Origin of the sequence: Domibacillus sp. PGB-M46 (assembly GCF_022668875.1) — a bacterium.
Classification (GTDB): domain Bacteria; phylum Bacillota; class Bacilli; order Bacillales; family Domibacillaceae; genus Domibacillus.
Map to the genome: position 1 here is coordinate 171,264 of NZ_JAKGCR010000007.1, position 57,671 is coordinate 228,934.

54 protein-coding genes and 2 riboswitches (2 of these 56 cut by a window edge) are annotated in these 57,671 nt (G+C 46.1%); of the genes, 12 read left to right on the forward strand and 42 right to left on the reverse strand.

Translation table 11 applies throughout. From position 1 onward, the window contains the following. A protein-coding gene (gene argB / locus L2D08_RS11545; protein WP_242233924.1) for an acetylglutamate kinase crosses the window boundary here: on the forward strand, nt 1–616 show its 3' portion. 149 nt of this gene lie to the left of the window's left edge; only the last 616 of its 765 coding nucleotides appear in the window; its start codon lies beyond the left edge, outside the window; the stop codon is at nt 614–616. Beyond that, nucleotides 613–1,752, forward strand: a complete 1,140-nt coding sequence (locus L2D08_RS11550; RefSeq protein WP_242233925.1) for an acetylornithine transaminase — start codon at nt 613–615, stop codon at nt 1,750–1,752. The genes argB and L2D08_RS11550 overlap by 4 nt, the downstream gene beginning before the upstream one ends. A gap of 29 nt (nt 1,753–1,781) precedes the next feature. Here L2D08_RS11550 and L2D08_RS11555 read toward each other — a convergent pair whose 3' ends face one another. From L2D08_RS11555 to L2D08_RS11715, 33 genes are all read right to left on the reverse strand, one after another. Next, complete coding sequence (locus L2D08_RS11555; RefSeq protein WP_242233926.1) at nt 1,782–2,555, reverse strand: alpha/beta hydrolase; 774 nt, start codon at nt 2,553–2,555, stop codon at nt 1,782–1,784. A gap of 182 nt (nt 2,556–2,737) precedes the next feature. After that, nucleotides 2,738–4,165 carry an Asp-tRNA(Asn)/Glu-tRNA(Gln) amidotransferase subunit GatB gene (gatB, locus tag L2D08_RS11560; protein WP_242233927.1) on the reverse strand — a complete coding sequence of 476 codons (1,428 nt, stop codon included), beginning with the start codon at nt 4,163–4,165 and terminating at the stop codon, nt 2,738–2,740. A 15-nt stretch (nt 4,166–4,180) separates the two neighbouring features. Next, nucleotides 4,181–5,629, reverse strand: coding sequence for an Asp-tRNA(Asn)/Glu-tRNA(Gln) amidotransferase subunit GatA (gene gatA / locus L2D08_RS11565; protein WP_242233928.1), 1,449 nt, complete (start codon nt 5,627–5,629; stop codon nt 4,181–4,183). A gap of 12 nt (nt 5,630–5,641) precedes the next feature. After that, nucleotides 5,642–5,932 carry an Asp-tRNA(Asn)/Glu-tRNA(Gln) amidotransferase subunit GatC gene (gene gatC / locus L2D08_RS11570; RefSeq protein ID WP_242233929.1) on the reverse strand — a complete coding sequence of 97 codons (291 nt, stop codon included), beginning with the start codon at nt 5,930–5,932 and terminating at the stop codon, nt 5,642–5,644. A gap of 168 nt (nt 5,933–6,100) precedes the next feature. Continuing rightward, on the reverse strand, nt 6,101–7,381 hold the full coding sequence (gene aceA, locus L2D08_RS11575) for an isocitrate lyase (protein ID WP_242233997.1): 1,281 nt from the start codon (nt 7,379–7,381) through the stop codon (nt 6,101–6,103). 148 nt (nt 7,382–7,529) lie between these two features. Continuing rightward, a complete protein-coding gene (zupT, locus tag L2D08_RS11580; RefSeq protein ID WP_242233930.1) occupies nt 7,530–8,339 on the reverse strand; it encodes a zinc transporter ZupT in 810 nt (269 codons plus the stop codon). A 119-nt stretch (nt 8,340–8,458) separates the two neighbouring features. After that, complete coding sequence (locus L2D08_RS11585) at nt 8,459–9,628, reverse strand: CamS family sex pheromone protein (RefSeq protein ID WP_242233931.1); 1,170 nt, start codon at nt 9,626–9,628, stop codon at nt 8,459–8,461. Between the two features lie 12 nt (nt 9,629–9,640). Then, the gene (ligA, locus tag L2D08_RS11590; RefSeq protein WP_242233932.1) at nt 9,641–11,650 is read right to left on the reverse strand and encodes an NAD-dependent DNA ligase LigA; all 2,010 of its coding nucleotides are present in this window, start codon (nt 11,648–11,650) and stop codon (nt 9,641–9,643) included. A 95-nt stretch (nt 11,651–11,745) separates the two neighbouring features. Beyond that, nucleotides 11,746–13,938 carry a DNA helicase PcrA gene (gene pcrA / locus L2D08_RS11595; RefSeq protein ID WP_242233933.1) on the reverse strand — a complete coding sequence of 731 codons (2,193 nt, stop codon included), beginning with the start codon at nt 13,936–13,938 and terminating at the stop codon, nt 11,746–11,748. 40 nt (nt 13,939–13,978) lie between these two features. Then, on the reverse strand, nt 13,979–14,671 hold the full coding sequence (gene pcrB / locus L2D08_RS11600) for a heptaprenylglyceryl phosphate synthase (RefSeq protein WP_242233934.1): 693 nt from the start codon (nt 14,669–14,671) through the stop codon (nt 13,979–13,981). 169 nt (nt 14,672–14,840) lie between these two features. Next, nucleotides 14,841–15,137, reverse strand: coding sequence for a YerC/YecD family TrpR-related protein (locus L2D08_RS11605; RefSeq protein ID WP_242233935.1), 297 nt, complete (start codon nt 15,135–15,137; stop codon nt 14,841–14,843). Nucleotides 15,138–15,139: 2 nt separating this feature from the next. After that, nucleotides 15,140–16,114: a DUF3048 domain-containing protein gene (locus L2D08_RS11610; protein ID WP_242233936.1), complete on the reverse strand. Its 975-nt coding sequence runs from the start codon at nt 16,112–16,114 to the stop codon at nt 15,140–15,142. 34 nt (nt 16,115–16,148) lie between these two features. Next, on the reverse strand, nt 16,149–17,885 hold the full coding sequence (locus tag L2D08_RS11615; protein ID WP_242233998.1) for an adenine deaminase C-terminal domain-containing protein: 1,737 nt from the start codon (nt 17,883–17,885) through the stop codon (nt 16,149–16,151). A gap of 230 nt (nt 17,886–18,115) precedes the next feature. Continuing rightward, the gene (gene purD / locus L2D08_RS11620) at nt 18,116–19,381 is read right to left on the reverse strand and encodes a phosphoribosylamine--glycine ligase (RefSeq protein ID WP_242233937.1); all 1,266 of its coding nucleotides are present in this window, start codon (nt 19,379–19,381) and stop codon (nt 18,116–18,118) included. A gap of 15 nt (nt 19,382–19,396) precedes the next feature. Further along, nucleotides 19,397–20,932: a bifunctional phosphoribosylaminoimidazolecarboxamide formyltransferase/IMP cyclohydrolase gene (gene purH, locus L2D08_RS11625; protein ID WP_242233938.1), complete on the reverse strand. Its 1,536-nt coding sequence runs from the start codon at nt 20,930–20,932 to the stop codon at nt 19,397–19,399. Further along, complete coding sequence (gene purN, locus L2D08_RS11630) at nt 20,929–21,516, reverse strand: phosphoribosylglycinamide formyltransferase (RefSeq protein WP_242233939.1); 588 nt, start codon at nt 21,514–21,516, stop codon at nt 20,929–20,931. The genes purH and purN overlap by 4 nt, the downstream gene beginning before the upstream one ends. Further along, entirely contained in the window at nt 21,513–22,538 is a 1,026-nt protein-coding gene (gene purM / locus L2D08_RS11635) for a phosphoribosylformylglycinamidine cyclo-ligase (RefSeq protein ID WP_242233940.1), read from the reverse strand. Before purM ends, purN begins: the two co-directional genes overlap by 4 nt. A 14-nt stretch (nt 22,539–22,552) precedes the next feature. Continuing rightward, complete coding sequence (purF, locus tag L2D08_RS11640) at nt 22,553–23,986, reverse strand: amidophosphoribosyltransferase (RefSeq protein ID WP_242233941.1); 1,434 nt, start codon at nt 23,984–23,986, stop codon at nt 22,553–22,555. Further along, entirely contained in the window at nt 23,962–26,196 is a 2,235-nt protein-coding gene (gene purL, locus L2D08_RS11645; protein WP_242233942.1) for a phosphoribosylformylglycinamidine synthase subunit PurL, read from the reverse strand. Before purL ends, purF begins: the two co-directional genes overlap by 25 nt. Continuing rightward, the gene (gene purQ, locus L2D08_RS11650; protein ID WP_242233943.1) at nt 26,180–26,863 is read right to left on the reverse strand and encodes a phosphoribosylformylglycinamidine synthase subunit PurQ; all 684 of its coding nucleotides are present in this window, start codon (nt 26,861–26,863) and stop codon (nt 26,180–26,182) included. Before purQ ends, purL begins: the two co-directional genes overlap by 17 nt. Continuing rightward, nucleotides 26,860–27,114, reverse strand: a complete 255-nt coding sequence (gene purS / locus L2D08_RS11655) for a phosphoribosylformylglycinamidine synthase subunit PurS (RefSeq protein WP_242233944.1) — start codon at nt 27,112–27,114, stop codon at nt 26,860–26,862. Before purS ends, purQ begins: the two co-directional genes overlap by 4 nt. Further along, nucleotides 27,114–27,827 (reverse strand): phosphoribosylaminoimidazolesuccinocarboxamide synthase, encoded by a 714-nt coding sequence (gene purC, locus L2D08_RS11660; RefSeq protein ID WP_242233945.1) that lies wholly within the window; start codon nt 27,825–27,827, stop codon nt 27,114–27,116. Before purC ends, purS begins: the two co-directional genes overlap by 1 nt. Before the next feature lie 28 nt (nt 27,828–27,855). Then, nucleotides 27,856–29,148: an adenylosuccinate lyase gene (purB, locus tag L2D08_RS11665; protein ID WP_242233946.1), complete on the reverse strand. Its 1,293-nt coding sequence runs from the start codon at nt 29,146–29,148 to the stop codon at nt 27,856–27,858. Between the two features lie 28 nt (nt 29,149–29,176). Continuing rightward, entirely contained in the window at nt 29,177–30,304 is a 1,128-nt protein-coding gene (purK, locus tag L2D08_RS11670; protein ID WP_242233947.1) for a 5-(carboxyamino)imidazole ribonucleotide synthase, read from the reverse strand. Then, the gene (gene purE, locus L2D08_RS11675) at nt 30,297–30,785 is read right to left on the reverse strand and encodes a 5-(carboxyamino)imidazole ribonucleotide mutase (RefSeq protein ID WP_242233948.1); all 489 of its coding nucleotides are present in this window, start codon (nt 30,783–30,785) and stop codon (nt 30,297–30,299) included. Before purE ends, purK begins: the two co-directional genes overlap by 8 nt. Nucleotides 30,786–30,879: 94 nt before the next feature. Next, a riboswitch (purine riboswitch) is annotated at nt 30,880–30,980 on the reverse strand. A gap of 76 nt (nt 30,981–31,056) precedes the next feature. Beyond that, nucleotides 31,057–31,251, reverse strand: a complete 195-nt coding sequence (locus tag L2D08_RS11680; RefSeq protein ID WP_242233949.1) for an NETI motif-containing protein — start codon at nt 31,249–31,251, stop codon at nt 31,057–31,059. Next, nucleotides 31,248–31,790, reverse strand: coding sequence for a DUF2179 domain-containing protein (locus L2D08_RS11685; protein ID WP_242233950.1), 543 nt, complete (start codon nt 31,788–31,790; stop codon nt 31,248–31,250). Before L2D08_RS11685 ends, L2D08_RS11680 begins: the two co-directional genes overlap by 4 nt. Before the next feature lie 89 nt (nt 31,791–31,879). Next, nucleotides 31,880–33,946, reverse strand: a complete 2,067-nt coding sequence (gene ptsG, locus L2D08_RS11690) for a glucose-specific PTS transporter subunit IIBC (RefSeq protein WP_242233951.1) — start codon at nt 33,944–33,946, stop codon at nt 31,880–31,882. A 183-nt stretch (nt 33,947–34,129) separates the two neighbouring features. Further along, nucleotides 34,130–34,972, reverse strand: a complete 843-nt coding sequence (gene glcT / locus L2D08_RS11695; protein ID WP_242233952.1) for a glucose PTS transporter transcription antiterminator GlcT — start codon at nt 34,970–34,972, stop codon at nt 34,130–34,132. A gap of 89 nt (nt 34,973–35,061) precedes the next feature. Further along, nucleotides 35,062–36,396, reverse strand: a complete 1,335-nt coding sequence (locus L2D08_RS11700) for an NCS2 family permease (protein ID WP_242233953.1) — start codon at nt 36,394–36,396, stop codon at nt 35,062–35,064. Between the two features lie 93 nt (nt 36,397–36,489). Further along, nucleotides 36,490–36,590, reverse strand: a riboswitch (purine riboswitch). 83 nt (nt 36,591–36,673) lie between these two features. Next, nucleotides 36,674–38,227 carry a glutamine-hydrolyzing GMP synthase gene (gene guaA, locus L2D08_RS11705; RefSeq protein WP_242233954.1) on the reverse strand — a complete coding sequence of 518 codons (1,554 nt, stop codon included), beginning with the start codon at nt 38,225–38,227 and terminating at the stop codon, nt 36,674–36,676. A 227-nt stretch (nt 38,228–38,454) separates the two neighbouring features. Then, nucleotides 38,455–39,282 (reverse strand): ammonia-dependent NAD(+) synthetase, encoded by an 828-nt coding sequence (gene nadE / locus L2D08_RS11710; protein ID WP_242233955.1) that lies wholly within the window; start codon nt 39,280–39,282, stop codon nt 38,455–38,457. Between the two features lie 194 nt (nt 39,283–39,476). Next, nucleotides 39,477–39,632: a DUF1540 domain-containing protein gene (locus L2D08_RS11715; RefSeq protein WP_242233956.1), complete on the reverse strand. Its 156-nt coding sequence runs from the start codon at nt 39,630–39,632 to the stop codon at nt 39,477–39,479. Nucleotides 39,633–39,759: 127 nt separating this feature from the next. On the opposite strand from L2D08_RS11715, the gene L2D08_RS11720 reads away from it, so the two are divergent. Together L2D08_RS11720 and L2D08_RS11725 are read left to right on the forward strand one after the other, a co-directional pair. After that, a complete protein-coding gene (locus L2D08_RS11720; RefSeq protein WP_242233957.1) occupies nt 39,760–40,695 on the forward strand; it encodes an NAD(P)/FAD-dependent oxidoreductase in 936 nt (311 codons plus the stop codon). 95 nt (nt 40,696–40,790) lie between these two features. Further along, complete coding sequence (locus L2D08_RS11725; protein ID WP_242233958.1) at nt 40,791–41,237, forward strand: OsmC family protein; 447 nt, start codon at nt 40,791–40,793, stop codon at nt 41,235–41,237. 44 nt (nt 41,238–41,281) lie between these two features. Here the strand turns inward: L2D08_RS11725 and L2D08_RS11730 are convergent, their stop codons facing one another. From L2D08_RS11730 to L2D08_RS11745, 4 genes are all read right to left on the reverse strand, one after another. Continuing rightward, nucleotides 41,282–41,860 carry an SCO family protein gene (locus tag L2D08_RS11730; protein WP_242233959.1) on the reverse strand — a complete coding sequence of 193 codons (579 nt, stop codon included), beginning with the start codon at nt 41,858–41,860 and terminating at the stop codon, nt 41,282–41,284. A gap of 17 nt (nt 41,861–41,877) precedes the next feature. Further along, a complete protein-coding gene (locus L2D08_RS11735; RefSeq protein WP_242233960.1) occupies nt 41,878–42,321 on the reverse strand; it encodes a hypothetical protein in 444 nt (147 codons plus the stop codon). A 5-nt stretch (nt 42,322–42,326) separates the two neighbouring features. Further along, nucleotides 42,327–42,746: a hypothetical protein gene (locus tag L2D08_RS11740; RefSeq protein ID WP_242233961.1), complete on the reverse strand. Its 420-nt coding sequence runs from the start codon at nt 42,744–42,746 to the stop codon at nt 42,327–42,329. A gap of 161 nt (nt 42,747–42,907) precedes the next feature. Further along, on the reverse strand, nt 42,908–43,450 hold the full coding sequence (locus L2D08_RS11745) for a hypothetical protein (protein ID WP_242233962.1): 543 nt from the start codon (nt 43,448–43,450) through the stop codon (nt 42,908–42,910). A 328-nt stretch (nt 43,451–43,778) separates the two neighbouring features. Between L2D08_RS11745 and L2D08_RS11750 the strand changes: the two genes are divergently transcribed. From L2D08_RS11750 to L2D08_RS11765, 4 genes are all read left to right on the forward strand, one after another. Next, nucleotides 43,779–44,537, forward strand: a complete 759-nt coding sequence (locus tag L2D08_RS11750; RefSeq protein ID WP_242233963.1) for a hypothetical protein — start codon at nt 43,779–43,781, stop codon at nt 44,535–44,537. A gap of 79 nt (nt 44,538–44,616) precedes the next feature. Then, on the forward strand, nt 44,617–45,201 hold the full coding sequence (locus L2D08_RS11755) for a hypothetical protein (protein ID WP_242233964.1): 585 nt from the start codon (nt 44,617–44,619) through the stop codon (nt 45,199–45,201). 26 nt (nt 45,202–45,227) lie between these two features. Continuing rightward, nucleotides 45,228–45,524 carry a hypothetical protein gene (locus L2D08_RS11760; protein ID WP_242233965.1) on the forward strand — a complete coding sequence of 99 codons (297 nt, stop codon included), beginning with the start codon at nt 45,228–45,230 and terminating at the stop codon, nt 45,522–45,524. Nucleotides 45,525–45,538: 14 nt separating this feature from the next. Then, nucleotides 45,539–49,189: a multicopper oxidase domain-containing protein gene (locus tag L2D08_RS11765; protein ID WP_242233966.1), complete on the forward strand. Its 3,651-nt coding sequence runs from the start codon at nt 45,539–45,541 to the stop codon at nt 49,187–49,189. A gap of 84 nt (nt 49,190–49,273) precedes the next feature. Here L2D08_RS11765 and L2D08_RS11770 read toward each other — a convergent pair whose 3' ends face one another. Continuing rightward, the gene (locus tag L2D08_RS11770) at nt 49,274–49,729 is read right to left on the reverse strand and encodes a hypothetical protein (RefSeq protein WP_242233967.1); all 456 of its coding nucleotides are present in this window, start codon (nt 49,727–49,729) and stop codon (nt 49,274–49,276) included. 274 nt (nt 49,730–50,003) lie between these two features. Here L2D08_RS11770 and L2D08_RS11775 point away from each other — a divergent pair, with 274 nt between their 5' ends. Both L2D08_RS11775 and L2D08_RS11780 read left to right on the forward strand, forming a co-directional pair. Beyond that, a complete protein-coding gene (locus tag L2D08_RS11775) occupies nt 50,004–50,870 on the forward strand; it encodes an LSm family protein (RefSeq protein WP_242233968.1) in 867 nt (288 codons plus the stop codon). A 306-nt stretch (nt 50,871–51,176) separates the two neighbouring features. Further along, the gene (locus L2D08_RS11780; protein ID WP_242233969.1) at nt 51,177–52,517 is read left to right on the forward strand and encodes a YndM family protein; all 1,341 of its coding nucleotides are present in this window, start codon (nt 51,177–51,179) and stop codon (nt 52,515–52,517) included. Nucleotides 52,518–52,620: 103 nt separating this feature from the next. Here the strand turns inward: L2D08_RS11780 and uvsE are convergent, their stop codons facing one another. Beyond that, the gene (gene uvsE / locus L2D08_RS11785) at nt 52,621–53,592 is read right to left on the reverse strand and encodes a UV DNA damage repair endonuclease UvsE (RefSeq protein ID WP_242233970.1); all 972 of its coding nucleotides are present in this window, start codon (nt 53,590–53,592) and stop codon (nt 52,621–52,623) included. Nucleotides 53,593–53,713: 121 nt separating this feature from the next. On the opposite strand from uvsE, the gene L2D08_RS11790 reads away from it, so the two are divergent. Further along, entirely contained in the window at nt 53,714–54,901 is a 1,188-nt protein-coding gene (locus tag L2D08_RS11790) for a DHH family phosphoesterase (protein WP_242233971.1), read from the forward strand. 47 nt (nt 54,902–54,948) lie between these two features. On the opposite strand, the gene L2D08_RS11795 is transcribed toward L2D08_RS11790, so the two are convergent. The 3 genes from L2D08_RS11795 to L2D08_RS11805 all read right to left on the reverse strand — a co-directional run bounded on the left by L2D08_RS11795 (nt 54,949) and on the right by L2D08_RS11805 (nt 57,391). Beyond that, a complete protein-coding gene (locus L2D08_RS11795) occupies nt 54,949–55,575 on the reverse strand; it encodes a YdcF family protein (protein ID WP_242233972.1) in 627 nt (208 codons plus the stop codon). Between the two features lie 146 nt (nt 55,576–55,721). Continuing rightward, nucleotides 55,722–57,029 (reverse strand): ammonium transporter, encoded by a 1,308-nt coding sequence (locus L2D08_RS11800; RefSeq protein ID WP_242233973.1) that lies wholly within the window; start codon nt 57,027–57,029, stop codon nt 55,722–55,724. Beyond that, nucleotides 57,029–57,391, reverse strand: coding sequence for a P-II family nitrogen regulator (locus L2D08_RS11805; RefSeq protein ID WP_242233974.1), 363 nt, complete (start codon nt 57,389–57,391; stop codon nt 57,029–57,031). The genes L2D08_RS11800 and L2D08_RS11805 overlap by 1 nt, the downstream gene beginning before the upstream one ends. Nucleotides 57,392–57,627: 236 nt before the next feature. Between L2D08_RS11805 and L2D08_RS11810 the strand changes: the two genes are divergently transcribed. Then, nucleotides 57,628–57,671, forward strand: partial view of a DUF2188 domain-containing protein gene (locus tag L2D08_RS11810; RefSeq protein ID WP_242233975.1) — the beginning only. The gene runs 187 nt beyond the window's last position; the window shows 44 of its 231 coding nt (coding positions 1–44); its start codon is at nt 57,628–57,630; the stop codon falls past the right edge of the window.

Below are 57,671 nucleotides of genomic sequence, written 5' to 3' on the forward strand. Positions count from 1 at the left end.
AATGAACGTAAAAAGCGAGTTTAAAAACGGTCTGCGCGTTACATCAGAGGAAGTGCTTCAGGCAGCGGAGCTTGTTCTGTCCGGAAGCATGAACCGGAAACTGGTCCGTATGCTTGAATCACAAGGTATTCCGGCTATTGGTGTACAGTCAAGCGACCAGGGGATTCTTCAAGCCGACTTTATTAACCAGAAAGAACTTGGGTTTGTCGGTGACGTAACAGCTGTTAACAAAGAAGTGCTCCAGCTGTTCCTTGAAGCCGGCCTCCTTCCCGTTCTAACACCGATTGCGAAAGGTCCAGACGGAACGGTGTTGAATGTAAATGCAGATCATGCAGCAGGCGCGGCTGCTTACGCCCTTCAGGCAGACCACCTTCTTATGGTGACAGATGTGCCCGGTGTTTTAAAAGATGGCGAACTAATTCCATCTCTCACTGCTTCCGAAACAAACGAGCTCATTGATTCTGGTGTGATCAGCGGCGGGATGATTCCAAAAGTTCATACCGCCCTGAAAGCACTCGAAAGCTGCGGACATGTTCATATTGTCTCTGGCAAAAAACCGTTCTATGAAAATGAAACGTGGCATGGCACTTTATTTCAAAAGGAGGAAACAGTATGAGTCACTTATTTCCTACATATGCAAGATGGGATATTACACCCGTCAAAGCAAAAGGCTCTTATTTAACAGCAAAAGATGGCAAGGAATATTTAGACTTTACATCCGGCATCAGCGTATGCAACCTTGGCCACGCACCGGACAATGTCAAAACAGCAGTTGAAGAGCAGCTGAACCAGTTTTGGCATACATCAAATTTGTTTCAAATTGAGCTGCAGGAAGAAGTAGCGAAGCAGCTGGCAGATGCATCCGGGCTCGATCTTGTGTTTTTCGGAAACAGCGGCGCTGAAGCAAATGAAGCAGCTATTAAGCTTGCCCGCAAATCAACCGGCCGGACAAAAGTGATTACATTCGTTGATTCATTCCATGGCCGCACTTTTGCCACGATGGCGGCGACCGGCCAGGACAAAATTAAAATCGGCTTTGGCCCCATGCTCGAATCATTTGAGTATATCACCATGAATGATCTTGATTCCTTGACAGCTGCCCTTGATGACAATACCGCAGCCATTATGTTTGAAGTGATTCAAGGTGAAGGCGGTATTAATGAAGGAAATGCAGAATTTCTGAAGAAAGCCGAAGAACTGGCTCACCAAAATGGCTCTCTTGTTATTATTGATGAAATCCAGACAGGCATCGGCCGTACCGGAAAGCCATTTGCTTTTCAGCATATCGGCTTGAATCCGGATATTGTCTCGGTTGCAAAAGGAATTGCGAGCGGCTTTCCTCTCGGTGCGATTATCGGTAAAGCGTCCCTTGCTGAAGCGTTTTCTGCCGGTTCACACGGCTCGACATTCGGCGGCAACCCGGTTGCTCTTGCAGCGGCCAAAGAAACATTGAACACCATCTTTGACGAATCCTTTTTGGCCGACGTAACCCAAAAAGGCGAACAGCTTCACTCGCTGCTCGAAGAAGCACTAAAAGAGCAGCCTATCTTTAAAAAGCTCAAGGGAAGAGGCTTAATGGTAGGTATTGAGCTGAACGAAGAAGCGGGACCGTTTTTAGCTAAAGCGCGTGAACATAACCTGCTTATTTTAACAGCCGGTACCCATGTAATCCGCCTTCTTCCGCCTCTTACCGCAACAGAGGCGGAAATTCAAACAGCTGTGAACGTGATTACCAATATTTTAACCAATTAAAAAAGCGGTCTCCATTCGGAGACCGCTTTTTACAATACTTTTCGAAATGCCGACTGTTTTTGGATGGTTTCTTCAATAAATGCAGCAGCTTCTTCTACAATGCGGTTCGCATCATAATCCATGGTGGCTACATGGTAAGAATTTCGCAGTGTGACGATTTTCTTTTGTTTGGATGAAATCGCCTGGTAAATAAACGATGTGTTTTCCGGCGGCACGACGTGATCTACCGCTGATTTGATGCAAAGCGCCGGCACGCGGACACGGTGCAGTACGCTCGGCACCTCTTTCATGAGCTTTTGCAGCTCGCGCACAGCAGCAACAGGTGCTTCTTCGTACGCGATTTCATGGACGCCGTCTTTTTTAATATCCGGCGCTCCTTCCGGAATAAAACGAGGAGCCGGATCATACTGCAAGTAATCGAGTGACGGCAGTGTAAGAGCTGCATTAATCGTAATAATGCCTTCAATGTCCTGATGAGCGGCTGCAAATTTAAGCGTCAGTGTGCCGCCCATGGACTGCCCCATTAAGAAAATACGCTTGCCGCGCTTTTTCAAAAAGCGGCAGGCGTTTGAATAGCTGTTATACCAGTCATCATGTGTGCATGTTTCCATTTCTTCCTGGTGCGTGCCGTGGCCTTTCAATCTTGGAGCAAAAACCGAAAATCCTTTTTGGTTCAATGCTTCAGCTACCTCCCGGACACTTTGCGGCGTACCAATAAATCCATGGGAAAGAACAATACCAATTTCATTTCCTTCTAAATAAAATGACTCAGCACCTGGGATTACAGTATATTCTCTGCTCATTATCCGGCCCTCCGTTTTAATTCCGATTATTTTTATAAGATATATATACTTTAACGGATTTTATCCGACAAGTCAAGTTGGAATTAACAGAAAAAGAAAACCGTTCGATTGAAAAAGCGGTGCTATTACATACAAAAATGGCGCGATTGAAGTTCAATCGCGCCATCCTGCCTGATCATTTATTATCTTTTTTGAATTTCTTCTACAAGCAGCTTATTGATCGCCTGCGGATTCGCCTGGCCTTTGGAGGCTTTCATAATTTGCCCAACAAGGAAGCCGATCGCTTTTTTCTTGCCTTCTTTAAAGTCGGCAATAGACTGCGGGTTCGCATCTAAAGCGTCGTTTACGAATTTTAAAAGCGCTGATTCGTCAGAAATTTGCACAAGTCCTTTTTCTTTTACGATCGCTTCGGCATCGCCGCCGTTTTCAATAATTTCTTTAAATACGGTTTTAGCGATTTTAGACGAGATGGTTCCTTCTTCAAGCAATTTAATCATCCCAGCAAGGTTCTCTGGTGTCAGCTTTGTTTGAGCAAGCTCTTTGCTCTCTGCGTTCAAGTACGCCGGCACTTCACCCATCATCCAGTTAGAAGCAAGCTTTGCTGCAGCACCGGCTGCTACCGTTGCTTCAAAGAAATCGGCAATGTCTTTTGACATTGTCAAAATTTTCGCGTCATGCGCCGGCAGTCCAAGCTCTTCCATGTAACGCTTTTTGCGTGCATCCGGAAGCTCTGGGATCGACGCGCGTACGCGCTCTTTCCACTCATCGTCAATGATGACTGATAACAAATCCGGCTCTGGGAAGTAACGGTAGTCATCTGATCCTTCCTTCACGCGCATAAGCAGCGTTTTGCCGGTTGCTTCGTCAAAACGGCGTGTTTCCTGGTCAATCGTTCCGCCGGATGACAGAACATCCGCCTGGCGTTTTTCTTCGTATTCAAGCCCTTTACGGACGAAGTTGAAGGAATTCAAGTTTTTCAGCTCTGTTTTCGTACCAAACTCTTTTTGCCCGACTGGACGAAGAGAAATGTTCGCATCACAGCGGAGTGAACCTTCCTCCATTTTACAGTCAGACACTTCTGTGTACTGAATGATCGCTTTTAATTTTTCCAAAAACGCATACGCTTCTTCCGGCGTACGGATATCCGGCTCTGATACGATTTCTACAAGCGGTGTTCCCTGGCGGTTATAATCGCAAAGAGAATGCTTGCCAGCATGCGTCAGTTTACCCGCATCTTCTTCAAGGTGAAGGCGCGTAATGCCGATGCGTTTTGTTTCACCGTTTACTTCAATTTCAACCCAGCCGTTTTCGCCCACTGGCTTGTCATATTGTGAAATTTGGTATGCTTTTGGATTATCGGGATAGAAGTAGTTTTTCCGGTCCCATTTTGTTTCTTCTGCAATTTCACAGTTGATGGCCATTGCGGCTTTCATCGCAAATTCAACTGCTTTTTCATTCATTACCGGCAAAACGCCTGGATACCCAAGGTCAATCACCGTTGTATTCGTATTTGGCTCCGCGCCGAAATGGGCCGGGGCTGACGAAAAGATTTTTGAGTTAGTTTTTAATTCAACGTGGACTTCAAGTCCAATCACCGTTTCAAATTGCACAGGTGGTCCCCTCCTTTACAGCTTCGGCTTTTCTTTATGGAAATCAGTTGCCTGCTCGTACGCATGCGCAACACGGTATACGTTCTTTTCATCGAAATGGCGTCCAATAATCTGCAGGCCAAGCGGCAGGCCGTTTTCTGCGAATCCGCACGGAACCGAAATGCCCGGTACGCCGGCAAGGTTTACTGGAATCGTTAAAATGTCATTTGCGTACATTGTTAACGGATCATCGATAATTTCGCCGATTTTAAACGCCGGTGTTGGTGTTGTAGGGCCGATGATCACGTCATAGCTCGCGAACACATCTTCAAAGTCTTTTTTAATCAGTGTGCGCACTTGCTGCGCTTTTTTATAATACGCATCGTAGTAGCCTGAGCTTAGCGCGAACGTACCAAGCATAATCCGGCGTTTTACTTCGTCGCCAAAGCCTTCTGCGCGTGTTTTTTTGTATAAATCGATTAAGTTTTCGGCGCCTTCTGCACGGTAGCCGTAGCGGATACCGTCAAAACGGGCCAGGTTGGATGACGCTTCAGATGACGCGAGCAGGTAGTACGTGGCCACACCGTATTTTGAATGCGGAAGAGATACTTCTTCCCACGTAGCACCAAGCCCTTCCAATACTTTCAGCGCCGCAAGAACAGACTGTCTTACTTCTTCTGAAACACCTTCTCCAAGGTATTCTTTCGGTACAGCAATGCGCAACCCTTTAATGTCGCCTGTTAACCCGGCAGCAAAGCTTTCGGCCGGCACATTCGCCGAAGTTGAATCGTACGGATCAACGCCAGCAAGCGCTTCTAAAAGATGTGCATTGTCTTCTACATTGCGTGTAATAGGCCCAATCTGGTCAAGAGACGATGCAAAAGCAATCAAACCAAAGCGGGATACGCGTCCGTATGTAGGTTTCATGCCGACTACGCCGCAGAAAGAAGCCGGCTGGCGAATCGATCCGCCTGTATCTGAGCCAAGTGAAAACGGTACTTCGCCTGCTGCAACAGCCGCAGCAGAGCCGCCTGATGAACCGCCTGGCACGTGAGCTAAATTCCATGGGTTACGTGTTTTTTGGAAGCTTGAGTTTTCCGTTGATGAGCCCATCGCAAATTCGTCCATGTTTAGCTTGCCGACTGTAATGGTTCCGGCTTCACGAAGCTTATTTACCACGGTTGCATCATAAATCGGGTCAAAGTTGTGAAGGATTTGGCTGGCAGCAGTCGTGCGGAGTCCTTTTGTAACGATATTATCTTTTATGCCAATCGGAATCCCTGATAAAATACCGGTTTTTCCTGCACCTTGTGCTTCTTCCGCCTGCTTGCGGGCACGCTCTTCGTCTAATGCAAGAAACGCTTTTACATCTCCGTCTACAGCGGCGATGCGTTTGAATGATTCATCCACAAGATCCGGAATCGATACTTCTTTTTTGTCGATCATCGATTGAATCTCGGTTAATTTGTGATCAAATAATGACACGGTCTCTCCTCCTTACTCGATAATAGACGGAACCCGAATTTGGCCGTCCTGCTGATCCGGTGCATTTTTCAATACTTCTTCCCGGTCTAATCCTGGTGCCGATTCGTCTTTCCGCAATACATTCTTCATATTTAAAACGTGCGATGTCGGCTGCACGTTTGATGTATCCAGTTCATTCAGCTGCTCGGCAAATGTAATGATCGCATCGAGCTGTTCTGTAAATGTATGCACTTCTTCGTCCGTAATCGCAAGGCGCGCCAAATGGGCCACGTGCCGGACTTGTTCTTCTGAAATTCGCGTCAATGGAATCCACCTCCGTAAAAAATTTGTACGCTAATAATTGCACAAAGTCTATTTTACCATGATTTCAGCCCGCGTGAACAAAAAGAAGAACCGCCCTCCAAAATGAAGGCGGTTCTTAATCTATTTTGCATCCCCCAATGCAAGACAAATCCCTTTGTTCGCGGCTGATCAGTTTGTTTGAAATTGTTCTTCTTCTGTTGACCCTTTCAATGCCGTTGTAGAAGACTGTCCTCCTGTTACAGTCATCGACACGGCATCAAAATAACCAGTTCCTACTTCACGCTGGTGCCGGGTTGCTGTGTATCCATCTTTTTCCGCTGCAAATTCCGCCTGCTGAAGTTCCGAGTAAGCACCCATTCCCCGGTCTTTGTATCCGCTCGCAAGCTGGAACATGCTGTAATTCAGCGTATGGAAGCCAGCAAGTGTAACAAACTGGAATTTGTAGCCCATCTTTCCAAGTTCCACTTGGTATTTCCCAATGGTTTCATCGTCGAGTTTTGCCTTCCAGTTAAAGGAAGGCGAGCAGTTGTACGCAAGCAATTTGCCCGGGAATTTTTCATGAATGGCATCGGCAAAGCGCCGTGCATCCTCCAGATTCGGTTCGGATGTTTCGCACCAGATCATATCTGCATATGGCGCATAAGCAAGACCGCGTGCAATAGCTTGATCAAGGCCCGCTTTCGTCCGGAAAAAGCCTTCAGATGTACGTTCGCCTGTAATAAACGGAGCATCAGCCGGATCGATGTCACTGGTGATCAGGTCCGCTGCATCTGCATCTGTACGTGCAATTAAAACCGTTGGGGTCCCCATTACATCTGCTGCAAGGCGTGCCGCAATCAAGTTTCGTACAGCCGTTTGTGTCGGCAGGAGTACTTTCCCCCCCAGATGCCCGCATTTTTTCTCTGAAGAAAGCTGATCCTCAAAGTGGACACCTGCTGCACCCGCTTCAATCATCCCTTTCATCAATTCAAATACATTAAGCTGTCCCCCAAATCCAGCTTCAGCATCGGCTACAATCGGAGCGAAATAATCATTGGAATGATCACCTTCCATATGTGCGATCTGGTCAGCACGCTGAAGCGCCTGGTTGATTCGCTTTACAACATTCGGCACGCTGTTTACCGGATACAAGCTTTGATCGGGATACATATGGCCTGAAAGATTGGCATCGGCAGCGACTTGCCAGCCGCTTAAATAAATCGCTTTCAAACCTGCTTTTACCTGCTGTACAGCCTGGTTTCCCGTCAGGGCACCGAGTGCATTCACGAAGCTTTCTCCTGTTACCAGACTCCATAGTTTGTCAGCGCCGCGCTGAGCCAGGGTATGCTCGATATCGATGGAGCCGCGAAGCTTGATCACTTCTTCTGCCGAATAAGGCCGCTCAATCCCTTTCCATCTAGCATCGTTTTCCCATGATTGTTGAAGCTGGTTCACCCGTGCTTGATCCATATTCCCCATTTTAAAACATCCCCTTTGTTATAAAACAGATTGTTTATTACAAAATGTATTATATAACAGTATATTCTGCTTGCCAACCCATTTTTTAAAAAATTCAAAAAAATAAAGCCGGAAGAATAAATTCTTCCGGCTTTTCATTTTATAAAAGAAGCAATAAGCTGAGCGCCATAACAGCCATACCAGAGACAATCCCATAAATGGCTAGATGTGTCTGGTCGTACTTTTGGGCAGCCGGGAGCAGTTCATCAAGTGAAATAAACACCATAATGCCGGCAACACCCGCGAAAATCATGCCAAACATCGTATCCGTTAAATAAGGCATTAAAACGATCCAGGCTACAAGCGCTCCTACCGGCTCTGAAAGACCCGACAAAAAGGACCATTTAAACGCTTTTTTACGGCTTCCTGTCGCAAAGTAAAGAGGTACAGCCACTGCAATGCCTTCTGGAATATTATGAATGGCGACTGCCACTGCAATCGCAATACCGAGAGCTGGATCCTGAATGGCCGATGCAAAAGTTGCAATGCCCTCCGGAAAATTGTGAATGGCAATGGCGATCGCAGTAAAAATCCCCATTTTTTTAAGCTTGGCGTATTCATCCTGCTCCGGCTCTTTATGAAATTCTTCTACTGTTTTCGTCTCGTGCGGATTTCCGGTTGACGGAATAAACTTATCGATCAAAGCGATGACAGCAATGCCGGCAAAAAAGCCGATGACGGTCAGCCAATAGCCCGTTTTCTCCCCGTGCTCTAAAACAAGCGCATCTTTCGCTTTTACAAAAATTTCGATCATCGAGACATAAATCATCACACCCGCTGAAAACCCAAGCGCCCAGGCGAGAAACTTTGTGTTTGTACGCGATGTGAAAAATGCCAGCGCACTGCCAATACCTGTTGCAAGACCAGCGAATAATGTTAAACCGATGGCCAGCATTACATTCTCATCCATCTGCGTTCTCCTCCATCTTTTTTTATTAGTGTATGCCATATGTTGCTCACGCGCAACTTTTTTTGTTGAGGTAAATAAAAAACCTGATCTCACCCAGCTGGATGAAATCAGGTTCTTCCTTATTCGTAAATATGAACATATGGTTCTTTCGCATTCGCTTCCTTCACAATAAGCGCTTCCGGGCCGCCTGTTGACGTAATACTTACTTCAATCGGAATATATGCTGGAAAATGCTCCATCACAAGGCCGGTTACATACTGTGTAAAGCCAATCGCTTCCGCTTTTCCGTAAAACTGAATTGGAATCTCAATTTTCAAGCTTGTCAGCTCTTCCCCGCTATAAAGCCCGCGTCCAATTACACCGTTTGTGCCATCAAAATAAGATTCAATATCCTGCTTAAAGTTAGCGAAATACGTAGAGTCTTCCCGATGGTCTTCTTCTGCAGAGCTGGATGGGAACAATACGTATTTTTCATTGACCGCTTTCCAGTCGGATGTATCCGCATCACCTGCATCAAGGTGGGTATAAGCAATGAAATTTCCCGCTGTTACTGAGTTTTGCGGCGCCTGCTTAAATAAAGCAATCGTGATCGGAATGTTTTTTGTTTTGTCCATCGAACGAAGGCGCGAAGCTACTTCCGCAGCGATTTTCTTGCCTTCTCTTTCAACCGTTTCGTCATCCATTTTAAATTCGTACTGTGCGCCGTATTCTTCCTTTTGATAATAATGAACGGAATTAAGCGCAAGCCCGATCACCATGCCGTCGAGCTGCAAAGAGTTATCCTCTTTTTTCGTTAAATAGTCCTGCTCCATAATATGAGCCAAATAAATCGGTGCTCTTTCGTTTCTTTCGTCAACGGACCCTTCGCCTGTATCTATCGGGTTCAGCCCAAGATTCTCTTTTGCTGTCAGCTCGTTTTCTTTTAACTGTGCATCTGTATACTTTCTGCTCAGCCAGGACCGGATCACATCTTCATCCAGCACCTGTCCCTCTTGAAAGAAAAATTGCTCTGGAGAAAAATTCTCCTGCGCAATCCGCATTAAGCCCGTTTCAAATTCAGCAATATCATAGCGTGTGTTTAAATTGGAAACAACAAGGCCACGCGCTTTGCCCGGTTCAAACGGTACGATTGTGCGGTAATAACTGTCCGAGATTTGATAGGTTGGAATAACAGATGTTTTTTCCTCCCCATCTCCCTGTGTTACTTCATCATTGTTCTGCAGCGCCGGCGCGCATCCACCCATAAGCAGCATGGCGGATACTGCCGCCATGACCCATTTCTTTTTCAAAAAAGCCACCTCTTATTTTGTAAGTTCATCCATAAACCGTTGTTCATCCCAAACTTCAATGCTAAGCTTTTCCGCTTTTTCAAGCTTCGAACCCGCTTCCTCTCCCGCAATCACAAGATCTGTTTTTTTACTGACACTGCCGGTGACGTTCCCGCCGAGCGCTTCGATTCGTTCCTTGGCTTCATTACGCGTAAGCTGGATCAGCTTTCCTGTCAGCACAACCGTCTTGCCGGCAAAAGGAGATCCTCCTTCTGCAACTGCCGGGCGAATCGGTCCTTCATAGGACATATTGACGCCTGCTGCTTTCAGCTTTTCAATCAGCTCGGCTACTTCCGGCTGCTGGAAGTACGTCACCACTGCATCCGCCATCTTGCCGCCAATTTCATGAATAGCCGTCAATTCTTCTTCTGTCACTTCTCTTAAGCGGTCCATTGTGCCAAACTCCATCGCCAGTATTCTTGCTGCTTTTGCGCCGACATGACGGATGCCAAGACCGAACAAAAGCCGTTCCAGCGAGTTGTTTTTGGACGCTTCAATAGCGGATAACAAATTGTCTACCGATTTTTCTCCCATTCGCTCAAGCTTCAGCAAATCCTCCCGCTGAAGCGTATATAAATCTGCTACATCTTTAATCAGTTCTTCACGGTACAGCTGCGCGATTACTTTTTCGCCAAGCCCTTCAATATTCATCGCATTACGCGACACAAAGTGCGTCAGACCCTCGCGGATTTGAGCCGGGCACTGCGGGTTTATACAGCGAAGCGCCACTTCTTCTTCCAGGCGGACCAGTTCACTGCCGCAATCCGGACACACTTCCGGCATGCGGAATTCTTTTTCTTCACCGGTGCGGCGGTCGGCCAGTACACTGACCACTTCCGGAATAATATCACCGGCTTTTTTTACCACAACCATATCACCGATCCGGATGTCTTTTTCACGGATTAAATCTTCATTATGAAGGGAAGCACGGCTGACGGTTGTGCCTGCAACACGAACCGGCTGTAAAATGGCCGTTGGCGTAACCACTCCTGTGCGTCCTACACTCAGTTCAATGTCTACAAGCTTTGTAACAACCTCTTCTGCCGGAAATTTAAAAGCAGTGGCCCAGCGCGGGCTTTTCGCCGTAAATCCAAGCTCGTCCTGCTGGTCAAGCGAATTCACCTTAATGACGATTCCATCAATTTCATACGGCAGCTTCGCCCGCTTTTCGGACTGCTCCTCGACATAGGTGATCACGTTTTCAATCGTTTGGCATACGCGCCGCTCTTTGTTCGTTTTAAAACCAAGCGTATCAAGCAGATCCAGCCCTTCGCTATGCGTGCTGATCCCAAGCGGTCCCGGGTTCGCAATGCCGTACAAGAAGATATCAAGGTTCCGCGAAGCGGCAATGCGGGGGTCCAGCTGGCGAAGAGACCCTGCTGCTGCATTCCGCGGATTGGCAAACGGCTCTTCTCCTTTTTCGTCGCGAATCGCATTTAAGGCGATAAATGATTGCTTTGGCATAAAAGCTTCGCCGCGCACTTCCATTGTAAGCGGCTCGGACAGCCGAAGTGGAATGGAGTGAATCGTTTTTAAGTTTGCTGTAATGTCTTCTCCCGTTGTTCCATCACCGCGTGTAGCACCCTGCACAAACATTCCATTCTCGTATTTAAGCGCGACAGCAAGCCCGTCAATCTTCAGTTCGCATACGTAAGAGTAATCGGCGTGGCCGACAAGCTGATGGACGCGGCGGTCAAAATCCCGCAGGTCTTCTTCGTTAAAGGCATTGCCAAGACTAAGCATCGGCGTATCGTGGCGCACTTTTTGAAAAGCATCCAGAACCGCTCCGCCGACACGCTGCGTCGGTGAGTCCGGTGTTTGCAGCTGCGGAAATTGCGCTTCAATGTCATTCAGCTCTTTTAACAGCCGGTCGTATTCTGAATCTGGCACCGAAGGCTGATCCATTACATAATATTCATAGCTGTATTTATTCAGCGTGTCATGCAGTTCCTTCACACGCTGTTCGGCTGTTTTTATATCCATATACAATCTCCTTTTCCGGTGTTCACATCACGTGGGTTACAAAGGCGCTGCCGCAGGACGCGGCGTGTGCGGCCTTCGATTCTTTAAACCGGTTTTTATATCTTTTCAATCGGTGCGAATTGTGCAAGAAGCCGCTTAATGCCGGTTGGGCTCGGAAACGCAATGTCCAGCTCTGTGCTGTCGCCGTTTCCTTTTACCGCCACAACGGTCCCTGTTCCCCATTTTTTATGCGCCGCTTTATCGCCAACCCTCCACTCCAGCCCTGCCGCCGCACTCGTTTGCGGGCGTGTTACAGCCGGACGTGTTTTTTGGCCAAACGGCATCGCTTTTCGAGGCTGTCGTTTCGGATTCTCTGATTCAAGCAGATCCTCTGGAATTTCGCTGATAAAGCGCGACACAGGATTCATGTTTGTTTTTCCGTATAGTGTCCGCATTTCTGCATTGGTCATATACAGCTCTTCTTCCGCACGGGTAATCCCGACATACGCAAGACGGCGTTCTTCTTCCATTTCCTCGTCATCCATAAGCGAGCGGCTGTGAGGAAAGACGCCTTCTTCCAGCCCTATCAGGAATACAACGGGGAATTCAAGCCCTTTAGCGGAATGAAGCGTCATAAGGACGACAGATTCTGCCGGCCCTTCTTCCTTGCCGAGCTGGTCTATATCTGCAACAAGTGCCAGATCGGTTAAAAAAGCAATAAGCGTTTTGTCTTCGTTTGATTCTTCAAAAGACTTTGTGACGGATAAAAACTCTTCGATATTTTCAATCCGTGTCTGCGCTTCAATTGTTTTTTCCGCTGCAAGCATGTCCACGTACCCGGTTCGGTCAATCACTTCTTCTACAAGCTCAGAGACAGATAAGTATTCCTGCTGCTGTGTATAAACATGAATCAGATCTCGAAAATCAGCTGCTGCATTCGCGGCTTTACCGCTTAAACCGATAAAATCGACTTCTGCAAGGGCTCTAAACATGGAAATGTCATTCTCCTGCGCGTAGCGGGCAATTTTATCAAGTGACGTGGAACCGAGGCCCCTCTTCGGAACATTAATGACACGCGACAAGCTGATATCATCATCCGGATTTGCAATCAGGCGCAAATACGCGAGCAGGTCTTTGATTTCCTTCCGATCATAGAATTTAATACCGCCGACGATCGTATAGTCAATGTTTGACTTCATCAGTGTTTCCTCAATCAAACGCGACTGGGCATTTGTGCGGTACAAAACAGCAAAATCAGACGGCTTTCTTCCCGTGGCGGAAAGCTCTTTTATTTTACCGGCCACAAATTCAGCTTCTGTCCGTTCGCTGTCAGCCCGGAAATAAGCGATTTTTTTTCCATCCACATTTTCAGTCCAAAGCTTTTTCGGCTTTCGGTTGGCATTGTTTTCAATCACTTCATTCGCTGCCTGTAGAATCCGTCCTGTTGACCGGTAGTTTTGTTCAAGAATAATCGCTTTTGCATGAGGATAATCTTTTTCGAAAGATAAAATATTCGCAATGTCCGCACCGCGCCAGCGATAAATGCTCTGGTCACTGTCGCCGACTACACATAAATTTTGAAAACGGCTCGCCAGCTGCTTCACAAGGGTGTACTGCGACTTATTCGTATCCTGATACTCATCCACGTGAATATACTGAAACTTGCGCTGATAAAACTCCAATACTTCCGGCACCCGCTCAAACAGTCGGATCGTCAGCATAATCAAATCGTCAAAGTCAAGCGCATTGTTTTTCTTTAAGCGCTTTTCATATTCCGTGTACACATCAGACGTGACTTTATCCATATAGCCGCCCTGCTGGCGCGCAAACGCCGCCGCATCCACCAAAATGTTTTTAGACGAGCTGATCGCGCCAAGCAGCGCCCGCGGATCAAACTTTTTCGGATCAATGTTTAAATCTTTTAAAATGCTTTTAATGACCGAAAGCTGATCTGCTGTATCTAAAATCGTAAAATTCCGGCTGTAGCCAATCCGGTCAATATCCCGGCGCAAAATGCGCACACACATGGAGTGGAATGTCGACATCCAGATTTCTTCAGCTGCACCGCCAAGCAGCGCACCAATCCGGTCTTTCATTTCGCGCGCCGCTTTATTGGTAAACGTAAGCGCCAAAATGTTATAGGGATTGATTTCTTTTTCAACAATTAAATAGGCAATCCGGTGTGTCAGCACCCGGGTTTTGCCTGAGCCCGCTCCAGCCATAATCAGGAGCGGCCCTTCTGTTGTTTTAACGGCTTCCTGCTGCTGTGGATTCAAACCGTTTAATAATCGATCTGTTAAAAATTGCATCCTGCCACCACCATTTAGAACGTTTGTTCTTTATTATACACTATTTTTGAACCGCCGCGACGGTTTTTAATGCTTCTTCCGGCTTTTCATAAACCGCATTTCCGACAATGACTACATCCGCATAACGCCCGATTTCTTTTGCCTGCTGGGCTGTTTGAATACCGCCTCCGTAGAAAAACACGGTTTCGGTTTCTTTTAACACTTCGGCCGCTTGCTGCACGGCTTCAACATCACCATACGTGCCGCTGTATTCCAAATAAAAAACAGGCAGCTTCCATAAGTGGCCGGCCAGACGTGCATACGCAATGACATCCTCCGTATCCGGCTTTTCGGAAACACCAGTCAGTTTCGCTGCCTTGCACTCAGGGTTCGCAATACAATAGCCCTCTACAATCAATTCACCCGGATCCATTAAATCGCCGTATTCTTTCATCGCTTCCACGTGCAGGCCGGTAATCCATTCGGCCCGGTTTGTATTTAAAACGGTTGGAATCAAATACAAATCAAAGCCCGGTGTTACGATTTCAAGTGACGATACTTCCAGCACGCACGGAAGCGGAAAGCGGCGCACCCGTACCATTAAGTCCAGTACATTATCCAGCGTAACGCCATCTGAACCGCCTACGACAATAGCATCCGTTCCAGATTCGCATACACGTTCGAGCAATTCATCATCTATCGGTTTATTCGGATCTAATTTAAACACATGCCGCCATTCGCGAACATCATACATGTGCACTGCCTCCATTCATTCAACTACAACTTCGTATTATATCATGAAACAGCGCCCGCTTCATTCGTTCAACGAAACGGCTTTGTTCCGCTTATTTATTTATACTCTTTAAAAAAAGCCTTCTCTGTCTACAGAAAAAAGCAGCTCTTTTGGGAGCTGCTTTTTTGCTTTATTCTTTATCATACACGCGCTTCAACACGAATTCATAGCCGTCATTTCCATAGTTTAAGCATCGTTTCACACGGGAAATAGTAGCGGTTGATGCACCGGTTTCCGTTTCAATTTTATGATAGGTTTTGCCTTCTTGAAGCATCCGTGCTACTTCAAGACGCTGGGCCAGTGACTGAATTTCATTTACTGTGCACAGATCATCGAAAAATCGATAGCATTCTTCCAGATCCTTCAACGAGAGGACAGCTTGAAACAGCTGGTCCAGCTCCCTCCCCCGCAACTTATCTATCTGCATGATCAACTTCCATTCCCTTCACCATCTATTTCTACCTTTACTGCTTTATTTAATCCTCTTGAGGCCGGCACTATGTGAATCCACGTTTTTCCTGTTACGAAAGCAGGACCGCTTTCTGTATTAGGCACGATCCGCCCATCCTGATTGCGCCATTTCACGAGGTTCATGACACCTTCTTGAAAAAGAAACGCATCTCCACCAGAGGTTAAATCAATATCCAGACGCCCTTTTGCATCGACAACACGATGGTCCGCTTCGATAACGAAAACATTATCTGCTTTGATCTCTGCCCCGTCTATCGTCCGGCGGTATTGATCGCCATCATACTCATATCTTGATTCGAATAAATCATTTGATGACGGCCGAATAGAAAACGCTTCTGCCGGGTCACCAGTCAGCGATGCTGCTTCCTTTTTCGATAAAAAAGCCAGCCGCGACGGCGCGTCATTTAAGCTGTAGCCTTCTTCTTCGGCAACATGGAACGCTTCCTTCATATCTACATATGAATTATGCGGTGCTTTCCGGGACGGGTCCCGCTTAAACACATCGCCATCATGCTGGATACCATTAACCTGATCTACTTCACCGGACAGCAGCATCTCCTGCGCTTCTGGACTATAGCCGTGGGCTAAAAACAGTGCATCGTACCCTTTAGAAAGCTCGACAAGATAATCGCGTGCGCTCCGGACAGGCCCCGCTTTATCTGGATATTCGCTTTGATAGATGGCTAAAAACCGAGTGATGCCGCCTTCTGTCAAAATTTCATATACAATATCCGCTTTCTCAAGAGCCGTCTGTGGACGGGCTGACGGATGATTGCTAATCACGACCGCTACAGCCCGGTGTGCATTATCTGATGATTGAATGCCTGTTAAAGGATTGAGCTCACTTTTTTCATTCTTGCTGGCAGGCTCGGCACTTGAACATCCGCTGATTAAAACGGCTGCTGCAGCCATTGCCATCCATTTTTTTCTCATATCGACACTCCGAAAATAGTTTTACTTTACTATTTTAACGCATTATCGTTGGAAAGAGTATCGTTTTCTTCATAACGTCATATATCCCCTGCGAGGTAAGGCGGATATAAGGCAGGTGAGTGGACGTTAAAAACAGCAGTGAATAGATGGGATCTTCATATGGATAGCCGCGCGCTGACAGCAGCTCCCGCAGCTTGGCTTCTTGTTCCATTACCGTTTCAAACGGCTGATCCGACATGATGCCGGACAATGTAAGCGGAATTTCATGAATGACTTTTCCGTTCTCTGCGAGCACAATGCCGCCACCCAGTTCTTTCACCCGGTTAAATGCCCGCTTCATTTCCTCTTTGGATGAACCAATCAAGACAATATCCTCCGTGCTGGAAAACGAGGAGGCAAATCCCTGCACGTTTGTAGCAAATCCTTTGATAGTTGTGTTTACCCGCCACTTTCCTTCGTAATCGAGGAGAACGAGATAATTTTGGTCATGCTCCATATAAAAATGCTCTCCAGCCACATCTTTCACGACACTGCATGGCTTGGTGATGACATTGTTGACCATTTCTATACCAAACGGCATTGAAAATTGCAAATCATCCTCCCGCAGTTCCCAATCGAGCCGCATTTTCGTATGCCCGAACCGCTGCCAGGCAACAGGCGGAAATGGACTCGCTTCCTGGCCGCTTTTTTTCACCCACATGCCTCTTGACAGCACTGCTTCCGGTGTTGGGTCAAATTCACTTGTTAAAATGTTTACACTTGCCAGGCGGCCAGGTGCAATCATGCCATGTATATGTTCCATGCGATAATAACGAGCAGCGTTATACGACGCCATATGATATGCATCGATAGGCGGCACCCCAGTTTCGATGGCGATACGGATTAATTTATCGGTCAGCCCGTCCTTACAAAAAACAGGGGATGGACCGTCTGTTGTCAGCATCATCATGTCGTACTGATCGAGGTCAAGCTCTTTCATCTCTGTCAGCAGCTTTTCAAGATCCGGACGGATGGATGAATGACGGAGTGTGACCATCATGCCATTCATCAGGCGCTTTCTCACGTCTTCTCCGGTCATCGATTCATGATCGCCGTCCGCCCCAAACAAGGTCATCTTCGTCAATGTTTTTTCCGAGGCACCAGGGAAATGCCCTTCGATCCGCTTATTAGCTGCTTTTGTTTCCTGCATCCAATACAGCATCATGTCGTCTCCATCTAAAAGCTTGGGCCAGCCGGTCAATTCACCGCCTTGAATGACACATTCATTTTTCAGCCAGGCACTTACCGTGCCGTTTGCAAAAACATCATCTTCATTTTCAATTTCGGTTTGGGCATCATACCGGCACCACCAGTACATCGAAACCGGCTGCTTATTCAGCTCTTCAATTAAAGAAAACGCTTTCTTTTTTGTAAGGGCCAGCATCATCATCAAGTTGTCATTAATAAGTGTGGTCGTTCCGCGCTTTGCCGCATATTCGGAAAAGGTTTTTGGATTGTAAATTAAAAAGGGGTGAACGTGCGGTTCAATATAGCCGGGCACGATCGTTTTTCCGGTGCAGTCAACGATCTCATCCGCATGGTCCGGAAGGTCGTCTCCGATGTAGACAATACGGTTTTCATAGATCCAGATGTTTCCCTGCAGCCAGCGCTTCATAGCTGAATGAAGATAACGCGCATTCTTCAAAACAAGCGTCGGCGCTTTTTTACGGTCTACTACGGCAACCTGTTCACGTATTTTTTTGTTTCTCCATCTATGTGTTAAATCAGACATACCAATCGTTCCTTTCAAAATGAGATCGCTTTCAACTGTGCGATTGACTTCCATCGTAACATAGATCACACAGTAAAGCATTAAAGAATCATCGATTTTGTGAAAAAAGTTCGAACTTTTGGCAAGAAACTTGCAATAGTCTGATTTTCGGGACAAACCGGGTAAAATGCCTTCTTTTTTTGTCCCGATTTAACGCGAAAAAGCAGGGGGAAATTCCCCCTGCTTTCTTTTTATAAACGGGCTTTTGCAATAGCGCGGCTGCCAATATCCTTACGGAAAAAGAAATGTTCCGTATCGATATGCTGCATTTTTCCATACGCGTTTTGCTGAGCTTCAACCGGGTTTGCTCCACTTCCTGCAACAAGAAGCACACGGCCGCCATTCGCGCGGATAACGTCCCCATCTGCATACGTACCAGCGTGGATAACAGATCCTGCATCAATAGCCTGGAGCCCTTTTAGCTCATTTCCTTTCTCGTATGCTTCCGGGTAGCCTTTCGCTGCCAGAACAATACCGAGAACGGATTCTTCTTTCCAAGCGAGTTCAGGGTCTTTGCCATCAAGCACATCAAGCATCACCTGAACAAGATCATTTTCAAGACGCGGCAGTACAACCTGCGTTTCCGGATCACCAAAACGGGCATTAAATTCAATCGTTTTCGGTCCTTCTTCTGTAAGCATTAAGCCTGCAAAAATAATACCCGTAAACGAACGGCCTTCCGCAACCATGCCTTTTGCGATCGGACGGAGGATCTCTTCTACCGACTGGTCGTGAATGGCCTGTGAAATGTGCGGAACCGGTGAATAAGCACCCATGCCGCCTGTGTTTGGTCCTTCGTCGTTATCGAATGCACGCTTATGATCCTGTGCTGCTTCCATCGGATATACATTTTCGCCATGCACAAATGCCATAAGAGAATATTCTTCTCCCTGCAAAAATTGCTCTACAACAACGCGTGCAGAAGCATCACCGAATTTTTTATCGAGCATCATATCATCCAGCGCCTCAAGCGCTTCATTCATCGTCATCGCAACGGTAACGCCTTTTCCCGCAGCCAGGCCGTCCGCCTTCAACACAATCGGCGCACCTTCTTGCTGAATATATGCTTTTGCTGCTTCATAATCCTCAAATGACTGATAGCGTGCAGTTGGAATATTGTACTTCTCCATCATCATTTTCGAGAAGGATTTACTGCCTTCTAAAATAGCTGCATTTTGCTTTGGACCGAATACTTTTAGTCCCTCGCCTTCTAAATAGTCCGTAATTCCGGCAGAAAGCGGGTTTTCCGGACCAACAATTACAAGGTCAACGCCCTGCTCTTTTGCAAAAGCAGCCAGGTCGGCAAAGTTCATTTCATCGATATCAACAATGCTTGCATCCTGCGCAATTCCGGCGTTCCCCGGTGCGCAAAAAACGGTTTGAACAAGCGGGCTTTCCGCCACTTTTTTACAAATGGCGTGCTCGCGTCCGCCGCGTCCTACAACGAGTACGTTCATGAGAAAAGCCCCCTCTTAATGTTTGAAATGGCGAATACCTGTCATTACCATTGTAATGCCGTATTCATCCGCTTTTTTAATGGAATCTTCATCCCGGATTGATCCGCCCGGCTGAATAATAGCTGTAATACCCGCTTTGGCTGCCGCTTCAACAGTGTCATCCATTGGGAAGAATGCATCTGAGGCAAGAGCGGCTCCTTTTGCTTTTTCACCAGCCTGTTCAAGTGCAATTTTTGCAGCACCAACACGGTTCATTTGTCCCGCACCAACACCCAGCGTCATTTTATCGTCAGTAACAACAATAGCGTTTGATTTCACATGCTTGACAACTTTCCAGCCAAGCTTCATCGCTTTCCATTCTTCTTCTGTCGGCTGGCGTTTTGTAGCGACTTTTACGTCCGCATCTGCAAGAGATAATTCGTCTAGGTCTTGCGAAAGCAGCCCGCCTTCTACAGAGGTTAAAACTTTTTCACCTTTTTTGCCGCTTGCGAAATCAAGCGTTAAAAGGCGGATGTTTTTCTTCTGAGACAATATTTCAATCGCATCTGCATCAAAAGATGGCGCAACGATAATTTCAAGAAAAATCTCATGCAGCTTTTCGGCAAGCTCCTTTGATACAGGGCGGTTCAATGCCACAATACCGCCGAAAATAGAAGTTGGATCTGCTTCATATGCACGGGCATATGCTTCTTCAATCGTTTCTCCTGCTCCAACACCGCAAGGATTCATGTGCTTCACGGCTACCGCAGCCGGCTCGTCGAATTCTTTTACGATTTGAAGGGCGGCGTCTGTATCACGAATGTTGTTATATGAAAGCTCTTTTCCGTGCAGCTGATCAGCTTGTGCCACAGAGAAAGAAGAGCCAAGCGGCTGTGAATAAAACGCTGCTTTTTGATGCGGGTTTTCGCCGTAGCGGAGCGATTGTTTTAATTCATACGTAACAGTCAGCTTTTCAGGGTTTTCTTCCCCGGCGAGATCCGTCATAAAACCGGCAATCATCGCATCGTACGCAGCTGTATGGCGGAACACTTTTGCAGCAAGCTTCCGGCGCGTTTCAAGCGTTGTTTTCCCTTCGCCTTTCAGTTCAGACAGCACTTGATCGTAGTCACTTGAATCCACAATTACAGTCACATATTCGTGGTTTTTCGCAGATGCACGAAGCATGGCCGGGCCGCCGATGTCGATATTTTCAATCGCATCTTCTGTTGTGACATCCGGCTTTGCGATTGTTTGCTGGAATGGGTACAAGTTCACGCAGACGATATCAATTGGCTGAATATTGTGCTCTTCAAGCTGCTTTTGATGATCCGGCTCGCCGTGTTTCGCAAGCAGGCCCCCGTGAATGAACGGGTTCAGCGTTTTAACGCGGCCCTCTAGAATTTCCGGAAACCCGGTTACATCTGTTACGCCTTTTACCGGTACACCTGCTTCTGCAAGCATTTTTTTCGTGCCGCCTGTTGAAACAATTTCATAGCCAAGCGCCGCAATTTCTCTCGCAAATTCAGTTACGCCACTTTTATCTGATACGCTGATTAATGCGCGTTTCGTCATTGTGTTTGTTCCTCCCTATGTTGGTTCAAAAGTTTGGTGATTACATTCGGATAAAGGCTGTGTTCAATCTGTTGAATGGCAGCCTGTACATCGCTGCGTGTCATGCCGGAATCAATTCGTACACATTCCTGATCAATGATCGGGCCGGTATCCATCCCTTCATCAACAAAGTGAACGGTAACGCCGGATATTTTTACCCCTGCGTCAAACGCCTGGCCGATCGCATCTTTTCCTGGAAAAGCCGGCAAAAGAGACGGGTGAATGTTTACGATCCGGTTCCGATATGCATTCAGTAAAACAGGGCCGATCAAACGCATATAGCCGGCTAGAAAAATAAATTCAACTCCTGCCTCCTGCAAGCGGTCCACAATTTCACTCTCAAACGCTGCTTTTGATTCGTATTGTTTCGGCTGAAATGAAAACGCCGGGATGTCGAGTGCTTTTGCGCGTTCAAGTACATACGCATCCGGTTTATCGCAGACGAGCAAGGCGATTTCAGCAGGAACCTTTCCTGCTGCCACCGCCTCGGCAATTGCCTGCACGTTGCTTCCGCTGCCGGATGCAAACAAGGCAATTTTCGTCATTGAACGGTAACTCCTTCGCCGCTCACAACACGTCCGATTGTATAAGCTGTTTCACCAGCTGCTTCGAGTGCTGCTTTTACGTTTGCTTCTTCTTCTTTCGATACAATCAATACAAAGCCAATACCCATATTGAAAATATTGTACATTTCCTGGCGGTCAAGCTCTCCATACGTCTCAAGTACATTAAAAATGTCCGGTACCGGCCACGAACCAGCTTCAATTGAAGCGCCAAGGCCTTTTGGCAGAGCACGCGGAATGTTTTCCACAAATCCGCCTCCTGTAATGTGCGCCATCCCGTTTACAGCCGCCTGCTTTAGTACGGATAGAACCGGCTTCACATAAATACGTGTTGGTTCAAGGAGCGCTTCTCCGAGCGGAACTGAAAGACCTTCTACCTGCGCGTTTATATCAAGGTTGTGTGTTTCAAAGAAAATTTTGCGAACGAGTGAATAACCGTTGCTGTGAATCCCGCTCGATGCGAGGCCGATCAGCACGTCGCCTTCTTTTACGTTTTCACCTGTTACAACACTATTCTTTTCAACAGCGCCAACCGTGAACCCGGCCATATCGTATTCTTCCTCATCGTAAAGTCCCGGCATTTCTGCTGTTTCTCCGCCAATAAGGGCACAGCCCGCCTGCTCACAGCCGTCTGCTACTCCTTTAACGATTTGTTCGATTTTTTCCGGCACTGCTTTGCCGCATGCAATATAATCAAGGAAAAACAGGGGCTCTGCTCCCTGTACGACAACATCGTTGACACACATGGCTACACAGTCGATGCCAATCGTATCATGCTTGTCCATCATAAACGCAAGCTTTAGTTTTGTGCCGACCCCATCTGTTCCGGAAACAAGAACCGGCTCCTTTAACTGCAGCGATGACAGATCAAACATGCCCCCGAAACTGCCGAGCGCTCCCATTACACCGGCGCGCTTCGTCCGCTCCACATGTTTTTTCATCCGTTCTACCGCTTCGTACCCTGCCTCGATGTTTACACCGGCTGCTTCATACGATTTTGCCATTTTTGTTCCTCCTGTTAGCACATGATTTCTTTATCATGCGGATGCTGTGTATCTGGGAAAATCTCCGTCGGGTATTCCCCTGTAAAGCAGGCCATGCACTGACCGCATTCGCCAAGCTCGCTTTTGCGGTGGCCGATTGCTTCAATCGTGCCCTCTACGCTTAAATAAGTAAGAGAATCTGCTCCGATCAATTCACGTAATTCTTCATTTGTATAGTGTGCAGCGATCAATTCGCCTTTTTCAGATGTATCAATTCCATAAAAGCATGGATGCTTAATGGCTGGCGAGCTGATTACGACGTGTACTTCTTTGGCGCCGGCTTCTTTGAGCATTGTAACGATCCGTCTGCTCGTTGTGCCGCGGACAATCGAGTCATCTACCATAACCACTTTTTTGCCTTCTACAACCCCGCGTACAGGAGAAAGCTTCATTTTAACCCCCTGTTCACGAAGAGACTGGGACGGCTGAATAAATGTCCGGCCAACATAACGGTTTTTAATTAAACCAAGCTCATATGGAATACCTGTTGCTTCTGCAAAACCGATAGCAGCAGAAATACTCGAATCCGGTACTCCTGTGACAACATCAGCTTCCAGTACCGCTGGATCTACTTCTTGTGCCAGCATTTTACCGAGGCGTTTACGGGCACTGTGAACATTCACGCCATGAATATTACTGTCCGGACGGGAGAAATAAACGTATTCCATCGTGCACATTGCGTCACTGATCGCTGCGGCAAACTGTTCAGAATGAAGACCGTCTTCATTAATGGTAATCAATTCACCCGGCTCCACATCACGTAAAAACTCAGCACCAATAATATCAAAGGCGCACGTTTCAGAGGCAACCACATAAGCATCTCCAAGTTTGCCGATTGAAAGCGGGCGCAGCCCTTGTGGATCAAGTGCTACATGCATTTCGTTTTCCGTCATGACAAGAAACGCATAGGCTCCTTTTACCATGGAAAGAGCCGTTTTCAAACGGTCTTTGATCGTGCCATATGTGCTGCGGCGGATTAAGTGTGCCAGTACCTCGGTGTCAGACGTTGTCTGGAAAATACTTCCTTGAGCTTCCAGTTCACGCTTCAGCGATGTAGCGTTGACAAGGTTTCCGTTATGCGCAAGCGCCAGGCTGCCTGTTTGAAAGTGGAACAGGAGCGGCTGTACATTTTGGTAGCCGCCGCCGCCTGCTGTTTGATAACGAACATGCCCAATGGCTGCTGCTCCTGTTAAACCGTTGACAATATCCTGGTTGAAAATTTCTGTAACAAGCCCTTCACCTTTATGGCCGCGAAGGCGTTCTCCGTCGCTCATCACGACGCCGGCGCCTTCTTGTCCGCGGTGCTGTAAGCTTTGCAGGCCGTAATATGTGATTTGTGATGCATTTTCGTGTCCAAAAACCCCGAAGACGCCACACTCTTCATTTAAGCCTCTGAGTTCAGCAAGCATGGAATAGCTCCTTTCCAGGCATCCTCCAGTTCACTAACCGGTGCCTGTACCACTTCTTCTCCGTTAATTGTAATTGATGCCAATGGCTGAGCTGTTACTTCACCAATTTGTTTTGCATCCTGTACGACTGCTTCAAACGCTTCTTTGTTTTCTGGCTTCACTGTAATGACAAAGCGTGACTGTGTTTCTGCAAATAGGGCAGCCGTTGCTTCACCTTGAAGAGAAACGCGGGCACCAAGACCTGTGCCGAATAATTTTTCAACAAGCGCTACGGCAAATCCACCTTCTGAAATATCATGAGCTGATTGAACAAGGCCCGACTGAATAGCCGTAAGAAGTGCATCCTGGCGTGCTTTTTCCACTGTCAAATCAATAGCTGGTGATTGACCGAAAATATCGCCGTCATTCATCAATTTTTGCAGTTCGCTGCCGCCAAAGTCGTTCGCAGCATCTCCAATTACGTATACAAGGTCGCCAGCCTGCTTCGCTGCTTGTGTCGTAATATGATTCACGTCTTCAATCAATCCGACCATGCCGATAATTGGTGTCGGGTAAATAGCCGTACCGTTTGTTTCATTATAAAGAGATACATTTCCGCCGATAACCGGTGATTGAAGCGCAAGGCATGCTTCACTAATTCCGTCTGCTGACTGCTCAAGCTGCCAGAATACGCCTGGATTCTCAGGGCTTCCGTAGTTTAAGCCGTCTGTAATCGCAAGTGGACGGGCACCAGAAGCTACGATATTACGAGCCGCTTCTGCTACGGCAATTTTACCGCCTGTTTTCGGATCAAGGTAAATGTAACGTGCGTTACAGTCTGTTGTCATTGCAAGTGCTTTGTTTGTGCCGCGCAGACGGATTACCGCTGCGTCTGATCCTGGCGCAACCACTGTGTTCGTGCGAACTTGGTAATCGTATTGGTCATACACCCACTCTTTGCTTGCAATCGTCGGCTGCTGAAGCAATTTCACAAGTGTTTCTTTGTGATCTGTAACGTCCGGTGTTACGTCTTCCATTGCCTGGAACGTACGGAAGTATTCCGGTTCTGCTGATGGCTTGTGGTACACTGGTGCATCTTCTGCCAGCGCATCAACCGGTACTTCTGCCGCTACTTCGCCTTTATGAATCAAACGAAGCATTTTGTCGTCTGTTACGACACCAACTGATGCCGCTTCAAGACCGTATTTAGCAAAAAGATCTTCGATTTCTTTTTCGTGTCCTTTTTTCACAACGATCAGCATGCGCTCCTGTGATTCAGACAGCATCATTTCATATGGTGTCATGCCTGTTTCGCGCTGCGGAATCAAATCAAGGTTCATTTCAATTCCTGATCCGGATTTTGACGCCATTTCTGCTGACGAGCTTGTTAAGCCGGCAGCACCCATATCTTGAATACCGACAAGAACGTCCTGATGATTGTAAATAAGCTCAAGGCATGCTTCTAAAAGCAATTTTTCCATGAATGGGTCGCCAACCTGTACCGCCGGGCGTTTTTCATCTGAGCTTTCGCTTAATTCTTCTGAAGCGAATGTCGCACCGTGAATACCATCGCGGCCTGTTTTCGCTCCTACATACATTACGGTGTTGCCAACGCCTTTCGCCTGGCCTTTTTGAATATCTTTATGATCAATCAGCCCCACACACATTGCGTTCACAAGCGGATTGCCGTCATAAGACGGATCAAAGCCGATTTCACCGCCGACTGTTGGGATCCCGATGCAGTTTCCGTAACCGGCAATACCGGCAACAACTTCTTCAAACAAATACTTTACACGTGCTGTTTCAAGTTCACCGAAACGAAGTGAGTTTAAAATCGCAACCGGACGGGCACCCATTGAGAATACATCACGGATAATACCTCCGACACCTGTTGCTGCGCCCTGGTATGGCTCAATAGCAGATGGGTGGTTATGACTTTCAATTTTAAACGCAACGGCCTGACCGTCACCGATATCAACGATACCAGCACCTTCACCCGGTCCCTGCAAAACGTGCTCGCCTTTTGTCGGGAAACGGCTTAAAACAGGCTTGGAATTTTTATAGCTGCAATGCTCTGACCACATAACCGAGAAAAGACCTGTTTCTGCGTAGTTTGGCAGACGGCCAAGAATTTTTTCTACTTTGGCAAATTCTTCATCCGTTAAGCCCATTGTGCTGTATAGTTTTTCGTCTTTAATTTGCTGTGGATTTGGTTCAAGCATTAACGACATGAGAATTCCTCCAGTGCTTTACAATTGATTGGAAAAGTTTAAGGCCATCCGCGCTGCCAAGAAGTTCATCAACAGCCCGCTCCGGATGCGGCATCATGCCAAGTACATTGCCTTTTTCGTTTGTAATACCTGCAATATCAGAAAGGCTTCCGTTTACATCGCTCGCATATGTGAAGGCAATTTGATTGTTTTCCTTCAATTTTGCAAGTGTTGCTTCGTCACAGTAGTAGTTTCCTTCACCGTGTGCAACTGGAATGCTGATTTTTTCGCCTTTTTCGTATAAAGAAGTAAACATCGTTTCATCATTTTCAACAGACAGCTCTACCGTCCGGCAAATAAACTTTAAGTTTTTGTTGCGAAGCATAGCTCCTGGAAGAAGGCCTGATTCAAGCAAAATTTGAAACCCGTTGCAGACGCCAAGAACCGGCTTGTCCGCTTCCGCAGCACGTTTAACTGCGGCCATTACGTTTGACATGTGAGCGATTGCGCCTGAACGGAGGTAGTCTCCGTATGAAAAGCCTCCTGGAAGCAAAATACCGTCGTATTCATCAAGGTTGTCCGCATCATGCCAGACAAGATCAACCTGCTCGCCTAATTCGTCTTTTACCGCGTGGTACATATCTACATCACAGTTAGATCCTGGAAATACGATGACTGCAAATTTCACTGTTTCGCACTCTCCTCGATTTCATATCGGTAATCTTCAATAACCGGGTTTGACAAAAGTTTTTCACATACTTCTTTGACTGTGCCCTCTACGTCACGAACAGAATCATCGAATTGAAGCTCCATGTATTTGCCGATGCGCACTTCTTCTACTCCCTGGTAGCCAAGGCTTGACAGAGATTGCTGTACTGCTTTTCCTTGCGGGTCTAATACACTTTCACGAAGCGTTACGTAAACTTTCACTTTATACATTATAGAGTTCCTCCAAGTCGATTGTAGATTTCGGTATATGCTTCTGTCAGTCCGCCAAGATCCCGGCGGAACAAGTCTTTGTCGAGTTTGCGATTTGTGCCTTTTTCCCATAGACGGCATGTATCCGGCGAAATTTCATCGGCCAGCAGAATGCTTCCATCCTTTTGACGGCCAAATTCGATTTTAAAGTCAATGAGGTCAACACCCATTTCGCTAAACAATGGAATGAGTACATCGTTTACACGAAGAGCTTCTTTTTTCAAAATTTGCACTTCTTCAGGTGCTGCCACGTCAAGCAGACGGATATGATCTTCTGTTAAGAGCGGGTCACCGAGATCATCATTTTTGTAATAAAACTCAACGATTGGCTCCTTAAACCGCACGCCTTCTTCAAAGCCGAGGCGCTTGGCAATGCTGCCAGCGGCAACATTGCGCACCACAACTTCAAGCGGAATAATGTCAACATGCTTCACAAGCTGCTCGTTTTCAGACAGCTGCTCAACAAAGTGAGACTCAATACCCTGCTCGGCGAGCTTCTCAAACAATAGCCCTGTGATTAAATTGTTTAAACGGCCTTTACCGTCGATTTCTGCTTTTTTCTCACCGTTAAAAGCAGTCGCTGAGTTTTTATATTCGATCCAGACGATCTCTTCCTGGTCTGTTGCATAAATGCGTTTTGCTTTTCCTTCGTAGAGCTGCTTGCCTTTTTGCATGATGTGATCCTCCCAGGTTCCGGTTTAATTAAAGACCAATGCGGTCAAAAATCGTGTCGACATGTTTGATGTGGTAGTTATAGTCAAAGCAGTCAGCAATTTCTTCCGGTGTTAATTTAGATGTGATCGTTTCATCCGCTTCTACAAGTGAACGGAACGGAACTTGCTTGTCCCATGCTTCCATCGCCCGCGGCTGTACAGTGTCATAAGCTGCTTCACGCGCCATGCCTTTGTCGATCAGAGCAAGAAGAATACGCTGTGAGTAAATAAGGCCAAGTGTACGGTCCATATTGCGCTTCATGTTTTCCGGGAATACCGTCAAGTTCTTCACAATGTTGCCAAAACGGTTCAGCATGTAATTCAAGGCAATCGTTGCATCCGGCAGAATCACGCGCTCTGCAGATGAATGGGAGATATCGCGCTCATGCCAAAGGGATACATTTTCGTATGCTGTAACCATGTGGCCGCGAATCACGCGCGCAAGGCCAACCATGTTTTCAGATCCGATTGGATTACGTTTATGCGGCATCGCTGATGAGCCTTTTTGTCCTTTTGCAAATGCTTCTTCTACTTCGCGTGTTTCTGACTTTTGCAGGCCGCGAATCTCTGTTGCGAATTTTTCGATAGATGCAGCAACGAGTGCAAGAGTAGCCATATAATGTGCATGGCGGTCACGCTGAAGAGTCTGCGTTGAAACCGGTGCTGGTTTCGTACCCAGCTTTTCGCAAACATACTGCTCAACGAACGGATCGATGTTTGCGTATGTGCCGACTGCGCCGGAAATTTTTCCGTATTGAACGCCGTCAGCTGCGTCGTTAAAGCGCTCAAGGTTGCGTTTCATTTCTTCATACCAAAGGGCCATCTTCAAGCCAAATGTTGTCGGTTCTGCATGAACGCCGTGTGTACGGCCCATCATAACCGTGTGTTTATGTTCAATCGCTTTGTCACGAAGGATGTCGATAAAGTTCTCAATATCTTTACGTAAAATGTCGTTCGCCTGCTTTAATAGATAAGAAAGGGCTGTGTCGACTACATCTGTTGACGTTAATCCGTAATGCACCCATTTGCGCTCTTCTCCAAGTGTTTCGGATACAGCGCGGGTAAATGCCACTACATCATGGCGTGTTTCTAGTTCAATTTCGTTAATGCGGTCAATGTCAAAGCTTGCATTTTCGCGAAGTTTTTGAACATCTTCTTTTGGGATTTCACCAAGTTCAGACCATGCCTCGCAAGCTAAGATTTCTACTTCAAGCCATGCTTTGAATTTGTTTTCTTCTGTCCAGATGCTGCCCATTTCAGGTCGTGTATAGCGTTCGATCATTAGTTGTCATCCTCCGATTAATCGTCGTTTATTTTGTCCAAATCCGGCTTTCCTGGATTTCGGTTAAGGTTTCATTGATATTGTCCGTCAAAATGGTTACATGCCCCATTTTCCGTTTTTCTTTTGCTTCGTCTTTTCCGTATAAGTGAATGGACCATTCCGGCTTGTCTACAATGGCGCTCACAACACCCTCTACATGTTCACCGAGCACATTAACCATGACAGCTGGCTTTAAAAGCGCTGTGCTTTTAAGCGGCCAGTTGCAAACAGCGCGGATGTGCTGGCCAAACTGGGAGATTCCGCACGCTTCGATCGTATAGTGCCCGGAGTTGTGCGGCCGCGGTGCCAATTCATTAATGTAAATGCCGCCTTCTTCTGTTACGAACATCTCGACAGCCAGGGTGCCGACAAGGGACAGCGCCGATGCAATGCTCTCTGCTGCCTCATGTGCAGCTCGCTCGGTTTCTTTCGAAATACGGGCCGGTACAATTGATTCGTGCAGAATGTTATCTACGTGAATATTTTCTGCCACCGGGAAAAATGTCGTTTCCCCTTCTGGATTTCGTGTCACAATGACGGATATTTCTTTTTGGAATGGAATCCATTGTTCAAGTACACAGTCACCATGCGTAAGCAGCTTGGCTGCTTCTGATGCCTGGTTCACTTCTTTTAACACAAACTGCCCTTTGCCGTCGTATCCGCCGGTTGCCGTTTTCAGTACAGCCGGCAGGCCGAGCGCCTCGATTCCTTCCAGCAGATCAGACTCGGTCCGAATCACCCGATAAGGGGCAACCGGCACGCCTGCATTCGAGATCGCTTCTTTTTCGTAAACGCGGTTTTGCGTAATACGGATCAGCTCTGCTCCCTGCGGAATATGGGCCGTGTTCATCAGCTCTTTTAAGCCTTCATAATCAATATTTTCAAATTCGTAGGTGATCACGTCACTTACTTGTGCCAGGCGCTGAAGTGCCTCCTGGTCATTGTAAGGTGCTTGGATGACGATATCCGCTGTCTGCGTGCATGGGGCTCCTTCTGCCGGTTCAAGAACGGCGATGCGAAAGCCCGCTTCTTTAGCTGCCAGTGCCATCATACGTCCTAATTGCCCGCCGCCGATGATGCCAATCGTTTTTCCCGGTTCAATGATTTTTCTAGCCAAGCTGATCACTGCTTTCAAGGACCGTTTTTTCTGTTTCCTTCCGGCGCTTGTCCAACCGCGCCGCTACACCTGTGTCCGCGATCGACAAAATTTGCGCCGCCAGCAGACCGGCATTGGTTGCACCGGCTTTGCCAATTGCTGTTGTAGCAACAGGCACGCCGCCCGGCATTTGAACGATAGAAAGAAGAGAATCAAGCCCATTTAACGCTTTTGACTGAACAGGGACGCCGATAACCGGCAGAGTCGTTTTTGCTGCCGTCATGCCTGGCAGATGAGCAGCCCCTCCTGCTCCCGCAATGATCACTTTAATTCCTCGCTCCCGTGCCGTTTCGGCATATTCAAACATCAAATCAGGGGTGCGGTGTGCGGATACCACTTTCTTTTCATAGGGAATGTCAAGTTCACCGAGTACGTCACATGCGTGCTTCATTGTTTCCCAATCTGATGTGCTTCCCATAATAACGCCAACTTCAATCGTCATCTTGATCCTCCATTGTGAGATTTTTTTACATAAAAAAACGGGCAGACCGCTTCTCCGGTAAAAAGGAGAAAGCGATTCGCCCGTAGTCGATCGAGAGTACGAATGCTTTCCCCATAGTCGGCTCGTTTACGGCGGCCGGTAGAAACTCGCGGGCCATATTCCCGCTATTATATGAGGTGCTTTATTTGTCCTCTACATATTAACAACCGATCGAAGGGGTTGTCAACAAAAAATCGAACGATATTTATCACTTATATTTTAATGTTCGTATTTAAGTCATTATTTTTCCTTCAAAGACGATTTCACGACCAATCGGTACATGAATTGTTTCCCCGTTTTCCTTCCGCTCTTCAAAAAGAGGCTTTTCCATCCGCCGCACCGGCATATAGCCTTCCTGCTTCATTCGTTCGAGGCACTCATCAATCGTTTCGTTTTCCTGCACGTAAAAATTCTTTTTTTTGCTCATTGCATCAATTTTCCCTTTCTCACTTGTTTTACCCAGAAGCCGCCATGGATGGTTTTCGGCTCAAAAGCAATAATAAATGCTTTTGGGTCAAGGTCTTTAATTTTCTCATACAGCTTCAGCTCATACTTACGCGGCGTCAAAATCTGCATCGCCATCCGTTCACCTTCAAGCCCGTTCGCTGCCCAGTTGGTCACTCCGTAGCCTTCCTGGCGCAATTGCTTCGGCAGGTCTTTATCATATTCCTTGGTGATCACATTCACCGTAATATATCCAAGCGCCAGCTTTTCCTCGATCTTCATGCCAACGATCACTCCCACACCGTAGCCGACCGCATAAGCAATTAAGTTTTGAATTTCGTTTAAGTTATCGAGCACCAGTCCAAGACCTACAACATAAATGACAACCTCAATCGTACTGACAAAAGCGGCTGTGTAGCGATAGCCTTTCAGAGTCAAAATCATGCGGATCGTAAAAAATGAAACGTACACAATATTGATCAGCAAAATAATGACAACCATTAGTAAGGCATTATCCATCATCGTAATTCACTCCTCTTTCCCGGCAGTTTACCATATTGGCGCTCATTAAAAAAGCCTCAGCCAAATGATTGGCTGAGGCAGATTGCTTCTTATTTAATAGTGATGACGTTCTCGTCACCATTTTTCACTGTTCCCGGCTTTTCAACCGTTACAGATTGACCTTCTGCAAGGTTTGTGAAAATAATCGGCGTGATCGTCGATGTAGCATTTTTCGCAATGTAGTCCAGGTCCACCTTAAGAAGCGGCTGGCCTGCTTTCACTTCATCACCTTCTGATACAAGGGCTTCAAAACCTTCCCCGTTCAGCTTTACTGTATCGATACCGAAGTGAATCAAGATTTCGCGTCCACTGTCCGCCGTAATACCGATCGCATGCTTTGTCGGGAAGACATTGATAATTTTACCGTTTACCGGGGATACGACTGTACCATCGTTTGGTTTGATCGCAAAGCCGTCACCCATCATTTTTCCAGCGAAAACAGGGTCCGGTACTTCTGTAATTGGCAAAAGCTCACCCGAAATAGGTGCTACAAACTTATCTTCTACATCGTTACGGATTGCAGCCGGTGCCGCGTTTTCCACTTCTTTTTGCGTTTCCTGGTCCGGTTTTACGGTTGCTGTTGGACGAGGCTTGCTGCCTTTCATAATGTCCGCCATTTGGTGGCGCAGGCCGTCTGATTTCGGTCCAAAGATAGCCTGGATGTTGTTGCCCACTTCAAGGACGCCTGCTGCTCCAAGCTGTTTTAAACGTTTTTTATCAACGTTGCCAATATCATTTACAGAAACACGAAGACGTGTAATACATGCGTCAAGGTTCACAATGTTTTCTTTTCCGCCCATCGCATCCAGAATCTCGTATGGAAGATCACCGGCTACAACTGCTGGTCCCTCTTCACCATCTGCATCTTCTGTCTCACGTCCTGGTGTTGCAAGGTTAAACTTGCGGATTGCAAAACGGAAGCCGAAGTAGTAGATAACCGCAAATACAAGACCTACTGGAATGACAATCCATGCATTTGTTTGCGGGTTTAAAAGGCCGAATAGTGTATAGTCAATCAAACCGCCTGAGAATGTCATACCAATTTTTACATCCAGCAAGTTCATTGTCATAAATGACAGACCTGCAAAAATCGCGTGAACTCCGAACAAAACAGGTGCTACGAACAAGAATGAGAACTCAAGCGGCTCTGTAATCCCTGTTAGGAAAGATGTTAATGCAGCAGAACCCATAAGGCCGGCTACTACTTTTTTGCGCTCAGGACGCGCTTCATGATAAATCGCAAGCGCTGCTGCCGGAAGACCGAACATCATGAATGGATATTTACCCGTCATAAACGTACCGGCTGTTAAGTTTTCCACACCGTCCCGAATCTGCGCCATAAACATTGGCTGGTCACCACGAACGATTTCACCCGCCGCCGTTGTGTACTGGCCAAATTCATACCAGAATGGTGAGTAGAAAATGTGATGCAGACCGAATGGAATTAAGCTACGTTCAATTACACCGAAAATAAAAGCGGATAGGGCAAGATTACCTTCTAGCAGTACGTGTGAAAAGGCATTTAAGCCACTTTGAATTGGCGGCCAGATCACAATCATAAGAAGACCCATAACAACTGCTGAAGCTGCTGTTGCAATTGGGACAAACCGTTTGCCCGCAAAGAATCCTAAATATGACGGCAATTCAATGTTAAAGAATTTGTTGTACATGTAAGCAGCAATTGCTCCCACGATAATCCCGCCGAATACACCGGTTTGCAGGGATGGAATTCCAAGAATAAGCGCATAAGCAGGGTTTCCGCCTTCTAGAACAGCGATTCTCTCCAAGCCTAGTGCTGTACCCATTGTTGCGTTCATAATTAAATATCCGACGATCGCAGCAAGACCGGCAACACCGTCACCGCCTGCAAGACCAATCGCTACGCCGACTGCAAAGAGTATCGGCAGGTTTCCGAAAACAATGTCACCTGAATTTTCCATAACAGATGCGACTGTAACAATCCAGTCAGCTGTTAAAAACGGCGCTAAATCAGTTAAAGCTGGGTTTTGCAGCGCATTACCAAACGCAAGCAAAAGTCCGGCAGCCGGCAAAATTGCAACAGGCAGCATAAGTGCTTTACCGATTTTCTGAAGCACACCGAAAAGCTTTTTGAACATGTGTATTTCCTCCTCTATTATTAAATAGTATGTGCATTTCAAAGATGAATCAGACAGACAAGCACGAAAAAAGGCATGAGAAAAGAAGACATCAGAAAATAGAAGTCTTAATAAACCCCTATTTTCCCTGTATCTTCTTTACTCATGCCTGATCGTATCAGTAACACGTAAAGAACAATGTAATTATTTCATTTTTGTCTGTATCCGCTGCAGATGCATTGTTAAATAAACCGCTTCTGCATCATACACGGGATGTTTTAATGTCTGCTGCATCACTTTGATCAGCTTCCACGACAAATTATAACACACAGGATATTCCGCTTTCAATAGGTTTGCGATTTTTTCTGGTTCTTCGACTTTTTCCCCGCGGACCACCCGTTCAATCGTATATCGTATATGGCGTACAAGGCGCATGTAATCAATACTTTCCTTGTCCAGCTCCACCTCAAGCTGAGATTCAATCATTCCAACTAATGTCGCAATGAGCTCGGAGTGGCGGCTTAAATCTTTCACATCTTTATTGGCGACCGCACTGTGAATATGAAGAGCAATAAAGCCGGTTTCTCCTTCTGGCAGTTTAATCGTCAACTTGCTGTTAATCAGCTTTGTAACCTCTTCTGCTATTTCATATTCAAACGGATAGAGCGCTTTCGTTTCCAATAAAAACGGGTTGCTAATGCCCATGCCGCGCATCATGCGATTTACTGCAAACAACAGGTGGTCTGTCAAACCGACGTGAATGTGCTCGTTCAGCGTTTCCCCTACCCGCTCACGAATAAGCTCCACTGCCGCGATAATGACTTTCAACGTTTCATCATCTAAGTGAGGCAGCAGCTTTTTATACTGCTCTTGCTCGCTCCGGTCCTTTAATACAAACAGCTTTTCCACCGAACTCCGCACAATGCTGTCTCCCTGATGCCGGCCAAAGCCGATCCCTCTGCCGATCAGTACAACTTCTGTTTTATCATCTGACGCTGCAATGAGCACATTGTTGTTTAATACTTTTTTCACAAAAAATTTCTCCATGGCACATCCCCGTTGTTTTGTTTTTTACAGTATAGCATGAGGGCGACGCAAAAAAACACCTCTCTGTTTGGCAGAGAGGTGTTTTAGAACTATTTCAAAAATACAAAATAAAGCACAAATACAACAAATAAGAAATACATAATTGGATGGATTTCTTTTCCGCGCCCTTTTACAAGCATTGTAATCGGATAGAAAATAAAGCCCATTGCAATTCCAGTCGCAATACTGTAAGAAAGCGGCATAGCAATAATGGTTAAAAACGCCGGAACGGCAATTTCAAACTTCGTCCAGTCAATTCGACCTAAAGCCGAGACCATCAATACCCCAACAATAATGATTGCCGGTGCTGTTACATGTGATGTAATCACCGACAGCAACGGGAAGAAAAACAGAGATAGAAGAAACAATACACCCGTTACGACAGCCGCAAGCCCTGTCCGTGCCCCAGCAGCTACGCCAGCAGATGACTCAATATACGATGTTGTAGTCGAAGTTCCAAGCAGTGCCCCAGCTACCGTTGCGCAAGAATCAGCTAGTAACGCTTTTCCTGCCCGCGGCAGCTTATTGTCTTTCATTAAGCCTGCTTGAGTAGCCACTGCGACAAGTGTGCCTGCTGTATCAAAAAAGTCCACAAACAAAAACGTTAATACAATAACAAGCATTTGCAGTGTGAAAATGTCGCCCGGCGTTTGAAAAATGTTTTCAAGTGCTACGCCGAATGTCGGTGCTACACTTGGTGCCGCTGAAACAATTTTAGCCGGCAGGTCAACAAGGCCGAAAATCATGCCAACTACCGCTGTGATCAGCATGCCGTAAAAAATGCCTCCATTGATTCCTTTAGTCATCATAATCACGGTAATAATCAAACCAAAAATCGTGAGAAGTGTTGGACCAGAACCCAAATCTCCAAGTCCGACAAGTACAGCGTCGTCATTGACGATAATACCGGCATTTTGAAAGCCGACAAATGTAATAAATAAACCAATCCCTGCTCCAACTGCATATTTAAGCTCAAGAGGAATGGAGTTAATAATTGTTTCCCTCAAGCCTGTCATTGTTAAGAAAATGAAGATAATACCTGAGAACAAAACACCAGTCAGCGCTGTCTGCCAAGGAATTCCGTACGTTAATATGACAGTATATGCAAAAAATGCATTTAACCCCATGCCCGGAGCAAGCCCAATCGGGTACTTGGCAAGCAGCCCCATGATTATTGATCCAATCGCGGCAGCCAATGCTGTAGCTGTAAAAACTGCCCCGTGATCCATTCGCATTGTATCTGGCAAATCTGGTATAGACTGTAAAGATAGTGTCAGCGGATTGACCACTAAAATGTACGCCATAGATAAAAAGGTGGTTAAGCCGCCAATCATCTCGCGGCGGTACGTTGTTCCAAGTTCATCCATATGGAAAAACTTTCTCATTCTTTTTTCTCCCCTCGATCTTATATACGAACGAAAAATACCCGGAGCAGTGGATGCTCCGGGTACGACTAACAAAGGAATATAGAAAGAGACATTCTCTTTCCATTCATTCGTAGTCGGACCATTTACGGCAGTCCGGTAGAAACTGTCAAGCCTTATTCTCGACGATATACGATGCATGTAAAAGTAATAATGTACTCTTTCATTTTACTGGTATACCATTCGTTCGTCAATACAAAACACGAACGAAAAGTATTTTTTTATGTTTTTTGTTCGCTTATTCCCACTCGATTGTTGCAGGCGGCTTGCTCGTAATGTCGTACACAACGCGGTTTACGTGTGCGACCTCGTTGACAATACGCGTAGAAATCACTTCAAGCACATCCCATGGAATACGCGCCCAGTCTGATGTCATACCGTCAATGGATGTTACGGCACGGATACCGACTGTGTAATCATATGTGCGTGCATCTCCCATAACCCCTACGCTGCGGATGTCCGGAAGTACAGTGAAGTACTGCCAAATTTCACGCTCAAGACCATGATTAGCGATTTCTTCGCGCAAAATCATATCAGATTCACGAACAATTTCCAATTTTTCTTCTGAAATCGCTCCAAGCACACGGATGCCCAGTCCAGGACCCGGGAACGGCTGGCGCCAAACGATGTGTTCTGGAATACCAAGCTCTGTTCCAAGCGCGCGCACTTCATCTTTAAACAGCGTGCTAAGCGGCTCAATCAGCTTAAACTGCATATCTTCCGGCAGTCCGCCTACGTTGTGGTGCGATTTAATCGTCTGCGCCGTAGCTGTACCACTTTCGATGATATCTGTGTAAAGTGTTCCCTGTGCAAGGAATTCAATACCCTGAAGTTTTGATGCTTCATCATCAAAAACATAAATAAACTCGTTACCGATAATTTTCCGTTTTTGTTCTGGATCTGATACGCCTGCCAGCTTGTTCATAAAGCGCTCTTTCGCATCAACTTTAATAATATTAATGTTAAAGCCGTTAGCAAATGTATCCATAACCTGCTCAGCTTCCCCTTTACGAAGAAGGCCGTGGTCAACGAAAATACATGTTAACTGATCGCCGATTGCTTTATGGATCAAAACCGCTACAACCGATGAATCTACACCGCCGGACATCGCGCAAAGCACTTTTTTATCGCCGACGATTTGGCGGATTTTTTCCACTTCAATTTCAACGTAGTTTTCCATAGACCAGTCGCCTGTGCAGCCGCATACACCGAATACAAAGTTCTTTAAAAGGTCGTTTCCGTATACGGAATGCTTTACTTCCGGATGGAATTGAACTGCGTACAGGTTTTCAGCTTTATTGCTCATTGCAGCAATTGGGCATGACGGACTTACCGCATCAACTGTAAAACCAGCCGGTGCTTCTGTTACAAGGTCACTATGGCTCATCCAGACAACTTGTTCGTTCGGAAGATCTGTAAATAGAGCAGACTCATTTTGAACAGTAATAGCGGCTTTTCCGTATTCACGGTGCGACGCTTTTGAAACTGTACCGCCAAAGTGTTTTGTCATCAGCTGCATACCATAGCAAATACCGAAAATCGGCACATTCAAGTCAAAAATGCGCTCATCGCAGTGAAAGGCGTCATCTGCGTATACGCTGTTTGGTCCGCCTGAGAAAATAATCCCTTTCGGATTGATTTCTTTGATTTCTTCAACTGTAATAGTGTGCGGATGAAGCTCGCTGTATACGCCAAATTCACGAATACGACGTGTGATCAGCTGATTGTACTGGCTTCCAAAGTCAAGTACAAGAATCATTTCCTGGTGCTGCAATTCTGATTTCCCTGTCATGATTTTACTCTCTTCCCTTCAATTCCGTATTATCGGAAACATTTATCTATTTTTTGTTCGTGTTCACACATTTTGACCTCATTTTATATGGTTCAATGGAGCCGGTCAAGGCATTGTTCTGTTTATTGAAAATTCAAAAATTAAAAACACGTACTGCTCTGCGGCGGATACCGTTTACATCATTTTTTGTTCATATAAAAAAACTTTCCGGCATCAGCCGGAAAGCGTTATTTTTTCCAGAAATCATCAAATACCGTAATCGGAAGGTGGCGTTTATGGCGGGTTTTTGTAAAATGCGCCTCGATTTTTTCAGCTGCCTCAGCCGGAATTTCTTTCCCTTCAAGATAGTCATCAATTTGTTCATACGTTACACCGAGCGCCACTTCATCCGGGACCAGCGGTTTATTGTCTTCAAGGTCAGCAGTCGGCACTTTCATATACAAATGCTCCGGTGCACCGAGCTCTTTCAGCATAGAACGGCCCTGGCGCTTATTTAAACGGAACAACGGCACAACGTCGGCTGCCCCGTCACCGAACTTTGTATAAAAGCCGGTAACAGCTTCCGCCGAATGGTCCGTTCCGATCACTACCGCTCCTTTTGCTGCAGCGATCGCATACTGCACTTTCATTCGCTCGCGCGCTTTATCATTTCCTTTTATGAAATCAGAAATCTCAATACCGGCGGCTTCAACGGCCGCTTCGCTGGCGTCCACCGCTCCTTTAATATTAACCGTCAGGCGCTCATCCGCTCCAATAAAATCCATAGCAGCCTGTGCATCCGGCTCGTCTCTTTGGACTCCATATGGAAGGCGGACGGCATAAAAGGTATAATCCTTGCCAGTTTCTTCACGCAGCTCTTCCACTGCGAGCTGTGCAAGGCGCCCGGCAAGCGTTGAGTCTTGCCCCCCAGAAATTCCGAGCACGTATCCTTTCAGGAAAGGATACTGACGGAGATAGTCTTTAAGAAAATCAATGCTTCGGCGAATCTCTTTTTGCGGATCGATTTGCGGCTGTACTTGCAGCTCTTCAATGATTTTTTTTTGTAATTCACGCATGATACAAGAAGTCCCCTTTCATTTCTGGTTCTTTCTAGTATCATACCACTTCCGCATGTGAATCAACCAACAAAAGCAAAAGTTTAGCCCTTTCCTCCAAATCGGAATTTTAAAAAATAATGTGTATCCGTGTATGAAAAGGAAGCAATTATCAATACTAAAAAAGAGGACAGCCAGATGGCTGCCCCTTCATTTTACACTTCTGGTACGAATGTTTTACAGTCAGTTTCTTCCTGGTTGGAGGCCTGTTTGCCTTTATGACTCACCACGTAAATGGCATCTGCACTACATTTGTTTCCAGAACTCCAGTATTTGCAGTTGTTTACTTCACAAAGAACATCTTTCGCCATTTGCTTACACCTCCTGGTCCTTAGTATGGCCAAAGCGAATGGTATCATACTTCGTTTTAACGTTTGATCCCGCGCTATTCAGGGAACAGGCGAAACGATAATACGACACTAAACGGAGGCCAAAATCATGGACAATGAACAAGTAGACGTTGTTATTGCAGGCGGCGGACCGGGCGGTTTAAATGCGGCACTCGTTTTGGGCAGATCTTTGAAAAAAGTGCTTGTGATTGATGAAGACAGGCCGAGAAACAGTGCCACATTAAGATCGCACGGTTTTTTAACAAGGGATGGCGCCAGCCCGGATGAAATCCGCGAAATTGCCAGAGAACAGCTAAAAACGTATCCAAATGTTACCTTCATTAAGGATGTCGTGGAAGATGTTGAACGAAAAAATGGCCTATTCATGGTAAAAACCAAAAATGGAAAAATGGCTTCCGGCAGGAAAATGATTTTCGCAACCGGTATGAAGGACCACCTGCCCGATATTCCGGGGCTTGATAAAGTATATGGAAAAACGGTTTTTCATTGTCCATACTGTGACGGCTGGGAACGGCAGCACGACCCAATTGCTCTTTTTGCAGACGGAAAAGCTCTTCTACCGTTCGTTAAACTCATTTTCAACTGGAGCAAGGACTTAATCGTTTTTTCAAACGGACCTGCCGGCATTACAGCGGAAGAAAAGAAACAGCTCACGCATTATAATATTCCGCTGATTGAAACACCCATCGCTAACCTGCAGTCGACGAATGGACAATTGGAAAATGTGGTGTTGCAAAATGGGGACAGCATCCGCCGCACCGGCGGCTTTATGGCTTCTACCGGGGAAAGACAAGGCTCTTCTCTTCCCGCCCGGCTCGGCATTCGGCTCAATGACCAACATGAATATGTGACCGGCCAGCACGGACAAACAGAGATCAAGGATTTGTTTATTATCGGTGATGCCAAAAATACCTTTACGAGCCTTGTCGGTGCAGCAAGCCAGGGCTATGAGGCAGCTGTAAAAATAAATGGGGACTTTGCGGCAGAAGACTGGGCCGCCGGCTTACACACAACTTCCCATTAAGCTCATTCGATGCACTTGGCCAGCAGATTTTGTGTTTAAATTTTCCGAACTGCGGCAAGCTATACAGGCATGCCATACAACAGGAGGATCGATACATGGATTTAAAAGACAAAATGACTTTTCATGTAACCGGTACGACGGAAAAATTAAAAACGACAATTCAATCAAAGCAGCATACACTTATATTGGATGAGCCTCCGGCAGTCGGCGGGGGCGATGAAGGCCCCGATCCCCTTTCTTATCTTCTCGCTTCTTTAGCTGGATGTGAAAACATTATCGCTTATATGGTGGCACAGGAAATGAATTTTGACCTTCAATCCATGGAGATGGATGTAAAAGGTGTACTTGATCCGCTCGGTATGCGGGGAGAGCCGGGAGTTCAAGTGTTTTTTGAAAAAGTTTCCTTTAAAGCAAAGGTTTCCACAAGCGAGTCGGAAGAGCGTCTTGCGGAATTAAGAGAAAAAACGGACGCCCGGTGCCCGGTGCTGACAATGATGAGAGCAGCCGGCATTGAATTAGAAACAGAATGGGTAAAAGCGTAAATAATATCCGAGCCAGCCCAAATGAATCATTTGGGCTGGCTTTTTTATTCAATTAACTGTATAAGGTGTGCGGCTGCTTTCTCAATATCAACTCTTTTATTGCCCGATGCCATATCATGAACGGCTCTTATCCGGCCGTCCGCGTCTACCATATACATGGAGGTTGAATGCGTAATGACGCCCTCCTCGCTTTTTTCATATACCATGTTAAATTGCTCAGCGTATTCTCTCGTTTGCTGTTCAGTGCCGCGCAGAAACAGCCAGTTCGGGGATTGAATTTCAAAGGCTTCCTTATACTGCAAAATGACTGGCACGGTATCAAACGCCGGATCAAGCGTAACAGATAAGATACTATACTGCTCATCTTCTATTCCTTTTTCCTCCAATACCCGCTTAAGCTTTTTTAAATCCTGTATCGTAAAGGGACAGACATCCGGGCACTTGGTGTAAAAAAACGACACAAGCGCCGGCTTCCCATTCGTCGAAAAAGCATTACCGCTTACCTCTTGGAGAGACGATTCATCCACCCGGCCTAGATTAGGCAGGTCTGACAGAGAAACCCAAATATAATAAAAGAAAGCACACCCTATAACGGCGGCAGCGGCGAGCGAAGCTTTCTTCATCGCATCTACTCTCCTTTCTATATGCGAAGCGAATAGCGAATAGATAACAGAATACAGGCATAAAAGCAGGAAGCAGCAAATGGAATGGCGGACAGATCCATTGCAGCGGCTGATTCGACCGGTATTCTGCATAAAGCCGGGTTCTGCAGAACAGCACCGAGCATCGTACCCATCGCTCCTCCGATTGCTCCATTATATAACCCATTCAATTGAGCTGGATTTCGCAGCAATTTGCCAAAATTCCAGCCAACCCCTGCCCCGAAAAGCAAAGAAGCGCCATAAAAGCCTGGAAAGAGCAAAATAAAGTACATAGTAAAAAGGAAGGAAGTAAGCATTGAGATAGTCATACAAATGACAAGTGTAAAATGATCGTCAAAAAGCAGCCGCTTTTTCTTTAATAAATGATAAATGCGATATAATTCAGCCCCATTCCAGCTGCTTAATAATAAAATGAATAGCAATTTCCTCACGACCTTTGAATGGAGATAATAATAAAAAGGAAGCAGAACAAAAAGAGACCGTGAACAAACAAAATAATTTGGCCTGGCATATCTAGTACTGATCCCAGCATAGGAGCCATAATGCCAACCATGAAACCGTTTGTTACTCCAGCTAAACAGGTTTGATAATCAAAAAGCAGCCCAAACGCTGCGCCTGCTGCTGCACCGATTGCAGCGGAAGTGATTGTAATCAGCGAAAAATGAAAAGGAAAGGCCAAAATCAAAACAATCCCAGCCAGCAGCGCCGCGACTCCGCCCATCGCCTGGCTGATATTCATCCCAAGTTGAATGCCGACCCATTTTTTCCGGCGAAATACATACACAAACAGAATACCGCATAATAGTATGTCTATAGTCAAAAGATACAGCAGAGTAACTTCCTTCATTCTTGCACCTCACTTTCACAGGCTGAATAATTTAATAAAAACAACTTTCTTTGCAATTTTTGCTTTTTATAGCTATGCGTATTCTTAAGCAGATATCTCTTGTTCGCACAAATAAGACCCCTTTTAGCTCAGGGGTCTTACGAAGCACTAATCATGCTGCTTTACTTCTTTTCCAGCAAAACAAAATCTTTGAATGAGAACAAAGCGGCTGTTACTGCTGCGCCTGCTTCCGGCTCTTCTTCCTCTTCTTCTTCAAGCCCTAGTACATCGATTTCTTCTACCTCCGGCTCTACTGCTTCTACGCTGTAAGAAACCGCATTGAAAACAACTTTTGCATCAGGATCCTTACTGATAACTGTGATGCGGATTTCAAATGAAAGAACCGGTGTTGCCATAGGACCGCCATTTAGTAAGTCCGCAAAAAAGTGCTGCGTCTGATGGCATGGAATTTTCGTTTTTTCTGCCGGCATGACCGGTGCAGCCATCGCTTTCATTGGAACGGCCATACCAACAGGTGTAGTCGTAAGTCCAGCAGAAATAGCCGGGTCGCCCCAGTTGAATACTTCTACTTTCACCTGTACAGAATCTTTGTCAAAGTTTGTGGCAGATACCCATAGCTCTTGGGCAACCTGAGCCCCTGCTGCCGCATTTGAAATAGGCCCCGACGTATATACTTTTTTGTGTTTTTGCTTTTTACACTCCATATCCTTTTCCTCCTTTTTATAATAATAAGCATTGCAGCGTTTGCAATTTTTTACCTTATCGTCATTCTTAGACTTGCAGTGGTAACATTTCCAACTACCCATGTATTCGTTAACCCCCCTCCCTATTTATTCCAAGTTTTTTCTTGGTTCTATATCGTATGAACGTACTTACAGCCCCGTATAATGCATCTAACCATTTTTACTGATTTTTTAAAGTAATCACTGAGCAGAGTACAAAAACAACCTGCTGTCCTTAATGTTTTTCATAAGAATAATCATTCTGCATGTACATATACATTTTTTGTAGTTTGGCATAAGGGGGAACATAATGAAAACCCATATGAGATTTGATCAATACCTTTCCGCATTGCTCGAAAAAAGAAAATGCGAACCGCGAACTGAAAGCAAAACAGACGAAACAAAAGAAAAGTTCAGCTCCCCTGCCGGGGCAGCGCCTACAGAAGAAATACGCTTGTTTACTGAATACAAAGAACAGGCGAATCTTCTGCAGATCGCAAAATCCGCTCCCAAAAAAAGAAAGTTTTTAATACTGAAAAAGTTCTTCAAGATGAGACGAAATCAACAGGTAATCGTTTTTCTGAGAAAAGGCAGGCATGTTGTTGAAACAACGGGCAAAGTGAATGCGGTTGGCCGTGATTTTGTGATGCTCATAAATGCAAAAGAGCGGATTTGGATTCCTTTTCGAGCAATTGAATCCGCTAATATTCCAACAGGTGTTCCTCTTTATTCCACTACCCACCAAAATTTTATTTATGATAATCAGCTAAAACAGCGTTTACTTTCCAATTTTGGTGAGACCGTTGCCGCGAGAGATATACTCATTCAACAGTTTTATGAGGAAACACTTTTAACGAATTTGAATTCCTGGAAGTACTTATGGGTGAAGGTTGAAACTGAAAAAAAAGCTTTATTCGGAAAAATGGAGGATATAGACAGCCAAACTCTCCGTTTATCTTTTTGGAAGGAAAAGCACGAAATTGATATTGCGCATATTGTTACAATTCAAAGCATACGTTACATAAGTCTCTTTCCATTAATTGTAACAAGGCTTTCCCGAATATTTTAGGTGAATGTGTGCCGCATTTCTCATTGCCTCAGCCTTCACATGTCTTGCCTGCGGATTCTTCTAGTAAAGGAGCGATAGAATGGGAAACAAACGAGATGAGAAAGAAAAACAAGATGAAACCCTAATTGCCGCGGAAAATGAAAATACGAATAAAGAACTTGAGATATCAGAGGACAACACGGAAGAAAAGGAACTTGCAGCAGAACAAGGAAACGATAAAAAAGAGGATGAGGAGCTAGAAGAAGAAGAAGAAGAAGAAGAGGATGAAGATGAGGACGACAATGATGAAGAGGATGAAGAGGATGAGGAGCTAGAAGAAGAAGAAGAAGAAGAGGATGAAGATGAGGACGACAATGATGAAGAGGATGAAGAAGACGACGAAGACGATGATGAATTCTTCGAAGAATTGACCAGTTTGATAGGCCAAAGTGTGTTAATTGTTACCGAAGCGTCTCAACTAAATTTGCTCGGCCAGACATTCAGGCCTATTTTTTGCGGACCGATTGTTGAAGTAGAGAGAAGCCACCTGACGATTGATCCGGTCACCATTAAAATTTTAAATGCTCCATTTTTCCAGTTTCCGCTGCCGCTGTCCATTCCACTTGAAAAGATTGCCCAGCTGACACCTTGTTTTGACTGCAGTGAACGGTTCCCGCTTATTTAAAACCAGGAAGAAAGGAAGTGTAAAAAATGACGTCAAGCCGTTCCGCTTCATATTCTCATAATGTTATGCATGATATGGCGCTGGTGGATTATTTTAGAGCCTCTATTGGACAGAGGGCTTTTATATTGACTCCCTCCTATCCCTTTATGTTTATCGGTGAAATTATTTCCTTGGTAGGAGACCAGGTGGAGCTTGCAGTCGAAACGACCCATTTTGCCCAGCTTGAAAACCGGAACTGGCTCATTCATATTGACAATATCGAAGTGTTTTATATCGAGTTTCCCGGTGATCCGCGCATCCCGGAGTTAAATGACATGCTGTAACGAGGAGGAAAACGATGATACGTCGTTATCATGTAGTCGCGATTCCCATCCGGATGGTGGTAAACAATTTTGGCGACCATAACCCGGATGGACAGATGTATGTGTTGAAGGAAAATGAAGAAAAGGTAAAAGAGCTGATCCGTAAAAACCCCTTTACACCGGTAGAACTTGTTCAGCCGCTGACGATCAGGGCGAACGAAGGGGATACGGTTGAAATTCTTTTCGAAAATCAGCTTCCTTTTGCAGCGGGCATGCATTTTCAGGATCTCGATTATAATGTGTTAACGTCAGACGGAGCTAATGTCGGCTTTAACCCGAGCTCACTGGCCGAGTGCGGTGAAAAGCTTCTCTACAGGCTGGAGGCCACGTTTGAAGGCATTTGCTTTTTCACCGATGTCGGCAATATATCGAGTACCGAAGAAGGCTCCAGTATTCAAGGCCTTTTCGGTACACTGCTTGTTGAAAGAAGAGGCTCCTGGTGGACGGATCCCGTTACAGGCGGACCGGTCAACAGCGGCGTGTTTGCGGATATTCACCATCCTTTCCTTCCCTCCTTCCGTGAGTATGCATGGTTTTTCCATGATGAAATGGAAGTGGATGATTTAACGGGCAACCGGCCAATTAATGCGATGACCAATCAGGAAGCCGAATCGTTTCATGGCGTGAATTATCGGTATGAACCTCTTCATAACCGCCTGAAGCTGGTGGAAGAAGGCGTAGTATCCCCCGAGGTTGAAGGCGAAGAGGTCCACCATGATTCCTGGATGTTTGGCGACCCTGCAACGCCAATTCTGCGCGGATACCGTGATGATCCGGCTGTGATCCGCCTGATTCATGCAGCTGCCAAAGAAACACACGTTTTTCACTATCATGCACATCAATGGCTGAGAGACCCGAGTAACGTTCAGTCAGAATTCGTAGATGCACAGGCAATCAGCCCGCAGTCCCACTACAGCATTCAGCCTTTGTACGGACTTGGGAGTCTGCCTGGGACGATCGGGGATGTGATCATTCACTGTCACCTGTATCCGCATTTTGAAGCCGGGATGTGGGGGCTGAACCGGATTTTTGACACATTGCAGGACGGGAGCCAGTGCTATCCGAACGGCACGCCGATCGCACCGCTTCAGCCGCTGCCGGACCGCCCAGCCCCGCCGCGCCCGACAAAAGAAAGGCCGGGATTCCCGAACTTCATTCCCGGAAAAGTCGGCTGCAAAGCACCGAGGCCGCCTCTCGGTATTGTCGGCGGCCGGGACATGACAGAGCTTGAGAAAAATGTCGCTGTCCCGAATGCCAGACCGGGGGCTGTTTTTACAGATCCGTGCATGAATAATTCGGTCGTTGAAGAGTTCAATATATCAGTGATCGAGCTGCCGATTGTTTATAACAAACAAGGCTGGTATGATCCAAAAGGAAGAATTTATGTGCGGGATGAAGACTTGGATGATGTGCTGTCCGGAAAAAAAGAACCGGAACCGCTTGTCCTGCATGTAGCAGCCAATACGTGTATTCGGGTTAACTTTACCAACCGGCTCCCTCATATTCTCGATGGTGACGCTTTTCAGCTGGTGACCCGAACGTATGAGACTGCTTTCCATATTCATTTCGTCAAATTTGATGTTCTCGTAGCAGACGGCGCTAACGTAGGCTGGAATTATGACAGCTCCGTTTTACCGAATGAAACAATTCGATATGAGTACTTTGCCGAAACAGAACTAAAAGCCTTTTTCGTTCATGATCATTTGTTTCCCGTTTCCCATCAGCAGCATGGCATTTTTGGAACCATTGTCGTGCAGCCGCGCTTCTCTCAATTTTTGGATTCTAAAACAGGTGAAGAAACAGATAAGGGAGCCGAAATTACGGTTCACAATCCGCTGATCCCGGATTATCGTGACTTTGCACTGTTTGTTCAGGATTTTGCTTTTTTATTTGATAAAGACGGCTGTCCGATTCAGCCGCCCCAGTTCCCTGGCTCACCCGATGATCCTGGTATTTTTGCGGTCAATTACAAAAATGAACCGCTGCAGTTCCGGCTTGGGAAAGACTGTGATCCTGCGTACTCGTTCAGCTCTTATGTAAATGGAGATCCCATCACGCCTGTTTTCCAGGCTTATGAAGGAGATTCTATCCGCATTCGGCTTCTGCAGGGTGCCCATGAGGAATCGCACAGCTTTAATGTGCACGGTTTGAGGTGGAGATCAGAGCGGCCGAGCAATGATTCCCAGATCCGGTCGCAGCAGCATATCGGCATTTCAGAGTCTTTTACGTTTGAAATAGATATTCCAAGAGCCGGAGATTATTTGTGGGCTTTTGAAACGGAAGAAGATGTGTGGAACGGCACGTGGGGACTGATTCGTGCGTATGATCAGGAAGTAGAGGATTTAATCCCGCTGTCTGACCGGCCTTTGCCCGCGCCAAGAACACGTCCGCTGCCTGAAGTAACAGGAAAACCGCCAGCCCCTGCCGATCCGCAGTCTACCCTGCCGCCTGAAGCAGCGCATAATGCGCCGATCCGCCGATACAGTGTTGTTGCTTTTCAAACGCCAATTTTATACAACTCGTTTGGAGACCATGACCCATTTGGCATCGTATTTGCTTTAGAAGAAGATGTAGAGGACATTCTATACGGCAAAAAAAATCCGGAGCCGCTTGTACTAAGGGGTAATTCTGGTGATTTAGTCGAAGTTACCTTGACCAGCCGGCTCAAGTTTGAGTTATTCCCGTTCCCGGATGGCATTCATCCTTATCCGCCGGTAAAAGAGCAGGCCTTTTATCCGCCGTCTCTGCGGATTTCCCTGTTCGTCAACATGCTTGATTATGATGTGACCACTTCGAGTGGCAGCACTGTCGGTTTTAATCCCGATCAAACGGTCGGGCCTGGCGAAACGATCACATACCGCTGGCATGTACAGGATGCCATGGGCACCTGCGCCATGTGGGATCTGGCCGATCTGCGCAATCACCGTTCTTTTGGCACGTTCGGTGCTTTTATAGCGGAGCCACGGTTTACCACGTACCATGATCCTTACACGCTGGAACCTGTCCGGACCGGTACAAATGTCATTCTCAACAACCCGTTTGGCAGTCTCTATAGAGAATTTGTTTTAATTATGCATGACGGTGTTCGTTTAGAAGATAAGCACGGCAAAGTCATTATCGATCCGATTGATGGCGTCATTCCGGAACCTGACCCTGAAGACGATGAAGTAGACACCTATGATTTCGGGTCACGCGGCTTCAACTACCGGACGGAACGGCTCATTAACCGTTTTAGAAAACACCCAGTTTTAGGTGACTTATTTAGTTCAGAGGTTCACGGTGATCCGGCCACGCCTGTTTTTGAAGCGTATCCTGGTGATCCGGTGGTTATTCGGCTTACGACACCCTCAGAACGCCGAAGAGCGCACACCTTCCACCTTCACGGCCATAATTGGAAATTTGACCCGAGAGATATTGAATCCCGTATTGATTCATACACAGGCCACATGGTTGCCGGCGTTACAGAAGATCTGCTTTTAATTGGCGGAGCCGGAGGAACGTATAACTACCCGGGGGATTATATGTACCGGGCCGGCAACATTCGCTGGGATATCGAACAGGGGATGTGGGGAATTATGCGGGTTCACAGCAAAGTACAGCCCCATTTGCCGCCTTTATCTCATTGACATCGGTAAGATTAAACGATTTGTTTCCTTTTCACATGGAAAAGCGGTGTTCCATAAGGAATACCGCTTTTTTCATAGGGCTTGTCAGCAAAATTTATCAAGCCGTTCTACCCATTTGATTTGATCAAATTGGACAAGGAACACTTTTTTCTTGAATCCATGATTATGATTCTCTTTTTTCACTTTCACAACAATCTCAATAAAATCATTGCCTACGAAAGTAATTCTCCCTTGAACAATCTTTTCTTCTTCAAGGGCAACCTTAACACGCTCACCGATCAGCTGACGCAAACGAAACGCCATGCTGCTTCTTAACCCGCTTAAGCGGATGCGGAAACGATCATCGCACAAACATCTATCCATAAAATGATGGTTCCCATGCCCATGTCCGCAGCGGCTGCATGAACCGTGATGATGGAAATCGTGATGCAGATGGTGGCTGTGCGAATGAAACTGGCCGAAAGAATGGCCTTTGCTGCAGCCGCAGGAATGATGATGGTGTTTTCCAAAGTCGTGGCAATTACAGTTTAGCATACTCATAGTTTTCCTCCTTTCCCATTACAGTGAAGTATTTAGACTGAGAAAAGCATAGGCTGTAAACCGTTTTGCTGCTTTCATCTGCTTCTCACAGCCTACTATCATACTATGCTTAACTAGCAAACCCGAATAAGCTAGCGTCCCCTTTTTTAGAAAAAAATAGAATTGTTTTTCCAAGTCACCAGCGAAAAATGATCACATACGATATGAAGAAAGAGGATCGTTGTTTCTTTACGCGTGATAAAAAGGAAAGCTTGAGCAAAAAGGAAGTGATTCCATGCAGGAACATTCACATTTTGATGATTCTTTTAGCCATAAAGAGAACTGTTCAAAGAACGAAAACAGGCCGGCTTTTCCATCCCCTCCTTCCTGTCTTCCTGAGAGACAGCAGGAGGAGCTCGAAGCCAAAATTGATGAAACGAACGCATTACTGCTTAATCTTGCTTTGTCGAACGAACAGTCAGAGGAGGGACGAAGAGTATCATTCGAAGGATTAGTCGGCCAGTGGGCAGAAGTTGTGCTTACGCGTGAAGGAGAAGCAGGCCTGCCGGCTGTTAAAAAAGGTAATCGAACAAAAATAAAAAACAGTAAAGAAAGTTTATTTAAGAAAAAGCTGGAAGCGAGAAAGCGCAGAAGAAGACGGGCTGTCCGGCCGAAAGCGCATGCCGGCAAAAAAAAGCTGCCGCAAACCATATTACCCAAAAGCAGCGTGCTTCCTTACAAGCAATCCGGGCGCGTTCAGCTGGCTGGGCGTAATTTTGTGCTCTTAAAGAAAAAAGAACAGGAAGTCATTATTCCATTTTCGAAAATACAATCAATCAAGTCCTTTACACGTCATCCCGGACTCGACAAAGGGCCGGCTTTGCTTGACATTGACCCTGCACTTCGACGTGCACTTATGTTTAAATTCGGGGAGACGGTTGCTTCTTCTCCTGAGTTGGTTCACCTTTTCTTTAAAATGACACTTCCTATTTTCTTATTAGGTTATATCGACAAAAAGGTAAAGATTGTATTAGCCAAAAAAGCCATATCCGGCCATATTCATGAAGTGGATGAAGAAACAGTTACGATCGTCACAGCCCCAAAAAAGCAACGTGTAATTCCCTTGGATTCCATTTATTTAATTGTTTCTTCATCCCATTAATACAACAGCTGCATTCTTTTCTTTATTTTTCTTTTCCGGATCCGTTTTATACTGACTCATTGATAAAAAAAGACCGGCCCTTTCAAACAAAGGGCCGGTCTTTTTTTATTGCCCAAACTCCTGAATCCTTAAAAAGCAAAAAATAAAATAATTTTAAATATTTTCGCCGCCAACTCCACATCCTACGTAAAGGCATGACCAATCGGCGATGGTCCGTCCGCACATTGTTTACCCGGTATTGCGCTCTTATTGTATGCAGAAAAGCATAACGGCCACGATTTTAAAGATGGAGGAGGAACGAACACGATGAAATATGTATCGGCATTGCTAATAAAATTTGTCATGGTAACGCTCGTTCTTTGGATTATTCTAGGCGGATTCTTTAATATTTCCTTGGGTGACATCTTCACAATCAGCGTTCTGCTCACTGCCGCCGGCTTTCTGATCGGTGATTTATTTATTTTACCGAGATTCGGAAATCCTACAGCAGCTGCTGCTGATTTTGGCTTAACACTTATTGGTGTCTGGCTGCTGGGGGCCCTTTTATTTGAACCGCGTATTTCATTATGGGCAGCCGCTCTTTTATGCGCCGTTGTCATTGCGATTGGCGAGTATTTTTTCCATATGTATATGCTAAAGCAGGGACCCGCTGGACAATCTCAGCAAAACAAGAAAAAGGCCGGCGGCCAAAATGCTGGCAAAAACGCCAGCCAGGCTGTATCCACTTTCAAATATCAAACCGAAGCCGGCTCCGATATGGCAGTTCGTCCGAATATCAACAAAGCCGCTATTGATCAACAAGGCGCCGTCATCCAAGATCAAAAAAAGAAAACCATGTCAGTGGACCGATACCAAACCGAAGCCGGCTCCGATATCTCTGTAAAACCGGCTGGCGAGCAAAATAAAAAGAATAAACAAGGCGAAGCGGCAAAGTCTGAGAAAAAACAAAAAGACTCAACCAGCCAATACGGGACAGAAGCCGGCTTAGATATGTCCTTCGCTTCCCGTATTCAAAAAACCGGGAAGAACAGCAAGAAGGGCGTGTCAGCACAATCCGGGAAAAACCAGCAGAATTCGTCTGATCAGTATGGCACAGAAGCCGGTTCCGATATGTCCGTTACTTCCGGCAATAAAAAAGCCGGGCAAAACAACAAGCAGGGCGGCTCTGCACAATCTGAGAAAAACCAGCAGAATTCAACCGGTCAGTATGGTACGGAAGCCGGTTCGGATACATCCTTTACTTTTGGCAATCAAAAACCGGGACGGAGCAACAAGCAGGGCGGCTCGGCACAAGCCGGGAAAAACCAGCAAAACGCATCGGATCAATACAGTACAGAAGCTGGCTCGGATACGTCTTTTACTTTCGGCAATCAAAAACCGGGACGGAGCAACAAACAGGGCAGCTCCGCACAAGCCGGGAAAAACCAACAGAATGTCTCAGATCCGTATGGCACAGAAGCTGGATCTGATATGTCTGTTGCCTCTTCTAACCAACAAGCTGGTACGAGCAATAAACAAGGGCAGCCATCACAGTCCGGAAAAGCGGATCAAGGCTCAAGCGATCCATACGGGACAGAAGCGGGCTGTGAGGTGACTGTAATAGATGTACCAAGAAAACGTAAGAAGATGAATTTGAAACGAAAATAAGGCAGAACTATATAAAGCCAATCCTTTATTAAAAAGGATTGGCTTTATATTTTGGCACCTGTTTTAAAGATCAAATATGCGTTTATCCATATTCTTCTTTCCTTTATCCCTGTATATAAAAGCTGGCTCCATCCACTTGTTCAATTCCTTCTTTTTTCAATTCCCTCATCAAGGCAAAAAGGGCATTATCTTTTTGTTTCGCTTCAATCATGACATCGATTTGCGGCACGCTTCCTTTCACACGATGAAGAAAATGCAGAAATTCCTTTTCATCAATGAAATCTGCATGAGCCCTGAAATCTTCTTCTGACTTTGGACTCGACATATGCATTTTCACTGGCAGCGCAGAGGATTGCCATGTAGCGGTGACGCGCTCCCACGCCGCCTCCCATTCTGCTTCCTTTTCATGGTTGGCTGCATGGTGATGATAATCGAACACCGCCGGAACACCAAGCTTTTCACATAGGTACAGCGTTTCATTGATCGTAAAGGTTTTATCATCATTTTCAAGCATTATCATGCGCTGCAAAGGAGCGGGAAGAAGCCCCCAATTTTCCACGAACTGCTCGAGTGCCGCTTCTTTGTCACGATAGCCGCCGCCTACGTGTACGACACATCGGTGTTCAGGGGCAATCCCCATTCCTTTTAACAGCAGCCGATGCATACGGAGTGTTTGAACACCCGTTTTTAAAATATCAGGCTTTGGTGAGTTTAATACAACAAAATGATCCGGATGAAAGTCAATCCGCATGTCCTGATGCTCTTTTAAATACGAGCGAATTGCCTTCAAGCTTTCTCCAAGCGGCTTTATGTAATTCCAATCTGAAAGTTCCGGGTGATTCGCCATTGGGATCAGTTTGGAACTAAGCCGAAAAAAGTGGATATCGTGCGCCGCATTGTGCCGAAGCAGCCGCAGACAATTATGGAGATTTGACATCGCAATACGTTCTAGTTTATGAATGGCCGCTTCCCTGTCCCCAATTTTTGAAAACTGGGCATGGGTCATTGTTTGAGAAGGAGAACCATTTTGAACATTCATGCTCATAGCTGCGTAACCGAGACGGACCAGCGTCATTCTTTCACCCCTTTTCTTTCTATTTTATCCAAAATAAAAGACGGCATACCCGTCAGAAAGAAAGAGCACTTTTCAATATTTTTTGCCCTTTGTCCTCATACTACGTTTTGAGGTGAAAAATATGTACAAACTGTTATCTCATAATGACCTGGACGGTGTTTCGTGCGGGATTTTAGCAAAGCTTGCCTTTGGCTCTGATGTAAGTGTCCGCTACAATTCCATTTCCGGACTAAACCAGGAAGTCGAATGGTTTTTAGAAAACGGAGATCCGGACACATTTCTGTTTATTACCGATTTATCCGTGAACGCAGAAAACGAAGAAAAGCTGAACCAGTTTTATCAAAACGGCGGAAAAGTTCAGCTGCTTGATCACCATCAAACGGCGCTGCACCTGAACAACTATAAATGGGGACAGGTCGTTATAGAGGAAAAAGAAGGGCGTCCGGCTTCAGCGACTTCTTTGTTTTACGAGTATCTGCTGAAATATGAGCACCTTACACACTCGGCAGCGGTGGCTGAATTTGTGGAGCTCGTCCGGCAATATGACACGTGGGATTGGGAAAAGCTCAACAATCGAAAAGCCCAGCGGCTGAACGCCCTTTTCTTTTTAGTCTCTATCGATGAATTTGAAGAAGCAATGCTGAACCGGCTGAACACAGGCGACCACTTTTTCTTTAATGAATTTGAAGAGAAAATTCTGGATATGGAAGAAAGAAAAACAGAGCGATACATCCGCCGGAAAAAGCGAGAGGTTGTACAGGCCTATGTCCACGACCAATGGGCTGGCGTTGTCCATGCGGAATCGTACCATTCTGAGCTTGGCAATGAACTAAGCAAAGAGTTTTCCCATCTCGATTATATTGCCATCATCAGTGTGGGCAGCAGGCGGATCAGTCTCCGGACCATTCATGATGACGTTGATGTTTCGCGCACTGCCGGGCTTTTTGGCGGCGGCGGCCACGCAAAAGCCTCGGGCTGCTCTTTATCAGCAGAAGCGTTTGAGCTGTTTGTAACAGCTGTATTCGGCCGCGAGCCGCTCAAAGAAGATGCGAAACGCAACCGCTACAACCTGCCGGACAATTCTTTTGGCGCCTTGTACACAAACAGGCAGGATGATAGCTTTTTACTGCATCCCCTGTCTTCTGAACAATGGGGTATTGAACAAAATCATGAACAGCGGCCGGAAACATTCACAAGCTTTGAAGAAGGAGAACGTTTTTTAAAACGGCAGGAAGCCGTCTGGCTGGCTCGTGACGAAGTATTTGTCCATTATTTAATGAATGCGAAAAAACGCCACTCTACTCATTAAAAAAGCCGTCCATCCTTTTACAGAAGGGATGGACGGCTTTATTTACATCAAAACACAACCTTCATTCGTCTCTTGATATCCTCTAACGGCCGGCTTACCACATAGCCTATGTACAAAAAGACTTCCCGGCAGAGAAACGGGATTTGGCTGTTGATCGTTTGATAAGCGGAGGTTTGGGCAGGTGACGAATAAGCACTTATTCCGATTGTTTCCGCCAAAAGCATAGCACGCTTCATATGCAGCGGATCACTGACAAGCGCAAAAGTTTTCAGCTTTTTTTCTTTCGCCAGCTCGTAAGCATATTGAAGGTTTTCTTCCGTAATGGCGGATTCTGTTTCAATCAAAATGTCATCCGCCTGTACGTTTTTCTTTATCGCATAGTCTCTTGCCGCCTCCGATTCCGCTGTTTTTTCTCCACCGCCTCTTCCGCCCGTAAAAATCAACTTGTCTACATACCCATTCTTATACAGCCAAAGGGCATGATCGACCCTTTCACGCAAAACAGGCGACGGCTGGCCGTTCCAGACCGCAGCACCGAGTACAATGGCGGCATCTGCCTTTTGGTATTCCACCTGGCTGCCGAAAGACCAGATGCGGAATGCAGTGATGGCTGTTATCAGCAGACCGGCCGCCCCAAAAACGATCACAAGCTTCATCCATAGTTTGTTGAACAAAAGTCTCCATCCTTTTATGTGAGGCAAATGTTCCTCACAGCCAATATTTACTATTTTAATGTATATTCTCATCATTGAAAACTGCTCATTTTAAAGAAAAAAAACGATCATCCTCTTTCGTCAATAAAGGATGATCGTTTTTTCGCTTATTTAACTGCTGCTTTTTTATTATGAATAGGCGCTACTGTAATTCCTGTTGTTTCTTCAAAATCATACAAGCTGGTTGGCACATCGGTAAAACGCTCCAACTCGTTGTAAGCCGGAATCCCGTGAAAAGACATATCCAGCCCTTCCTCTTCTTCCCGCTCGCTTACACGCAAACCAACTGTTTTTTCACAAATGACCGCCATTATATGTCCGGCAGTCAGACCCCAGATAACGACTACTGCCGCTCCCAGCACTTGAACGCCGAGCAGCCTGGCATCTCCTGTTGTAAAAAGACCTTGAGAAGAATCAAACAAGCCAACAGCGATTGTACCAAACACCCCGTTGAAGCCGTGGACAGCTACTGCTCCAACAGGATCATCTACCTTCAAGCGGTCGACAAGCAATGTTGCATAAATGACAATGATGCCGCTGACCGCCCCAATAACGATGGCGCTCCAGCTTTCCACAAATGCACAGCCGGCCGTTACAGCTACAAGACCGGCAAGTACTCCGTTCATCGTCATACTCGGATCTGCTTTACCAAACTTGCTCATTGTCATCAAAAGAGCCGTCGTTCCGCCACCCGCTCCCGCCAGCATGGTATGCAGGGCAATCGCTGCTAAGGAAGCATTGGTTGCATCAAGCGTACTCCCCGCGTTAAACGCAAACCAGCCGAACCATAAAATAAAAGCGCCGGCAGATGCTAATGGAATATTGCTTGGCGCAAATACGTTGACGCTGCCATCTGAATTAAACCGGCCTTTTCTCGCTCCTAAGCGCTTTGCCATGGCAAATGCCGCAAAGCCGCCAAGTGCATGAATGGCTGCAGAACCGGCAAAGTCCTTCATGCCGAGCTGTGCCAGCCAGCCGTCGCCGTTCCAAATCCAGTGGCCAGACAGCGGATAAACAAGTATACAAATCATCGCTGCTGTTAACATGTATGCTTTAAAGCTCATTCGTTCTGCTACTGCGCCGGATACAATAGATACGCAGGCAACCGCGAAGCCCATTTGAAACAACACAAATGCTGCACTAGGCAGGTCGATGGATAGAGCAATATTTTCCGGGCTGCCAAACAAGCTTGTCCCAATCAAACCAAATGCATCTTTTCCATACATAATGCCAAATCCGACCATCCAAAACGCCAATGCGCCAATTGTTAAATCGACAAAAATTTTCATTGTCACATTGACCGCGTTTTTTGTCCGCACAAAACCTGCTTCCAGTAAACTAAAGCCGCCTTCCATAAACAGCACCATAGCCGCTGCGATGACGACCCAGATTGTATTCAAATGGATGACTTCCATCAGCTTCGTCCTCCCTGCTTCACATCATCAATTTCAACGTCCGGCTGGCCTGTACGAATGTTATAAGCTTCCAGGATCGGGTACACATAAATTTTTCCGTCTCCGTCTTCCCCTGTTTGAGCAGACTTGATGATCGTATCGATCGTCGGCTCTACCATATAATCAGATAAAATAATTTCCAGCTTTACTTTCGGGTGCAGTGTGACTTTGTAGCTTTTCCCCCGATACACTCCCTGTGTATCTTTTTGTTTCCCCCTGCCTACCACCTGCGAGACTGTAAAACCCGTAACACCAATATATTTTAACCCCTTGATTGTTTCCGTGATTTTCTCCGGCCGAATAATCGCTTCGATTTTTTTCATGTCCCTCACCCTTTGTTAGGTTTTCTAACATAGATTTGTTCATAATTATAACAACATATTTCAGAGAGTCAATGGTTTCATCTGGAAGTCCTTCGGAAAAGATCATCTTGAATCCACATACTGAAGAGAAAAACATACTAATCTACTCCCCCTTACGTTTGTTCCTTTTTAAAAAAGGAAAAACAGTGAAGGAGAATAAAAACGCAGTTTATAACAGCAAAAAGGAGTGACATATTATGGCAGACAAAAAAGAGCCAGAGGTTCATACTGTTCCAAGTTC

Bases quoted from the DNA above. Each gene is read 5' to 3' on its own strand.
- L2D08_RS11550 (WP_242233925.1), top strand. From the start codon at position 613: ATGAGTCACTTATTTCCTACATATGCAAGATGGGATATTACACCCGTC.
- L2D08_RS11555 (WP_242233926.1), bottom strand. From the start codon at position 2,555: ATGAGCAGAGAATATACTGTAATCCCAGGTGCTGAGTCATTTTATTTA.
- aceA (WP_242233997.1), bottom strand. From the start codon at position 7,381: ATGGATCAAGCACGGGTGAACCAGCTTCAACAATCATGGGAAAACGAT.
- zupT (WP_242233930.1), bottom strand. From the start codon at position 8,339: ATGGATGAGAATGTAATGCTGGCCATCGGTTTAACATTATTCGCTGGT.
- ligA (WP_242233932.1), bottom strand. From the start codon at position 11,650: ATGGATATAAAAACAGCCGAACAGCGTGTGAAGGAACTGCATGACACG.
- pcrA (WP_242233933.1), bottom strand. From the start codon at position 13,938: ATGCAATTTTTAACAGATCGATTATTAAACGGTTTGAATCCACAGCAG.
- pcrB (WP_242233934.1), bottom strand. From the start codon at position 14,671: ATGTATGATGTTCGCGAATGGCGGCATGTGTTTAAATTAGATCCGAAT.
- L2D08_RS11605 (WP_242233935.1), bottom strand. From the start codon at position 15,137: ATGCAGATAGATAAGTTGCGGGGGAGGGAGCTGGACCAGCTGTTTCAA.
- L2D08_RS11610 (WP_242233936.1), bottom strand. From the start codon at position 16,114: ATGAGAAAAAAATGGATGGCAATGGCTGCAGCAGCCGTTTTAATCAGC.
- L2D08_RS11615 (WP_242233998.1), bottom strand. From the start codon at position 17,885: ATGTCTGATTTAACACATAGATGGAGAAACAAAAAAATACGTGAACAG.
- purD (WP_242233937.1), bottom strand. From the start codon at position 19,381: ATGAACGTACTCGTTGTAGGACGCGGCGGACGCGAGCACGCCATTTGT.
- purH (WP_242233938.1), bottom strand. From the start codon at position 20,932: ATGACGAAACGCGCATTAATCAGCGTATCAGATAAAAGTGGCGTAACT.
- purN (WP_242233939.1), bottom strand. From the start codon at position 21,516: ATGACGAAAATTGCCTTGTTTGCATCCGGCAGCGGAAGCAACGTGCAG.
- purM (WP_242233940.1), bottom strand. From the start codon at position 22,538: ATGGCAAAATCGTATGAAGCAGCCGGTGTAAACATCGAGGCAGGGTAC.
- purF (WP_242233941.1), bottom strand. From the start codon at position 23,986: ATGCTTGCTGAACTCAGAGGCTTAAATGAAGAGTGTGGCGTCTTCGGG.
- purL (WP_242233942.1), bottom strand. From the start codon at position 26,196: ATGTCGTTAATGCTTGAACCAAATCCACAGCAAATTAAAGACGAAAAA.
- purS (WP_242233944.1), bottom strand. From the start codon at position 27,114: ATGTATAAAGTGAAAGTTTACGTAACGCTTCGTGAAAGTGTATTAGAC.
- purC (WP_242233945.1), bottom strand. From the start codon at position 27,827: ATGCAAAAAGGCAAGCAGCTCTACGAAGGAAAAGCAAAACGCATTTAT.
- purB (WP_242233946.1), bottom strand. From the start codon at position 29,148: ATGATCGAACGCTATACACGACCTGAAATGGGCAGCATCTGGACAGAA.
- purE (WP_242233948.1), bottom strand. From the start codon at position 30,785: ATGACGATTGAAGTTGGCGTTATTATGGGAAGCACATCAGATTGGGAA.
- L2D08_RS11680 (WP_242233949.1), bottom strand. From the start codon at position 31,251: ATGAGCAAAAAAAAGAATTTTTACGTGCAGGAAAACGAAACGATTGAT.
- L2D08_RS11685 (WP_242233950.1), bottom strand. From the start codon at position 31,790: ATGATGGATAATGCCTTACTAATGGTTGTCATTATTTTGCTGATCAAT.
- ptsG (WP_242233951.1), bottom strand. From the start codon at position 33,946: ATGTTCAAAAAGCTTTTCGGTGTGCTTCAGAAAATCGGTAAAGCACTT.
- glcT (WP_242233952.1), bottom strand. From the start codon at position 34,972: ATGGAGAAATTTTTTGTGAAAAAAGTATTAAACAACAATGTGCTCATT.
- L2D08_RS11700 (WP_242233953.1), bottom strand. From the start codon at position 36,396: ATGAGAAAGTTTTTCCATATGGATGAACTTGGAACAACGTACCGCCGC.
- guaA (WP_242233954.1), bottom strand. From the start codon at position 38,227: ATGACAGGGAAATCAGAATTGCAGCACCAGGAAATGATTCTTGTACTT.
- nadE (WP_242233955.1), bottom strand. From the start codon at position 39,282: ATGCGTGAATTACAAAAAAAAATCATTGAAGAGCTGCAAGTACAGCCG.
- L2D08_RS11715 (WP_242233956.1), bottom strand. From the start codon at position 39,632: ATGGCGAAAGATGTTCTTTGTGAAGTAAACAACTGCAAATACTGGAGT.
- L2D08_RS11720 (WP_242233957.1), top strand. From the start codon at position 39,760: ATGGACAATGAACAAGTAGACGTTGTTATTGCAGGCGGCGGACCGGGC.
- L2D08_RS11725 (WP_242233958.1), top strand. From the start codon at position 40,791: ATGGATTTAAAAGACAAAATGACTTTTCATGTAACCGGTACGACGGAA.
- L2D08_RS11730 (WP_242233959.1), bottom strand. From the start codon at position 41,860: ATGAAGAAAGCTTCGCTCGCCGCTGCCGCCGTTATAGGGTGTGCTTTC.
- L2D08_RS11740 (WP_242233961.1), bottom strand. From the start codon at position 42,746: ATGAAGGAAGTTACTCTGCTGTATCTTTTGACTATAGACATACTATTA.
- L2D08_RS11745 (WP_242233962.1), bottom strand. From the start codon at position 43,450: ATGGAGTGTAAAAAGCAAAAACACAAAAAAGTATATACGTCGGGGCCT.
- L2D08_RS11750 (WP_242233963.1), top strand. From the start codon at position 43,779: ATGAAAACCCATATGAGATTTGATCAATACCTTTCCGCATTGCTCGAA.
- L2D08_RS11755 (WP_242233964.1), top strand. From the start codon at position 44,617: ATGGGAAACAAACGAGATGAGAAAGAAAAACAAGATGAAACCCTAATT.
- L2D08_RS11760 (WP_242233965.1), top strand. From the start codon at position 45,228: ATGACGTCAAGCCGTTCCGCTTCATATTCTCATAATGTTATGCATGAT.
- L2D08_RS11765 (WP_242233966.1), top strand. From the start codon at position 45,539: ATGATACGTCGTTATCATGTAGTCGCGATTCCCATCCGGATGGTGGTA.
- L2D08_RS11770 (WP_242233967.1), bottom strand. From the start codon at position 49,729: ATGAGTATGCTAAACTGTAATTGCCACGACTTTGGAAAACACCATCAT.
- L2D08_RS11775 (WP_242233968.1), top strand. From the start codon at position 50,004: ATGCAGGAACATTCACATTTTGATGATTCTTTTAGCCATAAAGAGAAC.
- L2D08_RS11780 (WP_242233969.1), top strand. From the start codon at position 51,177: ATGAAATATGTATCGGCATTGCTAATAAAATTTGTCATGGTAACGCTC.
- uvsE (WP_242233970.1), bottom strand. From the start codon at position 53,592: ATGACGCTGGTCCGTCTCGGTTACGCAGCTATGAGCATGAATGTTCAA.
- L2D08_RS11790 (WP_242233971.1), top strand. From the start codon at position 53,714: ATGTACAAACTGTTATCTCATAATGACCTGGACGGTGTTTCGTGCGGG.
- L2D08_RS11800 (WP_242233973.1), bottom strand. From the start codon at position 57,029: ATGGAAGTCATCCATTTGAATACAATCTGGGTCGTCATCGCAGCGGCT.
- L2D08_RS11805 (WP_242233974.1), bottom strand. From the start codon at position 57,391: ATGAAAAAAATCGAAGCGATTATTCGGCCGGAGAAAATCACGGAAACA.